This is a genomic window from Micromonospora sp. NPDC049139 (assembly GCF_055586845.1).
In genome coordinates, this window is record NZ_JBVJHK010000003.1 from 1 (window position 1) to 57671 (window position 57671).

A 57671-nucleotide genomic window follows, 5' to 3' on the forward strand; every position below is an offset into this window, starting at 1 on the left:
TTGGAGTCGTCTCCGTTTTTTGTGAATGGTGAGTTGGTGTCGTGGCCGGTGGTGGGGGTGCGTCGGGCCGGGGTGTCGGCGTTGGGTGTTGGTGGGACGAATGCGCATGTGGTGTTGGAGCAGCCGCCTGCGGTGAGTGCTGCTGGTGGTGGGGTGCGGGGTTGGCAGGTGGTGGTGGTGTCGGGGCGGACGCCGTCGGCGTTGGTGGAGGTGGGTCGTCGGGTCGGTGGGGTGCTCGCTTCCGGTGGCGTGGGGTTGGCTGATGTGGCGTACACGTTGCAGGTGGGTCGTCGGCATTTCGAGCGGCGGCGGGCGGTGGTCTGCCGCGACGCCACCCAGGCCGCGGCCGCGCTGACCGCGCCCCCGACCGGCACCGTCGACTTCCGGCCCGGCCGCAAGGTCGCCTTCCTCTTCCCCGGCGGCGGCAGCCAGTACCTCGGCATGGGCCGCCAGCTCTACGCCACCGAGCCGGTCTTCGCCGAGCACCTGGACCGCTGCGCCGACCTGGCCCTCGCCCGGCTCGGTTTCGACCTGCGCGACGTGGTCCGCGCCCCCGACGGCGACCGCGCCGTCCAGGAGTTCCTCGGCACGTCCGCCGGGGTCACCACCGCGCTGTTCGCGGTGGAGTACGCCTTGGCCGTGCTCTGGCAGTCGTGGGGCGTGCGCCCGGACGCGATGCTCGGGCACAGCAGCGGCGAGTACGTGGCCGCCTGCCTGGCCGGCGTCTTCGACCTCGCCGACGCCATCGACACCGTGGCCCTGCGCGGCCAGCTCATCGACCGGCTGCCCGGCGGCGCCATGCTCGCCGTCTCGCTGCCCGAGGAGGAGCTGGCCGCCCGGCTGGGGCCGGAACTCTCCATCGCCGCGGTGAACGCCCCCGGTCAGTGCACCGTCTCCGGCCTGGTGGAGCCGGTGCAGGAGCTGGCCGACCGGCTCGCCGCCGACGGGGTGGACTTCCGCCGGCTGCACGTGCAGACCCTCGGCCACTCGGTGGCCATGGAGCCGGTGCTCGACGAGTTCCGCGCCCACGTCGCCGGCCTCACCCTGCGCGAGCCGTCGCTGTCGTACGTCTCCAACGTCACCGGCACCTGGATCACCCCGGCCGAGGCCACCGACCCCGACTACTGGGTGCGGCACCTGCGCGGCACCGTCCGCTTCGCCGACGGGGTGCGGACCCTGCTCGCCGGCTCCGCCGACCGGATGCTGGTCGAGGTCGGCCCCGGCACGGTGCTCGGCGCGCTGGTGGGGGCGAACGGCGACGGCGCGGCCCCGCCGGTCCTGCCGTCCGTCCGCCACCCCCGCGACTCGCAGCCCGACCAGGCGTTCCTGCTGGCGACCCTGGCCCGGCTCTGGGAGTCCGGCGTGGACGTCGACTGGGAGTCCTTCGCGGCCGGCCAGCCATGCCGCCGGGTGTCCCTGCCGACCTACCCGTTCGAGCGCCGCCGCTACTGGATCGACGTGCCGGAGGACGGCCCCGTGCCGGTGCAGGACGACTCGGTCGCCCTGCGTCGGGCGCCGGAGCCGGTGGACGCCGGCCCGACCAGCCTCGACGTGGATCTCGGCAGCACCCTGCACCAGCGCCCCCACCTGACCACCGAGTACGTCGAGCCCCGCGACGACCTGGAGGAGTCCATCGCCGCCGCCTGGCGCGAGCTGCTCGGCTTCGAGACCGTCGGCGTGCACGACAACTTCTTCGCCCTCGGCGGCAGCTCCCTGCTGACCACCCGCCTGGTCACCCGGCTGCGGGAACGCTTCTCGGTGGACCTGCCGCTGGAGGAGCTGTTCAAGGCGCACACCGTCGCCGCCCAGGCCACCATCATCCGCGCCCTCCAGGACGCGGACCCCGCCCCCGGGCCGGACGGCGCCCCCGCGCCCGGGGCGGACCGCGCCGAGTCGGACGGGGCCGCGCGATGACCGTCGACGAGCAGCGCGGGGCGCGCCCCGCCCAGGCGTTGTCCCCGGCCAAGCAGGCGCTGTTGGCGGCCTGGTCCAAGGGGCGGCGCGGCAACCGCGACGAGATCCCCCGCCGGGGCGACGGCGGCCCCGCCCCGCTCTCCTTCTCCCAGCAGCGCCTCTGGTTCCTCGAACGCATGGTGCCGGACAGCCCGGCGTACAACACGCCGATGGCGGTCGAGCTGCGCGGGCCGCTGGACGTGGCGGCGCTGCGGGACAGCGTGCAGCGCATCGTCGACCGGCACGAGGCGCTGCGCACCACCATCCGGGAGGCCGACGGCGAGCCGGTGCAGGTGGTCTCGCCGCCCGCGGCCGTCGACCTGCCGGTGACCGACCTGACCGGGCTGAGCGAGGCCGAGCGCGACGAGCGCGTACGCCAGGCCCTCCAGGAGGAGGCCCGGCGGACCTTCGTGCTCGCGGTCGGGCCGCTGGTCCGGTTCGGGCTGTTCCGGCTCGCCCCGGACCGGCACGTCTTCCTGGTCAACTGGAGCCACCTGATCGCCGACGGCTGGTCGGGACGGGTGTTCTCCCGGGAGCTGGCCGAGTGCTACTCCGCGCTGGTCAGCGGCGGCACGCCCCGGCTGCCCGAGCTGAAGCTCCAGTACGCCGACTACGCGGTCTGGCAGCGGGCCCAGATGTCCGGGCCGACGCTGGCCCGGCAGGTGCGCTACTGGCGGGACCGCCTCGCCGGGATCCCGGCGCTGCTGGAGCTGCCCACCGACCGGCCCCGGCCCACCGTGCAGAGCTTCCGCGGCGACACCCTCCGGTTCACCGTCGACGAGCGGCTCACCGGGCGGCTGCGCGCGCTCTGCGCCGGCACCGACAGCACGCTGTTCATGGCGCTGCTCGCCGCCTTCACGGTGGTGCTCTCCCGCTGGTCGGGGCAGCCCGACGTGGTCGTCGGCACGCCCGTGGCCAACCGCAACCGCCCCGAGCTGGAGGACCTGTTCGGCTTCTTCGCCAACACCCTCGCGCTGCGCACCACGGTCACCGGCGACCCGACCTTCCGGCAGTTGCTGGCCCGGGTCGGCGCCGACGTGTCGGCCGACTTCGCCCACCAGGACCTGCCGTTCGAGAAGCTCGTCGACGAGCTGCAACCCGAGCGCAGCACCAGCCACAACCCGGTGTTCCAGGTGATGCTCGCGCTGAACAACACCCCGCCACCCCGGGTAGACCTGACCGCCGACACCCAGCTCGTCGGGCTGGTCGAGGGCGACACCGGGTCGGCGAAGTTCGACCTGTGGCTGTCCCTGGCGGACGCCGGGGACACGCTGCCCGGCGGGCTGGAGTACGCCACCGACCTGTTCGACCGGGACACCGTCGAGCGGTTCCTGGCCAGCCTGCTGCGCCTGCTCGACCAGGTCTGCGCCGACCCCGACGCCCCGCTGTCCCGGCTGGAGTTGACCGACGACGAGGAGCGCGACCGGGTCCTGCGGGCGTGGAACGACACCACCGCCCCGGAACCCGCGCCGCGCGTCCTGCACGAGCTGATCGCCGAGCAGGTCCGGCGCACCCCCGGGAACGTCGCCGTCCGGCTCGACGACCGGTCGCTGACCTACGCCGAGCTGGACCGCCGCGGCAACCGGCTGGCCCACCGGCTGCGGCGGCACGGGGTGGGGCCGGACAGCCGGGTCGCCGTCTGCCTCGACCGCTCGCCGGAACTCCTGGTGGCGCTGCTGGGCGTGCTCAAGGCCGGCGGCTGCTACGTGCCGCTGGACCCGGAGCACCCGCCCGCGCGGCTGGCGTACCTGCTCGCCGACTGCGGCGCGGAGATCGTGCTGACCGGCGACGGCGGGCGGGACGTGCTGCCCGCCGACGCGCCGCCGACGATCGACCTGCACCGCGACGACTGCGCCGAGGAGCCCGAGCAGGCCCCGCCCAGCGGGGTCACCGAGGACGACCTGACGTACGTCATCTACACCTCCGGCTCCACCGGGATGCCGAAGGGGGTGATGAACAGCCACCGCGCCGTGGTGAACCGGCTGCGCTGGATGCAGCGCCGCTTCGAGCTGACCGCCGGCGAGGCGGTGCTGCAGAAGACCCCCGCCAGCTTCGACGTCTCGGTGTGGGAGTTCTTCTGGCCGCTGCTGGTCGGCGCGACCGTCACCATGGCCCGCCCCGACGGGCACCGCGACCCCGGCTACCTGGTCGACCTGATCAACGACCAGCGGATCACCACCGTCCACTTCGTACCGTCGATGCTCCGGCTCTTCCTCGACGAACCTCGCTCGGCCACCTGCACGGGGCTGCGCCGGGTGGTGTGCAGCGGCGAGGCGCTGCCCCGCGACCTGGTCCGCCGCCTCCAGGAGCGGCTGCCCGCCCGGCTCGACAACCTGTACGGCCCGACCGAGGCCGCCGTGGACGTCACCGCCTACCGGTGCCCACCGGGGGAGGACGCCACCGACGTGTCGATCGGCGCCCCCGTCGACAACACCAGCGTCTACGTGCTGGACCCGGCCGGCCGGCCGGTGCCGGTCGGCGTGCCCGGCGAGCTGTGCATCGGTGGCATCCAGGTGGCCCGCGGCTACCAGGGCCGGCCCGCGCTGACCGCCGAGCGGTTCGTCCCCGACCCGTTCACCGACCGCCCCGGCGCCCGGATGTACCGCACCGGCGACATCGTCCGGTGGCGGCCCGGGGGCACCCTGTCCTACCTCGGTCGGGAGGACCTCCAGGTCAAGCTCGGGGGGATCCGCTTCGAGCTGGGCGAGATCGAGGCGGCCCTGCGGGAGCATCCCACCGTCCGGGACGCGGTGGTCACCGTGCGCCGCGACGCCGCCAGCGGGGAGGCCGGCGAGGGCCAGCTCGTGGCGTACGTGGTGCCCCGCTCCGGGGAGCAGCCGGAACCGGCCGCGCCGGTGACCCCGGACGAGCCCCCGGCGACCGGCGACGTCGACGGCACCGTGCACCAGTGGGCGCGGGTCTTCGACGAGGCGTACACCGAGCCGGAGACGGCCGACGCGGCGGACAGCAACTTCTCCAGCTGGAACAGCAGCTACACCGGCGACCCGATCCCCGCGGACGAGATGCGGCGGTGGGTCGACGAGACCGTCGCCCTGGCCCTGGCGGAGCCGCCCGGCCGGGTCCTGGAGGTGGGCTGCGGGCTCGGGCTGCTCCTGCTGCGCATCGCGCCGCACGCCGCGTCGTACCACGGCACCGACATCTCCCGGTTCGCGCTCGGCCAGGTCCGCGCCGAGGTCCGGGCCCGCGGCCTGGCGGGCGTGACCCTCGACGAACGGGCCGCGCACGAGCTGGCGGACCTGCCCGCCGGGTCCTTCGACACCGTGCTGCTGAACTCGGTCGTGCAGTACTTCCCGGACGCCGACTACCTGCGGCAGGTGCTGGCGGAGGCCCGCCGGCTGGTCGCCCCGGGCGGCCGGATCGTCGTCGGCGACGTCCGCAGCCTGCCCCTGCTGGCCGACTTCCACCGCTCGGTGGAACTGCACCGGGCTGACCCGGACGCCGACCCGGCGGTGGTGCTCGCCCGGGCGGCCGCCCGGACGTGGCAGGAGGAGGAGCTGGCGCTGGACCCGGCGCTGTTCACCGGCCTCGGCGACACCCTGCCCGGCGTCGCCGCCGTCGAGGTGCGGCTCAAGCGCGGCGGCTACGACAACGAGCTGAGCCGGTTCCGCTACGACGTGGTCGTCCGCGTCGCCGCCGACCCGGCGGCGGACGGCCCGGCCGCACCGGAGCCGGCCGCCGACCCCCTCGGCTGGGAGGGCGACCTGGCCGGCCGGCTGCGCGACCGGCTCCGGGAGGAGGCGGTGGTCGCCGTGACCGGGATACCCAACGGCCGGCTCCGCGAGATCGCCGTCCTGCGGGCCGGCGACGGCGCCTGCCGGACGGTGGGCGAGCTGCGCGCCCGGGTCGACCGGGAGCCGCCCGGCGTCGACCCCGACGAGCTGTACCGGCTCGCCGACGAGCTGGGCGTGGACGTCGTCGTCGCCCCGTCGGCCGCCGACCCGACCCGGATCGACGCCCTGTTCCACCGCGCCGACGTGCGCCCGTCGTGGCCGCCGGCGCCCCCGGCGCGCGGCGGCGCGCTCGCGAACTGGCCCCGCCAGGCCCGGCTGATGGGCGAACTCGGCCCGCGCTGGCGGGCGCACCTGAAGGACCGGATCCCGCGCTACGCCGTGCCGGCCGTGTTCGTCCCGGTGCCCGGCATCCCGCTGAGCCTCAACGGCAAGGTGGACTGGTCGGACCTGCCGGCGCCGCCGCCGGTGGCGGCCCGGGACCGGGGAGCGCACGTCCCGCCGGCCGACGGCACCGAACAGCTCGTCGCCGACATCTGGGCGTCCGTCCTCGGCCTGGAACGGGTGAGCGCCACCGCCAACTACTTCGAGCTGGGCGGCGACTCGATCCGGGGCATCCGGGTGATGGCCCGGGCCAACGGGGCCGGCCTGCCGCTCGTGCCCCGCGACCTCTTCGCGCACCCGACGGTGGCGGAACTCGCGGCGGTCGCCGACGCCCGACTCGCCGAGGGCGGCACCGTCGACGGGCCCGCCCCGGAGTCGCCGGGCGACTGGGGGCTGTCGGAGCGCGACCGGGCCCACCGGGAGCGGCTGCTGGCCGACGCCGACGTGGCTGAGGTCTTCCCGCTGGCCCCGTACCAGGCGCACATGCTGCGCCGGCTCGTCGCCGACCCGCGTCCCGGCGAGTTCCTGGTGCAACGCGTCGACACCCTGCGCGGCCCCATCGACGTGGACCTGCTGCGCCGCTGCTGGGCGGGGCTGGCCCGCCGGTACGCCCTGCTGCGGACCATGTTCGTCTGGGCCGACCTGGACGAGCCGCTCCAGGTGGTGCGGCGCGACGTCGAGCTGCCCTCCCGGTACGAGGACTGGACCGGGCTCACCGCCACCGAGCAGGACGGGGCGCTGGCCCGGTTCCTCCGCGAGGACCAGGCGGTGGGCTGCGCCCCCGACGACCCCGCCGGCATCCGGCTCTTCCTGGCCAAGGTCGAGGAGGACGCCTACCGGACGGTGTTCAGCTTCAGCTACCTGCGGATGGAGGGCTGGAGCCTCAGCGTCTTCCTCAGCGACGTCATCGGCGAATACCACCGCCTGCTCGCCGGCGAGACCCCGCAGGCCGGCACGGACGTGCCGTTCAGCCGCTACGTCGACTGGCTGCGCCGGCGCGGCGTACCGGCCGACACGCCGGCGTTCTGGCGGGACATGTTCGCCGGCGGGTGGTCGCCCACCCTGCTGGCCGCGTCCGCCCCCGACAACCGGGCCGGGGACCGGCACGGCTACGCCCGGCAGCACATGCAGGTGGACGCGCGCGTCACCGAGGCGCTACGGGACACCGCGCAGCGGCTGCGGATGCCCCCGAACACGCTGGTCCAGGCCGCCTGGGCGGCGTTGCTCGCCCGTTATGCCGGCCGCGACGAGGCCACCCTGGGGGTCTTCTTCAACGGCCGCCCCGCCGACCTGCCGGGTGTCGAGGACCTGACCGGGCCGACGATGAACGTGCTGCCGATGCGGGTGCGGCTGCCCGCGCCGGACCAGCCCGTCGTCGACCTGCTGTCGCACGTGATGACCGTCGGCGCCGACGCCGCCCACCACCAGTACGTGGCGCCGGAGCGGGTGGCGCAGTGGGCCGGCTGGCCGGCGGACGAGCCGATGTTCGACGCGTACCTGGTCTTCCAGAACCTCGACCCCACCCTGTTCGGCTCCACCGAGCGGGTCCCGACGTTCTTCAGCCGGCTGGCCGAGCCGTTCCGGCTCGACGTGATGCCGGGGGTGGAGCTGGGACTGATCCTGTCGTACCACCGGGACCTGCTGACCGACGAGGCCGCCGGCCGGGTGCTCGACGACCTCGTGGCGACGCTCGCGGCGATCACCGCCGACCCGTACCGGCCGGTCGCCGAGGTGCTCCGGCCGCCCGCGCCGCCCGCCGCCGCGAAGGTGCTGCTGGTGGAGGGTGAGCTGGGCGGCCACCAGATCAAGGACACGCCGTTCCCCGTCCCGGCGGCGGTGGAACCACGGTGACGGAGGTGCCCATGTCCTGGATGGTGCCGATCGGCGCCGCCGACGCCGACGCGCTGCGCCGCCGGGCCGCCGAGGCCGCGGACCGGCTGGCCGCCGGGGCGGAGCCGACCGCGCAGGGCGCCCCGGCGGGCGCGGCGCACCGGCTGGTCGCCACCGGAGGGGACCGGGCGGCGCTGGTGGCCGCGCTGCGCTCCGCCGCCGCCGGGGAACCCACCGACGGGGTACGCACGGCCACCGGCACCGACGCCCCGCGCCTGGCGATGGTGTTCTCCGGTGAGGGCACCCAGTGGCCCGGCATGGGCGACGGGCTGTCCGGATGCGCCCCGTACGCGGACGCCCTGGACCGGTGCGACGCGGCCGTGCGCGCGCTCGGCGGCTGGTCCGTCACCGAGGAGATCCGCCGGCCGGCCGGGGCGAGCCGGCTCACCGAGACCGCCGTCGCCCAGCCGGCGATCGTCGCGGTGGAGATCGGCCTGCTCGCGCTGCTGGACAGCCTCGGCGTACGACCCGACGTGGTGATCGGGCACAGCCTCGGCGAGATCACCGCCGCGTACGCCGCCGGGGCGCTGGGCGTCGAGGACGCCATGGCGGTCGCGTACCACCAGGGCCGGATGTTGCAGCGGGCGACCGGCGGCGGCGGGATGCTCGCCGTCGGCCTCTCCGCCGAGCAGGCCACCCGGCTGCTCGCCGACCTGCCCGCCGGGCTGTCGCTGGCGGCGGTCAACGGCCCGGCGAGCGTGGTGCTCTCCGGGGAGCGGTCCGCCCTGGACGCCGCCGTGGCGCGGCTGGCCGCGGACCGCGTGTTCCACCGCGACCTCGGCATCAACTACGCCTTCCACAGCCCCCAGATGGAGCCGTTCACCGGGGAACTGGTGGCGGACCTGCGGCCGCTGCTGCGCAACGGCCCCACCACCACCGACATGGTCTCCACCGTCCACGGCGACCTGGTCGGCGGCGACCGGCTGGGCGCGGAGCACTGGGGGATGCTGTCCCGCCGGCCGGTGCGTTTCCTCGACGCGGTGGCCCGCGCCGACGCCGCCGTCCACCTGGAGATCAGCCCCACCCCGGTGCTGCGCACCGCGCTGCTGCAGTGCCTGGGCGGACGGCCCGGCACCACCGTGCTGGGCTCGCTGCGCCCCGACCGGGACGCCGCCGAGGCGGTCCACGCGCTGGCCGCCGACCTCTACCTCGCCGGCCTGCCCGTGGCCTGGGACGCGCTGCCGGCCGTGACCCGGACCGCCGGCACCCCGGCCGCGGAGCCGGAGCGGGTGTCCGTCGGGTCGTCGGTCGTCGACCGGCTCCGCGCCGGCAGCCCGGCCGGGCTCGGCCACCGGGTCCGGGAGTACGTCGTCGACCGCGCGGCGGAGGTGCTGGGCCGCCACCGCTCCGAGATCCCCGCCGACGCGGGACTGTTCGCCCTCGGCTTCGACTCGCTGACCGCCGTCCGCCTCGCCGAGCGGCTCGCCGCCGAGCTGCGTCCGCACGTCCCGGTGGGGCCGACGGTGGCGTTCGACCACCCGACCGTCGCCGACCTCGCCGCCCACCTCACCGCCCGGCTCGGCGGCGGCGACGGGGACCGGCCGGCGACCGGGCCGGCGGCGACCTCGGGCCGGACGGGCCCGGTACCCGCCGCCGACGAGCCGATCGCCGTCGTCGGCATGGCCTGCCGGGTGCCCGGCGCCGACGGCCCGGACGAGTTCTGGCGGCTGCTGCGCGACGGCGTCGACGCCACCGCCCCGGTGCCCCGCGACCGCTGGGACGTCGACGCGCTGCACGGCGACGACCCCCTCGAACCGGGCACCATCTACGCCCACCGCGGCGGATTCCTGCCCACCGTGGACACCTTCGACGCCGACTTCTTCGGCATCTCCGCCGTGGAGGCGGAGAGCATGGACCCCCAGCAGCGGCTCCTGCTGGAGGTGGCCTGGGAGGCGCTGGAGCACGCCGGGATGCCGGCGGACCGGCTGCGCGGCACGCGCAGCGGCGTGTTCGCCGGCCTGTCCATCGACGACTACAAGGGACTCCAGATCGCCGATCCGGCCCGGATCGACGGCTACACCGGCACCGGGAACCTCTTCTGCGTGGCGGCCGGGCGGCTGTCGTACGTGCTCGGGCTGCGTGGGCCGTCGATGGCGGTCGACACCGGCTGCTCGTCGTCACTGGTCACCGTGCACCTGGCCGCCCAGGCGCTGCGGGCCGGCGAGTGCGACCTGGCGCTGGCCGGCGGCGCGCACCTGATGCTCGCCCCGGACATCACCCTGTTCCTCTGCCGGGCCGGCGCGCTCGCCCCGGACGGCCGGTGCAAGACCTTCGACGCGGCGGCGGACGGCTACTCCCGGGGCGAGGGCGCCGGGATGGTGGTGCTCAAGCGGCTCTCCGACGCGATCGCCGACGGCGACGACATCCACGCCGTGCTCGCCGGGTCCGCCGTCAACCACGACGGCGCCAGCAGCGGCCTGACCGTGCCGAACGGCACCGCCCAGCAGGAACTGCTGACCGACGCGCTCCGCGCTGCCGGCCTCGCCCCGGCCGACGTCGGCTACCTGGAGGCGCACGGCACCGGCACCCCGCTCGGCGACCCGATCGAGCTGCGCGCCGCCGCGGACGTGCTCGGCCGCAACCGGCGCGAACCGCTGGTGGTCGGCTCGGTGAAGACGAACATCGGTCACCTGGAGGCGGCGGCCGGGGTGGTCGGCCTGATCAAGACGGTGCTGGCGCTGCGGCACCGGTGGATCCCCGCGCACCTGAACTTCCGCACCCCCAACCCCCGCCTGCCCTGGGACGACCTGCCCCTGTCGGTGGCCACCACCGGCCGACCCTGGCCGGAGGGCCCGGACGGCCGGCCCCGCGTCGCCGGGGTCAGCTCGTTCGGCATCGGCGGCACCAACGCCCACGTGCTGCTGGCCGAGCACCGCCCCACGGCGGAGCCGGCGGGCGGAGACGAGGGCGACGGAGAGGGCGGCGACGGAGTGCTGCTGCCGCTGTCCGCCGGGTCGCCCGCCGCGCTGCGGGCCCTCGCCGGCCGCTACGCCGCCCACCTCGACCGGCACCCGGAACTCCCCGCGCCGGCCGTCTGCGCCGCCGCCGCCCGGTTCCGCGCCCCGCTGCGGCACCGCCTGGCCGTCACCGGCGCGGACCGGGAGGAGTTGCGTCACCACCTCGACCGGTACGCCCGGGGCCAGGCGGACGGCCTCGTCGAGGGCGAGGTCCGCGCCGCCCCCCGGACCGCGTTCCTCTTCCCCGGCCAGGGCTGCCAGTACCCGGGCATGGGCCGGGCGCTGTACGACACCGAGCCGGTGTTCCGCGCCGCCCTGCGCGAGTGCGCCGACATTCTCGGCGAGCACCTGGGCGACGACCTGGTCCGGGTGCTCCACGACGGCGGTGAGCTGCTGCACCGCACCGGCTGGACCCAGCCGGCCGTGGTCGCCGTCGAGTACGCCCTGGCCCAGCTCTGGGGCTCCTGGGGCCTGGAGCCGGCGGTCGTCCTCGGCCACAGCGTCGGCGAGTACGCCGCGGCGTGCGTGGCGGGCGTGCTGCCGCTGGACGAGGCGCTCCGGCTGGTGGCCGTACGGGCCCGCCTGATGGACGCGCTGCCCGCCGGCGGCCGGATGCTCGCCGTCGCGGCGGACGGGGCGGCCACGGAGGCCGTGCTGGCCCGGCACCCCGAGGTGTCCGTGGCGGCGTACAACGGCCCGGCCGAGACCGTCGTGTCGGGCCCGGCCGGCGCCGTCGAGAGCGTGGCGCGGGCCCTGGACGAGGCCGGTGTCCGGCACCGCGACCTGCGGGTGTCGCACGCGTTCCACTCGGCGCTGATGGACCCGGTCCTGGCCGAACTCGCCGCCGAGGCGGCCCGGGTCCGGCCCGCCGAGCCGCGCGTGGACGTGGTCTCCACGGTGACCGGGCGGCTGCTCGACGGGCCGATGGACGCCGACTACTGGTGCCGCAACGCCCGCGAGCCGGTGCGCTTCGCCGAGGCGGTGGGCCGCCTCGGCGAGCTGGGCTGCGGCCTGGTGCTGGAGCTGGGCCCCGACCCGGTGCTGGGCACGCTCGCCCGGCGCGGGGCGCTCGTGCCCCGGGGCGCCCGGTGGGTGCCGGCGATGCGCCGGGGGCGTGGCGACCGCGCCGTGGCCCGGGACGCCCTCGGCGCCGCCTTCTGCGTGGGCGCGCCGGTGGCCTGGGAGCGGGTGCACCCGGACGCCCGGCGGGTGCCGCTGCCGACGTACCCGTTCCAGCGGCGCCGCTTCTGGCGCGACACCCGCCTCGGGGTGGCCCGGTCCGCCGACACCGGCCCGCTCGGGGAGCGGCTGCGCTCACCCGCCCTCACCGGCAGCGTCTTCGAGCAGGTCGTCGGCCCCGAGCTGCCGGAGCGGCTGACCGACCACGGCCTCTTCGGCGCCACCGTCGTCTCGGCCGCCAACCACCTCGCCGCGATCCTCGCCGCGACCGCCGCCGACGGGGAACCGACCGCCGAGGTCACCGACGTGGCCTTCCCCGAGCCGCTCACCCTGACCGCCGGCGAACAGGCCCGGGTGCAGGTGCTGCTCGGTGCGCCGGACGGCCCCGGGCGGACCGCCGAGGTGGTCAGCGCGACCGGGACCGACCCGGGGCGCTGGCGGGTGCACGCCACCGGCACCGTGCGGCCGGCCGGCCCGGCGCCGGCCGAACCCGCCCGTCCCCGCGACACCGCCGGCGCCGAGGTGGTGGACCTGGAGGACCGGATGCGGGCCGCCGGCTACCGGCTGGGCCCCCGCTACCGGTGGCTGGAGTCGGTCGTGCGGCACGGCGACGAGGTCGACGCCACGCTGCGTCGCCCGCGCGTCGTGCCGCCGTCCACGCGACCGGAACCCGGCCTGCTCGACTCCTGCCTGCGCCTGGTCCTGGCCCTCGCACCGCAGGCCCTGGCGACCGACGGACGCGGGCTGGCCGTCCCGGTCGGCGTCGACCGGCTCGCCTGGTACGCACCCGGGCAGACGGCCGCCGGGGACGACGACGACCTCACCTGCCGGGCCCGGCTGCGGTCGGCCACCCCCGACGGCGACGACCTCGTCCTCGACGTCACCCTGCGTGCCGCCGGCCGGGTCCGCCTGGTCGTCGACGGACTGCGGCTGCGCCGGGTCCGCCGGGACGCGCTGCTGCGCGGGGCCGAGAACGGCGACCGGCTGCGCCACCGGATCGACTGGCGTCCCGCCGACCCGGCCCCGGAACGCCCCACCGACACCACCGGCGGCTGGCTGCTCCTCGCCGACGACGGGGGCGTCGCCGACCGGGTCGCGGCGGCCGTACGCGACGGCGGCGGGACCTGCCGGTCGGTCGGGTTGGCGACGGTCGCCGACCACCCCGGCGGGTTGCCCGCCCTGCTGGCGGAGCCGGAACCGGAGCCGCTGCGCGGTGTCGCCCTGCTGTGGCCCCTCGACGACGGGCCCGGGGTGCCGGGCGGCGCCGGGGCGCTGCACGAGCGGCAGGTTCACGGCGCGCACGCCGCGCTGCACCTGCTGCACGCCCTGGCCGACCGGCATCCGACGGCCCGGCTGGTGCTCGTCACCCGCGGCTGCCAGCAGACCGACGACACCGGGCCGGTCGACCCCACCCACGCCGCCGTGTGGGGGCTGGGGCGGGTGGCGATGACCGAGCGGCCGGACGCCGACGTGGTCCTGGTCGACCTGTCGCCCGAGGGCGACCCGGTCGCGGACGCCGCTGCCGTGCTCGCCGCGCTGACCGCCCCCGCCCCGCCGCCGCAGCAGGCCGTTCGCCCGACGGGGACGCTGGTGCCCCGGCTCCTGCCGGCACCGGCGGACGGTCCGGAGACCCTGCCCGTGCACCCCGACGGCGGCTACCTCGTCACCGGCGGCACCGGCGGCCTCGGCCGCCGGGTCGCGGCCTGGCTGCTCGACCGGGGCGCGGGCCGGGTGTGGCTGTTGTCCCGGGGCGCCACGACCGACGAGGGCGGGGAGCCCCTCCCGACCGGGGACGACCGGGTGCGGACCCTGGTCTGCGACGTCACCGACCCGGTCGCGCTGGACCTGGCGGTGGCCGAGGCGCGGCGCGCCGGCCCGCCGCTGCGGGGCGTGGTGCACGCCGCCGGCGGCCTCGACGACGCCCCGCTCGGCGCGCAGACGCCCGACCGCCTCGACGTCCCGCTCCGGCCGAAGCTGGCCGCCGCGCACCTGCACCTCGCCACCCTCCACGACGAGCTCGACTTCTTCGTGCTGTTCTCCTCGCTGGCCGGGGTGGTCGGCACCGCGGGCCAGGCCGGGTACGCCGCCGGCAACGCCTTCCTCGACGCCCTCGCCGGCCATCGGCGCGCCCTCGGCCTGCCGGCGGTCAGCATCGCCTGGGGCCCGTGGGCGGAGACCGGGATGGCGGCCCGGCTGGGATCCCGCGAGCGGGACCGGCTGGCCGCGTTCGGCCTGCACCCCCTCGACCCGGCCGCCGGGCTGGACGTGCTGGCCCGGTCCGCGTCCGGGCCGCCGTGCCTGGTGGTCGCGGACGCCGACTGGTCCCGGCTCGCCGGGCACCTGCCGGAGCGGTGGCGGCCGGGCCTCTACGCCGAGCTGGTCGACGCCATTCCGACGGCGACCCGGGCCGCCGGGCCGGGATCGGGCCGTCCCCACCGGGCGCCGGAGAGCCCGCGCGAGCAGATCCTCGCCGAGATCTGGGCGGAGATCTTCCGGGTCGACCGGGTCGGCGTCACCGACAACTTCTTCGACCTCGGGGGCGACTCGATCCTCAGCCTCCGGCTGGTCGGGGCCGCCCGCCGGGCGGGCCTGCGCATCGCCGAGGCCGACGTCTTCGCCCACCCGACCGTCCGGGACCTCGCCGCCGTCGCCACCGACGACCGGGAAGCCGAGGAGCGGGAGGCCGGCGACCGGGGAGGCGGCGGGCGCGTGGACGCCGACGCCGCGCCGGGCGGGGAGCGGGCGTCGGCCGGGACAGGCCGCCGCACCCCGCCCGACCTGGCCGCCTTCGCCGACGCCGAGCTGGACGCGAGCGACCTGACCGCGCTGGCCGCGCAACTGGCCGGGGCGAGTTCCGGCCGCCCGAACGGACGCCCCACCGCACCCGAGACGCTGAGGAAGGACCAGTCGTGACCGTTCCCGGAGTCGACAACATCTACCGGTTGTCGTACATGCAGGAAGGGCTGCTGTCGCACAGCCTCGCCGACCCCCGGGCGGCCTTCTACGTCGACCAGGTCGAGTACCGGCTGCACGGGCCGGTCGACCCGGACCTGCTGCTCGCGGCGTGGCAGGCGCTCACGCAGCGGCACGCGGTGCTGCGCACGTCGTTCCACTGGGAGGACATCAAGCAGCCCGTCCAGGTGGTCCGGGACCACGTCGAGGTGCCCATGGAGACCCTCGACTGGCGGGACGTGCCCGCCGCGGACCTGCCGGCGCGGCTGGAGGAGCGGCTGCGTGCCGACCGGCTCCAGGGGTTCGACGTCCAGCAGCCGCCGCTGGTCCGGCTGACCCTGATCCGCACCGGCGAGGAGGACTACACGTTCGTCCTGCGCTACCACCACCTGCTGCTGGACGCGTGGTCGGCGCTGATGGTGCTCGACGAGGCGTTCGCCAACTACGACACCCTGGCCGGCGGGCGGCCCCTGGAAACCCGGCCGGCGACCTCCTTCCACGAGTACGTCGGCTGGGTGCGGGCCCAGGACCTCGACGCGGCCGGGCAGGCGTGGCGGGAGGCGCTGCGCGGCGTCACCGACTCGACCACCCCGGCGTGGATCCGCCCGCCGGACGGCAGCGCCCCGGAGCCGTCCGGTCGGGACAACCCGGAGCAGGTGCTGCACGTGCCGGCGGAGACCGTGGCGGCCCTGCGCGAGCTGGGCCGCCGCCGGGAGGTCACCCTCGGTTCGTTGCTGCAGACCTGCTGGGCGCTGGTCCTGCGGGCGCACAGCGGGCGCGACGACGTCGTGTTCGGGGGCACGCTGTCCAGCCGCCCGTCGGACGTGCCGGGGGTGGAACAGACCGCCGGCCTGTTCATCAACACGCTGCCGGTGCGGGTCCGCTTCGACCCGGCCCGCTCCGTCCTCGCCACGGCCGTCGCCCTGCAACACGAGCAGGCAACGTTGCGCCGGTACGACTTCAGCCCGCTGGAGCAGGTGCAGCGGTGGAGCGAGGTGCCCCCGGGCCTGCCCCTGTTCGACACCATCATGACGGTGCTCAACCTGCCGGGGGTGGGCGTGCTGCACCGGCGCAGCGGCGCGGTCGAGATCCGCGACGGGCAGTACCGCTACCGGACCAACTATCCGCTGTCGGTGCTGGTGATCCCCGAGGGCGAGCGGCTGGCCGTCCGGGTCGGCTACGACCCCCGTCGGGTCGGCCACGACGCCGTCGCCCGGCTGCTCGGGCACCTCGCGACGGTGGTCGACACCGTGGCGACGCGGCCGGACACGCCGGTGCGCGACGTGGACGTGCTGACCGACGCCGAGCGCGCCCTGGTGGCCGGCTGGAGCGGGACGTCCGCGCCGTACCCGGACGGGACGACCGTGCACGGGCTCGTCGAGGAGCAGGCCGACCTGGGCGGCGAGCGGGTCGCGCTGCGGGCCGGCGGCGAGTCGGTCACCTACGGGGAACTGGACCGCCGGGCCAACCAGCTCGGCCGGCACCTGCGCGGCCTGGGCGTGCGCCCGGACACGCCGGTCGGGCTGTGCCTGGGGCGTACCCCGGAACTGGTCGTGGCGATGCTCGCCGTGCTCAAGGCGGGCGGCTACTTCGTCGCGCTGGACCCCGACCACCCGCCGGCCCGGCTGGCCGACATCCTCGCCGACGCCGGCGTCGCGGTGGTGGTCAGCGACCGGCACCACCGCGCCGGCCTGCCGCGCGCCGGGGTGGAGACCGTCCTGCTGGACGCGCACCGCAACCGGTACGCCGACCTGCCCGACGACCGGCTGCCCGCCTCGGTCGGTCCCGACGACCTGGCCTACTCCATCTACACCTCGGGGTCGACCGGCCGGCCCAAGGGCGTGCTCGTGCCGCACCGGGGGCTGTGCAACGTGATCGCGGCCCAGCGCGCGCTCTTCGGGCTGGGCCCGGACGACCGGGTGCTGCAGTGGGCGTCGCCGACGTTCGACGCGTCGGTCTTCGATGTGGCCATGGCCCTCGGCGCGGGCGCCACCCTGCACCTCGCCCCGGCCGAGCGGGTGGCGCCGGGGCCGGACCTGCGGGACCTGCTCGCCACGGAGCGGATCACCGCGCTGACCATCACCCCGTCGGCCCTGGCGGCCGTGCCGGTCGCGGCCCTGCCGGAACTGCGCACCCTCGTCCTCGCCGGTGAGTCGCTGCCCGCTTCGCTGGTGCGGCAGTGGCGCACCCCGGGGCGCCGGGTCTTCAACGCGTACGGCCCGACGGAGGCGACGATCTGGGTCTCGGTGCACGAGTGCGGCCCCGAGGACGAGGCCCCGCCCATCGGCCGGCCGATCCCGAACGTCACGGTCCGGGTGCTGGACGCCTCGGGCCGCCCGGTCGGCGTCGGCATCCCCGGCGAGCTGCACGTGGGTGGCGTCGGACTGGCCCGGGGGTACGCCGGGCGCCCCGAGTTGACCACGCAGCGGTTCGTGCCGGACCCGTTCGGCCCGCCCGGTGCCCGCCTCTACCGCACCGGCGACCTGGTGCGTTGGACCGAGGACGGTGCGCTGCGCTTCCTCGGCCGCACCGACCAGCAGGTCAAGGTACGCGGCCTGCGGATCGAGACCGGCGAGGTGGAGGCGGTGCTGCGCCGGCACGACGACGTGGCCGAGTGCGCGGTGGTGGCCCGCGCCTCGGACGGCTCGGACGGCACGCCGGACACCCTGGTGGCGTACGTGGTGCCGGCCGGCGCGGCGCGGGTGGACGCGGAGAAGCTGCTCGCGCACTGCGCGCAGGTGCTCCCGGAGTACATGCTGCCCGGTGCCGTCGTGCCGCTCGACCGGCTGCCGCTGACCAGCAGCGGGAAGCTCGACGTGCGCGCCCTGCCGTCGCCGCGCGACCTGGCCGGGGAGCAGGAGGCGCAGGCCGAGATGACGGTCACCGAGCAGGCCGTGGCGACGCTCTGGGGCCAGGTGCTCCAGGTAAAGGGTCTCGGCCCGGACGGTGACTTCTTCGCGCTCGGCGGGACCTCGATCAAGGCCACCCAGGTGGTGTCGCGGGCCCGCCGGGCGTGGCAGGTCGACCTGCCGATCCGCAGCGTGTTCGAGAACCGCACGGTGACGGCGTTCGCCGCCGCCGTGGAACAGGCACTGGCCGCCCAGATGGATGACGACGATCAGGAGGTGCAGGATGGCGACGACCAAGGCGTGGGTGCTGCATGCCACTGACCCGGGGAGCGAGCTGACCCGGGGACAGCTGACGCTGGAGCAGATCCCGGTGCGCCGGCCCGAGGAGGGCGAGGTCCTCGTCGAGCCGCTGGTGGGCTGCTGGGAAGCCAACATGGAGCACGCGATCTCCCGGCACCCGGTGGACGTGGCGCGGCAGCGGGGCGACGACAAGATCGTTCTCGGCACCTGCGGCGTGGTCCGGGTGCTCGCGGCCGGCCCCGGCGTGCGGGGCCTGCGCGAGGGCCAGGAGTGCCTGTGGATCCCGTTCGGGGTGATCGACCGCAACGGCTACGCCGAGCGGATCTGCGCGTACGACGCCCCCGGCTCGCCGGGGCTGCTGTGCGGGCGGTTCGTCACGGAGGCGCGGCTGCTGGTGCCCCTGCCGGAGCAGAGCCGCCACCCGATCGAGCGCTGGGCGCCGTTCGCCCGGTACTTCACCGCCTGGGACAACTGGCGGGTGGCCCGGCGCTGCTGGGAGGCGCAGGTCGACGACCACTGGGACGAGCCGCCGCTGGTCCTCGGCTGGGGCGGCGGCGTGGTCTGGGCGCAGCTGGAGCTGGCCCGCCGGGACGGCTTCCGCACGGCCATGGTGTCCGGCCGCGACACCCGGCTGGCCGCGATCGCCGCCTCCGGCGCCGCCCCGATCGACCGCCGCGAGTTCCCGGACCTGGACTACGACGTGGCGAAGGCCTCCGGCGACCCGGACGCGCTGGACCGGCACAAGGATTCCAAGCGGCGCTTCGTCGAGCGGGTGATGGAGCTCAGCGGCGGCCAGGGCGTCTCCATCTTCCTGGACAACATGGGCGGTGGGCTGCACCGGGTGACGTTGCAGTCGCTGGCCCGCGAGAGCGTGCTCGCCACCGTCGGTTGGAAGCACGGCATGCGGCTGTCGAACCTGCGGGCGGTGGAGTGCATCGGCCGGCACATCCACGTGCACACCCACGCCTGGCGGTTCCAGGACTGCGCGCGGATCCGGGACGTGCAGGAGAGCACCGGCTGGTTGCCCGAGATCAACGAGCCGGTGGCCTCCTTCGACGCCATCCCGCAGTTGGCCGACGCCTACTCCCGGGACGCCTTCGACAGCTATTTCCCGCTGTACGAGGTCGTCCCCCGGTGAGTCAGGGCCGCCGGACGATCAGCCGGTAGGTCACCACCAGCCCGACCAGGCACCACGCGCCCATCACGAGGTACGGGGTGCCGCTGATGCCGCCGACCAGCGCCTCGCGCACGCTCTGCGCCATGTACTGGAACGGGAGCACGACGTGCACGGCCTGCAACCAGCCCGGTAGCCGGTCGACGGGGAAGTTGACGGGGGAGAACATCAGCGTGACGAAGACGACGAGCTGGGTCACCAGGCCGACCGCGGCCGGCGGGAGGGCGTGGGCCAGTCCGTAGCCGAGCGTGGTGGCGGTCAGGGCGACGAGCAGGGCGGCGAGGATCACCAGCGGGCTCGGGTCCAGTCGTAGGTCGAAGCGGAACGCGGCGACCAGCAGCGACAGCACGAGCCCGGGCAGCGCGCCCAGGATCCACACGGTGACCCCGGCGGCGACCGAGGCCAGCGGTGGGACGGGCAGCGTCTGGTCGAACTCGAAGCTGCCCTGCAACTTGCTCTGCGCCACCATGTTCGGGGCCATCACCAGCCCGACGGTGATCAGCCCGATGGTGGGGCCGCCGGTGGCGAGGAACGCGGCGCTGGTCGCGTCGACGTCGGGCAGCAGGTACGCGAAGCCGACGATGATGCCGACGGAGAGCCCGGCGGAGACGATCGCGAAGAGGGGGAGCAGGAAGCGCAGCCGCAGCGCGTTCCAGCGCAGCAGCAGGGCGTAGCTACGGAGCCACGACATCGTCGACCTCCTCGTGGGTCGTCTGGTGCTCTTCGAGGGCGAGGTAGATGTCCTCGACCCGCATCGGGTACAGCGAGAAGTCCTCGATGGTGCCGGCGGCCTGCATGCGGGCCGCCCACTCGGTGGCGGCCACCGCGTCGGCGGTGTCCAGGGCGTACACGAGCCGCTGCCGGTCCCGGCGCGGGGGCTGCCCGGCGAACGGCGGTGGCGCGGGTTCGTCGCTGCCGGCCGACAGGCTGACGTCGAGCCGCAGCGCCGGGCCGGCGCCGGCCCGCAGGTCGGCGACGGTGCCCTCGGCGACCACCCGGCCGTGCGCCAGGACCGAGAGCCGGTCGAGGATCCGCTCGACCTCGGTGAGGTTGTGGGTGACCAGGAGGACGGCCGCCCCGTCGTCGGCCAGCGACCGGACCTGCTGCCACAGCAGTCGCCGGCGCACCGGGTCCACGTCGTTGCTGGGTTCGTCGAGCACGATCACCTGGCCCGGTCGCACGGCGGCCAGGCAGTACGCGGCGAGGCGACGGACGCCGCCGGAGAGGCGCTCGGCCGGGGTGTCGGCCCACTCGGTGATGTCGAGGGCCTCGAGCAGTCGCTGGGTGGCGGCGGCCGCCTCGGCCCGGCCGGCCCCCCGGATCCGGGCCACCAGGGTGATGGCCTGGCGCGGCGTGACGCCCATCAGCGGCACCTGGGCCTGCGGCTGCACCGAGCAGACCCGGTGGGCGAACCCGGGGTCGGCGACCGGGTCGCCGTCGCCGATGCGGATCGTGCCGCTGGTGGGCTTGATCAGCCCGGCGACCTGGTTGACCAGTGTGGTCTTGCCGGCGCCGTTGTGGCCGAGCAGGCCGTAGACCTGGCCGGCGTTCACCCGGATGCTGATGTCGTCGTTGGCCCGCACCCCTCCGCGATACTCCTTGCAGACATGGTCCACGCGCAGCACCATGACATCTCCGATACTGGTCGGTATTCAGATACCGCCGAGTATGCGGAATGCGGAGATTCTGGTCAAGCGGAACGACGGGAGAGTCGCCTGATGGAACGAATGGGGCGCCAGGAGCGGCAGCGGCACAACCGGAACCGCCTGCTCGACGCGGCGCAGCGGCTGCTCGCCGAGCGCGGGCCGGCCGCCTCCCTGGACGACATCGCCGCGGCCGCCGGGCTGACCAAGGGTGCGGTGTACTCCAGCTTCCGCAACAAGGAGGACATCATCCTCGCCCTGCTGGACCGGCAGTTGGACCTCATCGGCACCGACCTGACCCAGGTGGACGCCGGTGAGTCCGACATGGTGCAGGCCTTCGCCGCCCTCAGCTCGGCCAACTCGACCGGCGACCGGGCCGGGGAGAACGCCGACTTCGCGCTGCTGATGATGGAGTTCTGGATCGCCGCCATGCGCAATCCGCGGGTGCGTCCCCGCTACATCGAGGCGCTGCGCCGCACCCGCGCCGGGATCGCCGCCCACCTGGCCGCCCGGGCCGACGGGCCGGACCCCGTGCTGGTGGACCGTACGGCGACCCTGCTCCTCGGTCTGGACATCGGGCTGAGCATCCAGCGCCTCGTCGACCCGGAGTCGGTGCCGGAGACGTGGTACGCCGAGGCGTTCGAGCTCCTCGTCCGGCCGCTGTCGGGCGACGCGCCGCACCCCGACGGCGGGAGCTGAACCGCCGCCGTCATGGGCCGGGGCTGCCGCCGGCGCCGGGAAACCGCGTCGCCCGGCGTCGCCGGATCGAGTGAAGGCCGTCGTTGCCCCGGCCGTGCCGGCTGGATAGGGTCGTGCGGTACCAGTGATCTTCAGTGACCGGTTCGTGACGGGGAGGCGCGGGATGAGTTTCGAAGCGGAGCAGTATGTCGTCGTCCGCAACGCCGAGGAGCAGTACTCGATCTGGGCGGCCGACCGGCCCGTGCCGGACGGGTGGCAGGCGGTGGGCGTCCGCGGCTCTCGCGAGGAGTGCCTGAGCCACATCGAGAGCGTCTGGACGGACATGCGCCCGGCCAGCCTGCGGACGGCCGGAAGCGCGGCCTGACCGGCCGTCGCCGCACCGGCCCGCCGCAGGGGGTGGCGCCGGTGCGGCGGCGGATCGCCGCGGCCCGTCGGCCGCGGTCACGTCAGCCGTCGTCCGCGGGGCATCGTCAACTCAGGGTTGACGACAAGCATGCGTCAACCTATCGTTGACGCATGACCGAACACACGCAGATGAGCAACCCGGTCCGGCTCGACGACCTCATCCAGGCGATCAAGAAGGCGCACACCGACGCCCTCGACCAGCTCGCCGGCGCGGTCGTCGTCGCCGACCACCTCGGCGAGATCGCCGACCACCTGATCGGCCACTTCGTGGACCAGGCGCGGCGTTCCGGCGCCTCGTGGACCGACATCGGCCGGAGCATGGGCGTCAGCAAGCAGGCGGCGCAGAAGCGCTTCGTGCCCAAGGCCACCGAGGCGCCGCTGGACCCGCAACAGGGCTTCAGCCGGTTCACCCCGCGCGCCCGCAACACCGTGATGGCCTCGCAGAACGAGGCGCGCGCGAGCGGGCATGCCGAGATCCGCTCCGAGCACGTGCTGCTGGGGCTGCTCAGCGAGCCGGAGGCCCTCGCCGCGAAGGCGATCGTCGCGCAGGGCGTACCGCTGGAGCGGGTGCGCGAGGTCGCGACGGCCGCGCTGCCGCCGTCGTCGGCCGAGGTCCCCGACCTGATCCCGTACGACGCGCAGGCCAAGAAGGCGCTGGAGCTGACCTTCCGCGAGGCGCTGCGGCTGGGCCACAACTACATCGGCACCGAGCACATCCTGCTCGCCCTGCTGGAGCTGGAGAACGGCAGCGGGGTGCTCGCCGACCTCGGCGTCGACAAGGCCACCGCCGAGTCGACGCTCGTCGCGGCGGTCGAGGCCGCCGCGAAGGGCGTCCAGGGCTGACGGGAGGGTCGACGCTCGTCGCGGCGGTCGGGGGCCGCCGCGACGAGCGTCCGGGGCGCCTCGGCGGCGACGTGCCGGGTCCGGGAGCGCGCCGGACGCCGGTTGCCGCCGCGGCGACTCAGGAGGCGGTGGGGAAGCCGTACCGGGCGGCGTGCTCCGGGTCGGCGGGGTCGACCTGGCGGATCCCGGCGTCGGCGAGGCGCTTGTTGACCTCGTCGAGCTGCTCGCGCACCAGCCGGGCCTCCTCCTCGGTGACCCGGCCCCGGTGCGGCTTGCCGGCGTGCTCGATCGTGCCGTAGTCGACCTTCTCGGCGCTCTTGCGGGCCTTCGGCGGGCGGACCCGCTCGGCGGTCCGCAGCAGCTGCGCCATCGGGACGTCGGTCGCCATGGCGTCGAACTCGCTCGCCGTCAGCACCACCCGCCGGGGCTCGTCGCCGCCGTGCCGGTCGTGGATCTCGACCACCGCGACGTCGAGCGCGGCGTCGTCGATGCTCTCCACCTCGACCGGGGTGGCGTCCAGTTGCACGGGCCCGGCCACCAGGTCAGGGTGTTCCAGGACGACGACGCGGACCACCTCGTCGTGGGGCTGGATGACCGTGCCGGTGAAGTCGGAGACGTGGATCGTCTTCTTGCCCATGCGCGGTGCTTCTCCTGTCGTGGGTCGGGGTTGCGGACCACAAGAAATTACCCGACAGGTGTGCGAAAGCCGCCGCTGGACCGCCCCGGGTGTGTCGTCGCCCCCGGCGGGGCGGCGCGGGTCAGCGCGGGTTGAGGTTGCGGCGGGTGGACGTGCCGGCCGGCAGCTTGTTGAGCTCTCCCCAGGGGAGCGCCTCGGTCCGGGCGGCGCCGCGGTTGCCCCGGTACGGCGGCTGCGCGGGAAACCGTCCGACGGTCCCGGGCGGGCGCCAGAGCCGCTCGGTCTCCTGCTGGTACCGGTCATTCGGCTGATTCGGCATGACCATTACCGTCCCAAAGAAAGTTGTACATGTATGGAAATGAATATGACGCTCGATCGATGTATCGGGTTCCCGCGACCGCGCCGGCTCTCGGGGCGGCGTCCATCGACGTCCTGCACCTGTACCCGCCCGCCGTGCGCTTGAACCGACGTCGGTGCGGCTGAGGCGCGAAGCCCGGCAATGAGGCCGGCGGGCCCATTGATCGGAACGGTGCGCCGGGCGGCAACCGTCCGGCGTACGGTGATCGGCGGACGGGCCGGGGCGCGGACCGCGCTCGGGCCGAGCGCGGCGAGCGACCCCGGCGGCGTCCGCGCGGGCGGCTGCCGTGGGCCGGCCGCGGGGAAGGTGACTCGATGCTCGACCGGCGGCTCCACCTGCACCTGGCGACCTGGCTGGGCCAGTGGCCGGCGGGCCCGGCGCTGCACGTGGTCGGGTCGCGCCGGCGGGCCCGGCCGGCCTGGGACGGTCGGCTTCGGCCGGCGATCGCGGTCGCGGCCGGGGCGAGCACCGTGCTCTCCGTACCGCCGGACCGGGTGGACGCGGTCCGCGAGCTGGTTCGCCGGCGGGCCGGGCGGTTCCTGCCCGAGTTGCCCGCGACGGTCGGCCAGCCCGGCTGGGCGGTCCACGACGACGTGTTCCGGTGGAGCGTGGCCCCGGCCCCGCTGCCCGACGTGGGGGAGTGGGTGTCCCCGGCCTCGCCGGGGTTGCCGTCCTGGCTCCGGCTCTTCGACCGGCCCGTGCTGGTGGTGCGCGACGAGCGTGGCCGGTACCTCTCCGGGGTGGGGGTGAAGCGACACGACGCGTACGGCCACGAGCTGGCGGTGGGGACGGTGCCGGCGGCGCGGGGGCGGGGGCTGGCCCGGCGGCTGGTCGCGCAGGCGGCCCGGCGGGTGCTCGACGAGGGGGCCGTCCCGACCTACCTGCACGACCGCGCCAACGCGGCCTCCGCGCGGGTCGCCGAGGCCGCCGGCTTCCCCGACCGGGGCTGGCGGTCGTTCGGGGTGTACCCGCCCTGACTCGACGGTGGGGCGGGGCGCGGACCGTGGATCCCGGGCCGGATCCACGGCCCGCAGCCTCCCCCAGGTCCCGTGCCCGCGACGGGCGTTGCGGGGCCGGTCGCCGTGTGTGCCGATTACGCTACGTATTGATGGGCTGTTCGGCAAGATGCCGGCGGGCGGTTGGAACTGTCCAGAAGTGGACTTGACCTGGGGCGCAGCGTGTCGAGGCGGCGCGGCGGGTCAGTGACGCAGCGTGCGAATGAGGTCGAGCACCTGCCGGGTGACCGGGCGCAGCACCCGCAACCGGGACAGCCCCACCAGCCGGTCGACCAACGGCACCGCGCCGTCGATGAGCTGCCGGGTCTTGGCCTGCTGCGGGGACCGGTCGTGGACCCAGTAGAGGACCACCCCCATGTACGCGAGCCACAGCAGCTCGGGCAGGTGGGGACGCAGCTCGGCGTCCACCTTCGCGGTCGAGCCGTCGAGGACCTCGGCGAAGAGGTCGACGGCCGCCTTCCTGGGCGCGGACGACTCGGCGGAGAACGGGCTGAGCGGGGACGTCGGCTCCGCCGCCGTCTTGAAGAAGCTCGCCGCGAAGTCGTGCGAGGGGGTGAGCACGTCGATGCCGGCGTGCAGCACCCCGGCGAGCCGGGCGGCGAAGTCGGACTCCCGGTCGAGCACCGGCTGCGCCGCCGCCCGGTGCTGGAGCTGGGCGCGGGCGTAGAACTCCTGGATCAGGTGGTCCTTGGAGCCGAAGTAGTAGTAGGCGTTGCCCACCGCCACCCCGGCCTCCTGGGCGATGGCGCGCATGGTGGTCCGGGCGTACCCCCGCTCCTGGAACAGCCGCATCGCCGTGTCCAGGATGAGCTGCCGCGTCTGCTCGCCCCGGGCGGTGGCCGGCTCACCCGCAGCGGTCGTCGGCGCAGTCTGCTCGGTCATCGGGCTCACCGTATCCCGCCGGGTCGTCCACCGGGCCCGCCCACGGGTCGCGGACGCGCTCGCGTACCGACGCGGCGGCGGCGACGATCCGGCGGGCCAGCGGCAGCAGGTGCGGGCGCGCCAGCCGCTCGGCGGCGCCCCGGTGGTCGGCCAGCGCCCACAGGCAGGCGAACCAGGCGCCGTCGCCCGCGTACACCTCGCCGGTGTCCGCGACCACGGTGAGGTCGCGCAGTGTCGCGTCGGGGTCCAGCCCGGGGAAGCGCCGCCGGGCCTCGGCGGAGCCGGCCGGCACGAACTCCAGGGGTACGAGCTGAGCGCGGGACGCCAGCCAGTGGCGGGCGGCGCGGCAGAGCGGGCAGTGCGCGTCGTAGAGGACGGTGAACCCCCGGATGCCACCGCCCCCGTGCGCGGTGGCATCCGGAACCCCGCCCGTTCCGTCGCCGGGCGGGACGGTCATCGGGCCGGCGGCGTGCCGGGGCCGGCCTCCGGCCCGGGGCCGGTCGGGCCGGCGGGCTGTTGGGTGCCGACGGGCTGGCGTGGGCCGCCGGGCTGCGGGTTGCCGGGGTGGAGGTTGCCGGGGTACGGGCCGACCGGGTGCGGGCCGGCCGCGGCGGCCGGGTGGGGGCCGCGGGGCGTGGGCTGCATCGGCAGCCGGCCGACCGGGGCGAGCGGCGGATGGGTGGCGAGCTGGCGCAGCCGGCCCCGGCGGTACCGGCCGAGCGCGAAGACGTTGAAGAAGTGCAGCGCGCCCAGCACCAGCAGCACCAGGCCGATCTTGAGGGAGAGCTCCTCCATGGCCTGGGCGGTGGACCCGACCGGGTCGGGGTGCTTCATCGCCACCGTGACGTAGCCGAGGTTGAGCAGGTAGAAGCCGACCACGAGCAGGCTGTTCACCGCACGGGCCAGCCGCTCGTCGGCGAACACCTCCTCGAGGAAGACCAACCCGTTGCGGGAGAGCGCCCGGGCCACCCACACGGTCAGCCCGATGCTGACCGCCAGGTAGACCAGGTACATCCAGACCTTGGTGTCCATCGCCGACGCCCTTCTTGAACGTGTTCAAGTTTGTTGCCATGAGCGTAGGGCACTCTTTGAACGCGTTCAAGAGTGGGTGGCGCGGTGTCAGGGGTCGGTCATTCCGACGGCGCACCCCGGGCCCGCGCCGTCAAGCCGCCGGCCCGGGCCCGGGTGCCGCCGCCCGCGTCAGCCGGCCAGGCCGAGCACCTCGGCCGCCGCCCGGCCGTTGGCGTGGCTCGCGCCGTACGTGGTGACGAACGCCCGTACGCCCGCCGGCCGCCACTGGGCCGGCCAGCCCATCTCGACCACGGTCACCGGGTGCGCGGCGGCCAGCGCGGCGATCAGCTCGGGGCCGCCCGGCAGGCGGTGCAGGTGGCGACCGACCAGCACGATCGGCCGGTCCCCGGCGAGCCGGCGCAGGGCCGCCGGCTCGGTCTCGGCCGCGACCACGCGCAGCTCCTCCACGCCGTCGAGGTGCGGGCCGAGGCCCCACGGCACCCGTCCCTCGGCGATGGTCGAGGCGGCGTGCAGCTGCACGACCAGCGGGCGGTCCAGGCCGGACAGGGCCCCCTCCACCCGGACGGCCCGCCGTGCCGCGGCGTACCCGAGTTCGGTGGACGCGGCCGAGGTCGCGCCGGTGGCCCGGGTCCACGCGGCGAGCGTCGCGACGCGGCCGGCCGCCTCCTCGACCCGGGCCCGGTCCAGCCGGCCGTCGGCGAGCGCGCCGACGATCTCCGTGACCACCCGCTCGACCAGCTCGGCGTCGACCTTGGCGCCGATGCAGAGCAGGTCGGCGCCCGCGGTGAGGGCCCGTACGGCGGCGGGGCCCACCCCGCCGGCGGCCACGGCGGCACCCTTCATCTCCAGCGCGTCGGTGATGACGGTGCCGGTGAAGCCGTACTCGCCGCGCAGCAGGTCGACCAGGACCGCCCGGCTGAACGTGGCGGGGCCGTCGCCGGTCAGCGCCGGCACCCGGATGTGCGCGGTCATCACGGCCTGCGCGCCGGCCGCCACGACCGCGGCGAAGGGCGGCAGGTCGCGCTCGCGGAGCACGTCGAGTGGCACGTCCACGGTGGGCAGTTCGTAGTGGGAGTCGGCGACCGTCGCGCCGTGCCCCGGGAAGTGCTTGGCGCAGGCGGCCACCCCGGCGGCCTGGAGGCCGGCGACCGCCGCGGCGGAGTGCGCGGCGACCCGCACCGGGTCGGCGCCGAACGAGCGGGTGCCGATGACCGGGTTCTCGTCGGCGGTGTTGACGTCCACGGTCGGCGCGAGGTCGACGGTGATGCCGAGGCCCGCCAGCTCCGCGCCGATGGCCTCGTAGACCCGGCGGGTCAGCGCCACGTCGTCGATCGCGCCGAGCGCGGCGTTGCCCGGGTACGGGCTGCCGGTGGCGTGCGCCAGCCGGGTGACGTCACCGCCCTCCTCGTCGATCGCGATCAGCACGTCCGGCCGGCCCGCGCGCAGGGCGGCGGTGCTCGCCGCCAACTGCCCCGGGTCGTGGACGTTGGTGCCGAAGAGGGTGTGCCCGGCGAGTCCCTCGGCCACCAGGTCGACCGCCCAGTCCGGCGGGACCGGCCCCGGGTACGCGGCGAGCAGCGTGCCGAGCGCGAGCCGGCGCAGTCCTGGATCGAGCCCCACGTGATCTTCCCCTTTCGGTGCCCGAGGGCACGGATGTCGTACCGGCGGCGGTCGGCGACGTACCGGGTCGGCCGAGCGCCCCGGTCCCGGGCGGCCGATACGCTACGGCTACCCGTTTGCAGGTCCGTTTACAGTTAGCAAGGTTTAACAAAATTAGAGGACGTGGCATGAGTTCGACCCGGCTGCCCGGCACCCCCCGCCTGTTGCGGGCGCTCAACGACCGCGCGGCGCTGGAGCTGCTGCTGGAGCAGGGGCCGCTGACCCGGGCCCGCCTCGGCGAGCTGACCGGGTTGTCCAAGGTCACCGCCTCCCAGCTGGTCGAACGGCTGGAGGAGCGGGGGCTGGTCACCCGGGTCGGCGAGCAGGCCGGCGGGCGGGGACCGAACGCCCAGCTCTACGCCGTGCGGCCGGGCAGCGCGCACGTGGTCGGCGTGGACGTCGGCGCCGACCGGGTGGTCGCCGCGTGCGCGGACATCACCGGCGCCGTGATCGGCCGCGTCGAGCAGTCGACCCGGGACACCGACGACCCGGTCGGGGTCGTGCACAACGCGGTGGTCCAGGCCGCGAGCAGCGCCGGGGCGCAGCTGTCGAGCGTACGGCGGATCGTGCTTGGCACCCCTGGCCTGGTCGACCCGGGCACCGGCGACATCACCTTCGCCTTCAACCTGCCGCGCTGGCACAGCGGTCTGCTCGCCGCGCTCCGGGAGGACCTGCACACCCCGGTGGTCTTCGAGAACGACGTCAACCTGGCGGCGGTCGCCGAGGCGCAGTCGGGCGCCGCGCGGGGGCTGACGGACTTCGTCCTGGTCTGGGTCGGCGCGGGCGTCGGCCTGGCGATCGTGCTGGGCGGCCGGCTGCACCATGGCAGCAGCGGTGCCGCGGGCGAGATCGGTTACCTGCCGGTGCCCGGGGCGCCCATCCCGCGCGACGTCTCCCGCCGGGCGAAGCCCGCGTTCCAGCAGCTGATCGGCGCGGAGGCGGTCCGCGAGCTGGCCCGGGCGCACGGCTACCCGGACGACAGCGGCGCCTCCGCCGTGCGGGCCGCGGTCGCCGACGGCACGGCCGGCGGCCCGATGCTCGACGAGGTGGCCCGCCGGCTGGCGCTCGGCGTGGCGAGCACCTGCGTGGTGCTGGACCCGCCGCTGGTGGTCCTCGCCGGTGAGGTCGGCCAGGCCGGCGGGGCGGCGCTGGCGGAGCGGGTGCAGCACGAGGTCGCGGCGATCACCCTGGTCCGGCCCCGGGTGGTGCCCACCGGCCTGACCGAGGAACCGATCCTGCGCGGCGCGCTGCGCACGGCGCTGGACGCGGTCCGCGACGAGGTCTTCGGCTCGACGATCGGCTGACCGCCACCCGCGCGCCGCCGTCGTGCCGGCCGGCCCGGACGGAGCCGGCCGGTGCCCGCCCGGCGTCGCCCGGACCTGCTCGACGGAAGTTGCCCGAAGGTGCTCGGCGGGCGTCGCCCGAAGGTGCTCGGCGGGCGCCGGCGGCCCGGAGCGGCGGGGTTGGCCGCGCGTCATGTGAAGGAATATTTCATCATCGGCCCCGGTGCTGCAAGGTGTTGCCGCGCCGGGGCCGGATGACGCCGCAGGTCACATCAGGTCGCGTCGGCGGAACACGGCGAAGGCCGCCGCGGTCAGCGCCCCCGTCAGCCCGAGCAGCAGGACGAGCGACGGCTGCCAGGTCAGCGTCCAGTAGCCGCTGCAGGACGTGGTCAGCCCGTCCGGGCAGGCCCGCAGGTCCCAGAACTCCACCTTGCCGTTCAGCCAGGCGGCCACGTAGCTGGAGAGCACGTACCGGTCCACCTGGACGACGTCCAGGATCTCCATCACCAGCCGGGCCCCCAGCTCCCACACCACGAGGTAGCCGGCGATCGCGCCGAGCGCCGCGGACGTGTGCCGGCCCAGGGTGGCGATGGCGAACCCCATCGCGGTGACCAGCAGCACCAGCAGCATGCCGCGCCCCCACGTCGCGCCCAGCGACCGCCAGAACTCCCCGTCGAGCCGCCCGGGCCGGCCGGCGAGCTGGGCGATCAGCCAGAACGCCCCGAGGTACGCCACCGAGGCGACCAGCGACAGCAGCGCCGTCGCGCCGAGCAGCGTGCCCAGCTTGGCGCCGAGCACCGTCAGCCGCCGGGGCCGCCAGAGCAGCAGGTTGACCACCCCGCCGGAGTTCAGGTCGGCGCCGATGTAGGAGGCGCCGACCAGGAAGCCGAAGAGCACCAGGAAGGCGACGAGGAAGTAGAGCAGCGGCCGGGCCTCCTCGGCGAAGGTGAACACCCCCGTCAGGAAGTCGGCGGCCACCGGGGCCCGCTCCATCTGGGCCGGGTCGACCTCGCTGCAGTCGTCCGGGATGTACTCGTGCACCTCGTCCACCCGGATGACGCCGCGCTGCCGGTCCAGGCAGAGCTGGTGGGTGCGTTCCAGCTCGCTGCGCGCCGCGGCGGCCTGCTGCTCGGCGTCGAGGATCTCCTGGGCGGTGGGCCGGTGGGAGCCGGCGAGGGTGGTCGCCGCGGTGACGCCGAACGCGAGCACCAGCAGGACGACCATGAGCTGCACGAAGCGCCGGGCACCCAGGCGCTCCAGCTCGGCACGGACCAGGTTCACGCGTCCACTCCGCTCGCGTCGAGGTCGATCACCGGTTCCCGGGGCCCCTGGTCGGGCAGCACCGAGTCGTCCACCTGACGGGGGACCGTCGGGTGCGCCGCCGTGCCGGTCAGTTCGAGGAAGACGCTCTCCAGGTCGGGCCGCAGCGGGGTCAGCTCGCGCACCCACAGGCCCGCCTCGCCCAGCGTGCGGCTGACCGTGGCGGCGTCGTCCACGTCGCCCACCACCAGATGGTCGTCGCGCCCGGTCACCGCCATCCCCGCCGCCGCCAGCAGCTCGGCGGCCCGCTCCGGGTCGTCCACCCGCACCAGCAGTTCGTGCCGGTCGAAGCCGGCCAGCACCTCGTCGACCCGCCCGGCGGCCACCCGGCGGCCCCGCGAGATGATCGTCACGTGGTCGCAGATCAGCTGGATCTCGGCCAGGATGTGGCTGGAGACCAGCACGGTCACGCCGGCCTCGGCCAGCGAGCGCATCAGGTCCCGCATCTCCCGGATGCCGGCCGGGTCCAGCCCGTTCGCCGGCTCGTCGAGGATCAGCAGCTCCGGGTCCTTGAGCAGGGCCGAGGCCACCGCCAGGCGCTGCTTCATGCCCAGCGAGTAGCCCTTGACCCGCTCGTCGCCCCGGTCCCGCAGGCCCACCTGCTCCAGCACCTCGTCGACCCGGGCGACCGGCACGCCGCCGGCCCGGGCGAGCAGGCGCAGGGTGCGGTGCCCGGTGAAGTTGCCGAAGAACTGCGGGCTCTCCACGATCGCCCCGACCCGCCCGGCCACCTGGGGCAGCTGCTCCGGCGAGGTCCGCCCCAGGACCGTCATCCGGCCGGCGTCGGCGCGGACCAGCCCGAGCAGGGCACGCAGCGTGGTGGTCTTGCCCGACCCGTTGGGGCCGAGGAAGCCGTGGATCTGGCCGGACTCCACCAGCAGGTCGAAACCGTCGACCGCCACCCGGCGCCCCTGCCGCAGGCTGCGGAAGGTCTTGCGCAGACCCTCGATCTCGATGACCGCGCTCACCGGCGCGGCTCCGTGTTCCGACCGGGCATGGACCGTCCTTCGAGTGTGGTGACCAACGACACGGCGCCTCACCCTACGACCGGGGCGCCGCCCGTGGGGGGCGCCCCGCGCTGCGTGGTTGGATGGTCGGGTGACTGGTGACCTGATCCCCGGCGCCGGCGGCGCCGCAGCCGCGCCCGCGCCCGTGGACGCGGATCTGGTGGTCAGCCTCGACGGCGTCGGCGTACGCCGGTCCGGCACGGCGCTGCTGCACGACCTGGACTGGCGGGTCGAGCTGGACGAGCGCTGGGTGGTGCTCGGCCCGAACGGCGCCGGGAAGACGACACTGCTCAACCTCGCCGCCGGGCGGCTGCACCCGACCACCGGCACCGCCCACGTGCTCGGCGAGCGCATCGGCCGCACCGACGTCAACGAGCTGCGCACGCGCATCGGGCTCTCCACCGCCGCGCTCGCCGAGCGGGTGCCCGCCGACGAGCGGGTCAGCGACGTGGTCGTGACGGCCGCCTGGTCGGTGCTGGGGCGCTGGCGGGAGAGCTACGACAGCGGCGACGAGGCCCGCGCCCGCGCGCTGCTGAGCCAGCTCGGCATCGGCGGCCTCGCCGACCGCGCCTACGGCACGCTGTCCGAGGGGGAGCGCAAGCGGGTGCAGATCGCCCGCGCGCTGATGACGGACCCGGAGCTGCTGCTGCTCGACGAGCCCGCAGCCGGGCTCGACCTGGGCGGGCGGGAGGACCTGGTGGCCCGGCTGGCCGAGCTGGCGTACGACCCGGACGCCCCGGCGCTGGTGCTGGTCACCCACCACGTGGAGGAGATCCCGCCCGGCTTCACCCACGCGCTCCTGCTGCGCGACGGCCAGGTGGTGGCCCAGGGGCTGCTCGGTGACACCCTCACCGGGGACAACCTCTCCAAGACCTTCGGGCTGCCGCTGGTGGTCGAGCGCTCCGGCGACCGGTACACCGCCCGCGCCGCCTGAGGCGCCAGAAGGAGGTCGGCGTGCGGCAGACCAGGGTCGTCGTCGTGGGCAGCGCCAACATGGACCTGGTGGGCACCGCCCCCGCCCTGCCCCGGCCGGGGGAGACCCTGCTCGGCACCGGCTTCGTCATGGTGCCCGGCGGCAAGGGCGCCAACCAGGCCATCGCCGCGGCCCGCGCCGGCGCCTCCTGCGCCTTCCTCGGGGCGATCGGCTCCGACGCGTTCGGCGTCACCCTGCGGGCCCGGATCACCGCCGCCGGCGTCGACACCGACCAGCTCCGCACGACGTACGGCACGTCGGGGGTGGCGCTGGTGATGGTCAACGCCGAGGGTGAGAACGCGATCCTCGTCACCCCGGGCGCGAACGCCTCGATGACCCACCTCACCGATCCCGAGCTGGCGGCCGTACGCTCCGCGGACGTGCTGCTCGCCCAGCTGGAGATCCCGGTCGGCACGGTGACCCGGGCGGCGGTCGTTGCCCGGGCGGCCGGCAGTCGGGTGGTGCTCAACGCCGCGCCGGCCGTGCCGGTGCCCCCGGAGCTGCTCGCGGCGACGGATCTGCTGGTGGTCAACGAGACCGAGGCGCAGGCGCTCACCGGGCGCGGCCGGGACGACCCGTCGGCCCTGCTCGACCTGGTGCCCCGGGTGGTGCTCACGCTCGGCGCGCAGGGCGCCTGGTACGGCGACCGGGACGGCACGGCCGTGCACGTGCCGGCGGTGAAGGTCGACGTGGTGGACTCCACGGCGACCGGGGACGCCTTCACCGCCGCGCTCGCGGTCGCCTGGGGCGAGGGCCGGGACCTCGTCGACGCGGTGCGTTGGGCGGCGGCGGCCGGGGCGGCCTGCGCCCGCCGGCTCGGCGCCTCCTCGGCCCTGCCCAGCCGGGCCGAGATCGAGGAGCTCTACACGCCCGCCTGATCTGGCCCGGGCGGGTCGGCGCCGACCGGGCCCCGGTGAACGGGGCCGTGGCCGCCCCGCCCTGGGCCGAGCCGCTGACCGCCGCTCACGCCTCCGCGTCGTCGCTGAGCTTCTCGCCCCGGCGGCGGAGCATGCCCAACCCCGGGATGCCGGCGACGGCGAGCTTCAGGTCACGGGTGACGTCGAGCAGGTCGTGCAGGTCCGGGCCGACCCGGTCCAGGGTGGCCAGGATCGGCAGGATGTCCGCCGTCAGGTGCTGCTTGAGCTTGGGCAGTTCGTCGACGAGCCGGATCGCGGCGGTCACCTCCTCGTGGCTGAGCTGCTCGACGAAGCGGTTCGCCATGGGCGCCGCCCGGCGCAACGCCGGCTCGTACGCCGTCAGCAGCTCGGCGGCCGTGGCGGCCGCCTCCGCCGCGGTGCCCACGGCGCCGGCCGCCCGACCGGCCACCGACTCGGCCTCCCTGACCACCACGGACGCGGCGGCGGCCACCTCGGTCGCCGTCCCGATGGCGGCGGTCGCGGCGGCGCTGATCACGGGCACCTCCCGCACCGCGGCGTCGGCGTCGGCGAGCACCTGGTCGGTCCGGTCGAGGGTCTGCTCGACCCGGTCCACCATGCCGTCGACCCGGCCCACCGTGGCGTCGACCCGGTCCACCATGCCGTCGACCCGCTCCACCATGCCGTCGATCCGGTCCACCACCCCGTTGATCCGGGTCAGCAGCGCCTCCACGGAGTCCAGCACGGCGAACGCGCGGGCCGGCACGGCGGCGAACGCGGCCGCCGAGCCGAGGGCCTGGTCGAGGGCGGAGCGGGTCAGACCGACGACCGCGGCGGGCCGGGGGAGGGGAATCACCATGGCACCAAGTGTGCGTCGCCCGCGCCCGAACCGCCGGGCGGCACAACGCGACCCCCGGGCGGCGCCCCAGGGCGAGCCTCCGGGCAGCGCCCCGGGTCAGGACTCCGTGTGCTGCTCGACCGCGCGCTGGACCGCCCGGTAGATCTGCCCGAACCGCAGCGCGTCCGGCGTGCGTAGCAGCAGCACCTCGCGGCCGTGGTGCTGCACCCAGAGTTCGTGCACCTTGCTGCCCCGCTCGTAGGAGCGGTCGAGCCAGCCGAGCGGGATCTCCAGGAACGGGGCCAGGGCCAGCGCGCCGACCACGCACGCGGCGAGGATGACCAGTGCCAGCTGCCACTCGCCCCGGTCCTGCGCCGACCAGGCCAGCGCGAGCACGCAGACCACCGCGATCAGCGGGGGCAGCGAGAGGAGCAGGACCAGGACGCCGCGGCCCAGCACCCGGCCGCGTACCGCCAGCGTCTTCGGCCCCTGCGCGTGCCAGACGTACGTCACGTCGGCGATCGCGACGGCGTGGCCTCCGGCCCGGATCGACTCCGAGGTCACCTGCACCGCGTCGTCCCGGTAATAGAGGGTCATCACTAAGCCTAACCGCTGCGCCGCGTCTGTGGCCGGCCGAAGTGGACGGTGCCCGGTGCGGCCGGGCTCCGGCGCGGGAGTGGTCGGGTCCACGCTGTCGAGCTGCCCCGCGGATAGGACCGCCTCCGGTCGTCCGCGACGGCTGCCCCGCCCCATCCGTAGGGGCAGCTCGACAGCGGCGGCGAGGCGACGCCACCCCTCGACGCCATCCCGTCGACGCCATCCCGTCGACGCCATCCCGTCGACGTCACCCCGTCGACCGACGCCGCGCGCGTCCGTCACCAAGGACCTGTCCGAGGTGCGCGCGGTGGCCGCCGAGGACGTGCAGATCCACGGCTCCGGCCAGCAGGTGCGGGGGCGGCACTTCGTCGAGCAGGCCGTCGCGTCGCCCGGGCTGACCGTGCTCGACCAACGGACCCACGTACTCTTCGCCGCCGGCGACCGCGTCGTGGTCTCGCTGGCGCAGACCGACCGGCGCGACGCCACCGGGGAGACCGCGGTGCAGAGCGCCAGCGATGTACCGGCTGGCGGAGGGGTGGATCGTGCAGCTCTGGGGCGAGCAGGATCTCTACGGGCTGATGCGCGGCCTCGCCATGCTGCCGGCCGAGCCGATCGACTCTCAGCGACGGCGGGGCGTCACCGGCTGGCCGGCCTCCACCGCCCGCTGCACCGCCCGGTAGATCTGCCCGAAGCGCAGCGCGTCGCCGGTGCGCAGCAGCCGCACCGGCTGGCCGCGCCAGCGGGCCCAGATCTCCAGTTGTCGGCTGCCCCGCGCGTACGAGCGGTCCAGGTGCTCGAAGAGGAAGTCGGCGACCGGCCCGACCGCGAGCCCGACGAGCACCGAGGCCCCGACGATGGCGACGGTGACGGTGAGGGAGCGGTCCAGCGTGAGCGCCAGCGCGATGCCGAGCGCGGCGGCCACCAGGGGGCCGGCCAGCGCCGCGCCGATCGCGCCCCGGCCGGCGAGCACCCGCCAGGACCGGCTGCCGCGCTGGTGCCAGACCATGCTGATCTCGGCCAGCCGGAACGTGCGGCCGTCCACGCGGACGGCGGTGGACGTGATCTGGACCGACCTGTCGTCGTAGTAAGTGATCATGGCTGCACTCCCGGTGGCGGGCCTGACACCACACTACTGACCCCGACGGCCCGCGCCGTAAGGTTGGCCCGCGACTTCGACGAGGAAGTGAGGGCCAGCGTGGGCGAGTTCGTGCGGCTGGAGACCAAGGACGGCATCGGCACCATCCGGCTGGATCGGCCGCCGATGAACGCGCTGAACACCCAGGTGCAGGAGGAGTTGCGCGCCGCGGCCGCGGCGGCCACCGCGGACCCGGGTGTCCGCGCCGTCATCGTGTACGGCGGGGAGAAGGTCTTCGCCGCCGGCGCGGACATCAAGGAGATGGCCGACATGTCCTACGTGGACATGGCGGAGCGGGCGGCCGACCTGTCCAGCGCGCTCGGCGCGATCGCCCGGATCCCGAAGCCGGTCGTCGCCGCGATCACCGGTTACGCCCTGGGCGGCGGCTGCGAGCTGGCGCTGGCGTGCGACTGGCGGGTCGTCGCCGAGGACGCGAAGCTCGGCCAGCCGGAGATCAAGCTCGGCATCATTCCCGGCGCGGGCGGCACCCAGCGGCTGGCCCGCCTGGTCGGCCCGGCCCGCGCCAAGGACCTGATCATGTCCGGCCGGATGGTGGACGCCCAGGAGGCGCTGCGGATCGGGCTGGCCGACCGGGTGGCCCCGGCCGCCGAGGTCTACGAGGCCGCGGTCGAGCTGGTGCGCCCGTACCTCACCGGCCCGGTGCAGGCCCTGCGCGCCGCGAAGCTCGCGGTGGACGGCGGCCTGGACATGGACCTCGCCTCCGGCCTGGCGTGGGAGAGCCAGCTCTTCGCGGCGCTCTTCGCCACCGACGACCGCCGCGAGGGCATGGCGGCGTTCGTGGCCAAGCGCAAGCCGGACTTCACCGGCCGCTGACCGGCGTGGGGCCGGCGGCGTGCCCGCCGGCCCAGTGGCTCGCCCACTGCGGGGCGTCCACCACCGACGTGGACGCCCCGCGCCGAGCCGAGGACGGTTCACATTCCGCCTACCGGTGAGTAGCGTGTGACTCCGGTCATGCGGACGAAGGGACAGCGGCGATGACGGAGCGGATCGAAGGTCACGGCGGGGAGCTCGCGCTCGCGGCGCTGCGCGCGTACGGGGTGCGGGAGATGTTCACCCTCTCCGGCGGGCACGTCTTCCCGCTCTACGACGCCGCGCACAAGACCGGCTTCCCCCTCTACGACGTCCGGCACGAGCAGTCGGCGGTCTTCGCCGCCGAGGCGGTGGCGAAGCTCCAGCGCCGCCCCGGCCTCGCCGTACTCACCGCCGGCCCCGGCGTCACCAACGGCATCTCGGGGCTGACCAGCGCCTACTTCAACGCCTCGCCGGTGCTGGTGCTCGGTGGTCGGGCCCCGCAGTTCCGCTGGGGCTCCGGCAGCCTCCAGGAGATGGACCACCTGCCGCTGGTCGCCCCGGTCACCAAGCACGCCGAGACGGTGTTCAGCCCCGACGACATCCCGCGCGCGGTGACCGCGGCGCTGACCACCGCGCTCACCCCGCACCGGGGCCCGGTCTTCCTCGACTTCCCCCTGGAGGCGGTCTTCTCGGTCGCCGACGCCGAACTCCCCGCCCCGCCGGGCATCGCGCCCGTCGAGCCCGACCCGGACGAGGTGGCGAAGGCGGCCACCCTGATCGCCGCCGCCAGCCGCCCGGTGATCATCGCCGGCTCCGACGTCTACGCCGGGGACGCGGTCGACGCCCTGCGGGCCGCCGCCGAGGCGCTCCAGGTGCCGGTCTTCACCAACGGGATGGGCCGGGGCGCGCTGCCGCCCGAGCACCCGCTCGCCTTCGCCAAGGCCCGCCGGGTGGCGCTCAAGGGCGCCGACGTGGTCGTGGTGATCGGCACCCCGCTGGACTTCCGGCTCAGCTTCGGCGACTTCGGCGACGCGAAGGTGGTGCACGTCGTCGACGCGCCCAGCCAGCGGGCCGGGCACGTCCAGCCGGCCGCCGCCCCCGCCGGCGACCTCCGGCTGGTCCTCACCGCGTTCGCCGACCACCCCGGCGACCGGGCCGACCACGCCGACTGGATCGCCGGGCTGCGCACCGCCGAGGACGCCGCGAAGGCCCGCGACGCCGCGGAGATGGCCGCCGAGACCGACCCGATCCGGCCCGCCCGGGTCTACGGCGAGCTGCGCCGGGTCCTGGCCCGCGACGCCATCACGATCGGCGACGGCGGCGACTTCGTCTCGTACGCCGGCCGCTACCTGGAGCCCGCCCAGCCCGGCACCTGGCTCGACCCGGGCCCGTACGGCTGCCTCGGCACCGGCATGGGCTACGCGATGGGGGCCCGGGTCAGCCACCCCGACCGGCAGATCTGTGTGCTGATGGGCGACGGCGCGGCCGGCTTCTCGCTGATGGACGTGGAGTCCCTCGCCCGGCAGAAGCTGCCCGTGGTGATCGTGGTCGGCAACAACGGCATCTGGGGCCTGGAGAAGCACCCCATGCGCGCCATGTACGGCTACGACGTCGCCGCCGACCTCCAGCCGGAGCTGCGCTACGACCAGGTGGTGAGCGCCCTCGGCGGCGCGGGCGAGACGGTGGCGAAGGCCGCCGACCTCGGGCCGGCCCTGCAGCGCGCCTTCGACGCCGGCGTGCCGTACCTGGTGAACGTGCTCACCGACCCGGCTGACGCGTACCCCCGCTCGTCGAACCTGGCCTGAACCACCGCCCGCCGCCGTCGCCGCGCCCGGCGACGGCGGCGGGCGCGTTTCACGACCAGCTAAATCGGCGGAATGTCAGCGCCTGTCGCCGTAACGTCAGCCCGGGATCGGCGGAATGTCAGGGATGCCGGTCATGGTGGCTCGACCAGCGAGAACGACAGGAGTTGCGATGGATCACGCGATCCGCGCGGAGGGGCTGGTGCGCCGGTTCGGCGACACCACCGCCCTCGCCGGAGTTGACCTGTCCGTCCCCACCGGCACGGTCTTCGGCCTGCTCGGTCCCAACGGGGCCGGCAAGACCACCACCGTCCGGGTGCTCGCCACCCTGCTGCGCGCCGACGAGGGGCGCGCCACGGTCGGCGGCTTCGACGTGGTGCGCGACGCCCACCGGGTGCGCCAGCTCATCGGCCTGACCGGCCAGTACGCCTCGGTCGACGAGACGCTCACCGGGGCGGAGAACCTGCTGCTCATCGGCCGGCTGCTCGGCTCCTCCCGGGCCGACGCCAGGGCCCGCGCCCGGCAGTTGCTCGCCGACTTCCACCTCAGCGACGCCGCCGACCGGCCGGCCAAGACCTACTCGGGGGGCATGCGCCGCCGGCTCGACCTCGCCGCCAGCCTGGTCGGCCGGCCGCAGGTGCTCTTCCTCGACGAGCCGACCACCGGCCTCGACCCGCGCAGCCGCAACGAGCTGTGGGACATCGTGCGCGGCCTGGTCTCCGACGGGGTGACGGTGCTGCTCACCACGCAGTACCTGGAGGAGGCCGACCAGCTCGCCGGCGAGATCGCCGTCGTCGACCACGGCCGGGTGATCGCGCAGGGCACGCCCGAGGAACTGAAGGCCAGGACCGGCGGCCAGGTGCTCGCGGTCCGGCCCGCGGACGCCGCCGACCTGGCGACCGTGGTGGCCATCGCCGGCGAGGTGGTCCACGCCACCCCGGAGGTGGCCCAGAGCACCGTCACCGTGCCGGTGAACGACCCGGGTGTGCTGCCCGCCGTGGTGGGCCGCCTCGACGCCGCCGGCATCGCGGTCGCCGAGCTGGCCCTGCGCGGCTCCAGCCTGGACGAGGTGTTCCTCCAGCTGACCGGGCACCGCGCCGACGCCGACGCCCCTTCCGGGGCCGACCTGGAGAGGACCCCGGCATGACCGCCGCCACCCTGACCGCGCCGGTCGCGCCGGCCCGCCGGCTCGGCCCCGCCGCCGGGCTGCGCCACACGTTGACCCTGGCCTGGCGCAGCCTGGTGCAGATCAAGCACAACCCGATGGAGCTGCTCGACCTGAGCATCCAGCCGGTGATGTTCGTCCTGCTGTTCACGTACGTGTTCGGCGGGGCGATCTCCGGCTCGCCCGGGGACTATCTGACCTTCGCGCTGCCGGGCATCATCGTGCAGAACGCCTTCTTCGCCACCATGACCACCGGGTTCGGGCTGAACAACGACCTCACCAAGGGCGTCTTCGACCGGCTCCGGTCGCTGCCCATCGCCCGCTGGGCGCCGCTGGCCGGGCGGATCCTCGCCGACACGGTCAAGCAGGCGTGGTCGGTGTCGCTGCTCGTCGGCGTCGGCGTGATCCTCGGCTTCCGCCTGGGCAACGGCCTGCCCGGCCTGCTCGGGGCGTTCGCCCTGCTGCTCGCGTTCTCGCTGGCCGCGTCGTGGATCTCGGTGCTGGTCGGCGTGCTGGTCAGCGAGCCGGAGAAGGTGCAGATCTTCGGCTTCATGGTGATCTTCCCGCTGACCTTCACCAGCAACGCGTTCGTGCCGACCGAGACGATGCCCGGCTGGCTCCAGTCCTGGGTCGAGGTCAACCCGGTCACCATCCTGGCCGACGCGCTGCGCGGCCTGCTGGTCGGCGGGCCGGTGGCCGCGCCGGTGGTGCAGTCGCTGCTCTGGGCGGCCGTCCTCGCGGCGATCTTCGCCCCGCTCGCCGTGCGCGGGCTCCGGCGCCGGGTGTGACCCGCAGCCGGCCGCCGGCTACACCTCGGGGCGGTCCTCCTCGCGCGGCGGCTCGCCCTCGCGTCGGCGCAGGTCGTCCTCGCGGCGGCGCAGGTCCTCCTCCCAGCGGGTGAACAGCTCCTGGTCCTCCCGCCGGGAGCGCTCGCCGAGCGAGCGGAGGAACTCGGGATCGTCGTCCGGGGCGACCGGGCGGGGCCGCTCGCGGGCCGGCAGGATCCGGCCCGTCGACGGCGCGCCGCCGGGCCGGCCCGGGGTGCGCTCGCGCCCGGCGGCGAACCAGGCGAGGGAGCCGAGCAGCGGGAAGAACAGGATGATCAGCACCCAGGCGATCCGGGGCAGCGCCTTGATCTCGCCCTCCTCGGCGGAGAGGCAGCTGATCAGCGCGCAGACCGCGAGGACGATCTGCACCACGAAGAGGAGGACGTACAACCGGGCCATGGGTCAATGATGGCGCACGTGGTCCCGTCAACCCAGCCCGCGCGCCGCCAGGAGCGCACCGAGCAGCGCGTAGCCGGCGGTGGCCAGGGCGACCAGGGGCAGCGCCCGCCCGTAGCGGGAGGCCGGGCCGACGGCGTTCGCCCGCCGCCAGCAGACCGCCAGCGCCGCGGCCCAGCCGAGCACGGCCAGCCCGGCGACGAGCGCGCCGAGCGTCCCGCCGGCGGGCGGGCCGGTGAGCGCCAGCCGCACGGTCAGCACCATGATCACCGTGAGCGCCAGCGCCGTGCGCCGCCAGGCCAGCCGGGTCCGCTCGGGTTGCAGCCCGGGGTCGCGCGCCGGCCGGCCCGGCGGCGTCCGCTGCGCGCCGGCGCTCACCGTTCGCCGACCGCCCGGGCCAGCACCGCCGCCACCAGCAGCAGCGCGCCGAGGCCGACGGCGAGGGCGAGCACCGCCGGGAAGCGGGAGGCCGGCAGTTCCTCGCCGAGCCGGATCGCCCGCTCCGTACGCGCCCAGTGGTCGACGGCCCGGACCGCCACCGTTCCGCCGAGCAGCAGCAGCGCGACGGCGATCACCTCACGCAGGTGTGCCAGCGGCAGCGGCGGCAGGAACTGGGCGGCGGCGAGCCCACCCGCGACCAGCGCCAGCCCCGTACGCAGCCAGGCCAGGAAGGTCCGCTCGTTGGCCAGCGAGAAGCGGTAGTCGGGGGTGCTGCCGACCGAGCGCAGTTCGCGCGGGTCGAACCATCGCCTGATCGCCTGCCACACGTGCCGATTATCCGCTTCCGTCCGGTCGTAGCCTGGAGCAGTGACGGATCTTGACGCGATGACGCTGCGGAACGCGTACGACCACCAGTTGCGGGCGTCGGTGCCCGACCCACTGCCGGCGGGGGTGACCGTGGACCGGGACGGCCCGCTGGTCCGCCTTCTCGGCCTCGACCACGGCGGCTTCCTCACCTACCGCGATCTCGACGGGCTGACCGGCGCGGCGCTGGACGGGCTGATCGCCCGGCAGGTGGAGTTCTTCCGGGCGCGCGGCGAGTCGGTGGAGTGGAAGTGGCACGGCCACGACGAGCCGGCGGACCTGCCGGAGCGGTTGCGCGCCGCCGGGTTCGTGCCGGAGGAGCCGGAGACCGTCGTGATCGGCCCGGTCGCGCCGCTCGCGGCCGCGCTCCCGGTCGTCCCCGAGGGCGTACGCCTGCGCGAGGTGACCAGCCGCGCGGACCTGGACCGGATCGTGGCGATGGAGGAGGCGGTCTGGAACGCCGACCGCAGCCACCTGGCCACCGGGCTGGAGAAGGAGATCGCGGCGGACCCGCAGTCGATCACGGTGGTGGTGGCCGAGGCGGGCGACGAGGTGGTGAGCGCGGGTTGGGTGCGCTACGTGCCGGGAACCGGGTTCGCCACCCTGTGGGGCGGCTCGACCCTCGTCCCGTGGCGCCGCCGGGGCATCTACCGGGCGCTGGTCACCTACCGGGCCCGGCTCGCCGCCCAGCGCGACCGGACGCTGCTCCAGGTGGACGCCTCCGACGAGAGCCGGCCGATCCTCCAGCGGCTCGGCCTCGTCCCGGTCACGACGACCACCCCGTACGTCTACACTCCGTGATCATGGAGCAGCGGTTGACGGCCGAGGAGCGGCTGACCCTCAAGACGGGCGCGTTCGGGGCGGTGTTCCTGGTGGCCAACGCCGATCCGGGGATGCTCGCCCTGTTCCGGGAGAGCTTCGCCGCCTCCGCCGCGATGGCCCACACGAGCGGGGTCGTGAAGGAGGCGCTGACCACCGGGCCGCTGCCGAGGCTGCCCCGGGACTCGGCGCTGGAGATCGAGGCGGTGGTGCTGCCGGCGCTGGGCCGCTCCGTCGAGATCCTGCGCGAGAAGTCGCCGCAGGACGTGGCGGTCTACCGCGAGGTGGTGCTGTCCGCCGCCGAGCGGGTGGCCGGGGCGCACCGGGGGGTGGCTCCGGCCGAGGCGGCGGTCATCGAGCGGATCAGGGGCGCGCTGGCTCAGTCGGCGTGAGCCGGTCCGCCGGCGCGGGCGTGCGCCGGCCCGGCGACCAGAGCGCCCGGACGGTGGCGCGTACGCACCGGTCGCGGACCCGGCCGCAGGCGCAGCGGTACGCCTCGGGGCGCGCCCGGCGACAGGGGCGCCGCGGCGGCGGGTCGTGCGGCGTGGCGCTGGAAGATTCTGACATTTCGCGACACCTCCCGATTTGCCAGATTACCCGCCGGGGCGGCCTGCCGTGAGCTGTGTCACCCTGAGGTCGCCGGAGGTCGATGCTACTGACAGGTAACATTGCGCCGTGGGCAACTGCACAGCAGCCCGTGGTTGACCGATCGTTAAGTCACGCGGGAGGCTGCGCCCGTGACCGGGCGAGTGATCGCTACACCAAACAGGAGGGTCGTCGAAGCGCGATGAACATCGTCGTACTCGTCAAGCAGGTGCCCGATTCGGGCGCGGACCGCAACCTGCGCACTGACGACAACACCGTCGACCGCGGTTCGGCGAACAACGTCATCAACGAGATGGACGAGTACGCCATCGAAGAGGCGTTGAAGATCAAGGAGGCCCACGGCGGCGAGGTCACCGTCCTGACCATGGGTCCGGACCGGGCGACCGAGTCGATCCGCAAGGCGCTCTCCATGGGCCCCGACAAGGCCGTGCACGTCGTGGACGAGGCCCTGCACGGGTCCTGTGCCGTGGCCACCTCGAAGGTGCTCGCCGCCGCGCTCGACCAGCTCAACGCCGACCTGGTGCTCTGCGGCGCCGAGTCGACCGACGGCCGGGTGCAGGTGATGCCGCACATGATCGCCGAGCGGCTGGGCGTCGCGGCGCTGACCGGCGCCCGCAAGCTCACCGTCGACGGCGCCACCCTGACCGTCGAGCGGCAGACCGAGGAGGGCTACGAGGTGGTCACCGCCCCCACCCCCGCCGTGGTCTCCGTCTGGGACACCATCAACGAGCCGCGCTACCCGTCCTTCAAGGGCATCATGGCCGCGAAGAAGAAGCCGGTGCAGACGCTCTCCCTGGGTGACCTCGGCGTCGCCCCGGCCGAGGTGGGCTTCGAGGGCGCGACCAGCGCCGTGCTGGAGCACACCAAGCGCCCGCCGCGCTCCGGCGGCGCGAAGATCACCGACGAGGGCGACGGCGGCGTCAAGCTGGTCGAGTTCCTCGCCACCGAGAAGTTCGTGTGAGAGGTCTGGACATGTCTGAGGTTCTCGTCGTCGTCGAAGCCACCCGGGAATTCGGCGTCAAGAAGGTCACCCTGGAGATGCTCACCCTCGCCCGCGAGCTGGGCACGGCGAGCGCGGTCGTGCTCGGCGGCCCCGGCGCCGCCGAGGCGCTGAGCGCCAAGCTGGGCGAGTACGGCGCGGAGAAGATCTACGCCGCCGAGGGTGACGACATCGACGGCTACCTGGTGGCCCCCAAGGCCACCGTCGTGGCCGAGCTGGTCAAGCGGGTGCAGCCCGCGGCCGTGCTGCTCGCCTCGTCCCAGGAGGGCAAGGAGATCGCCGCCCGCCTGGCCGTCAAGCTGGACAACGGCATCCTGACCGACGTGGTCGCCCTGGCCGCCGACGGCACCGCCACCCAGGTGGCCTTCGCCGGCTCGACCATCGTCAAGTCCAAGGTCACCCGCGGCCTGCCGCTGGTCACCGTCCGGCCGAACTCGGTCAACCCGACCCCGGCGGCCGCCACCCCGACCGTCGAGCAGCTCACCGTGTCGGTCACCGACGCCGACAAGCTGGCCAGGGTCGTCGACCGGGTCGCCGAGCAGAAGGGCTCCCGCCCCGAGCTCACCGAGGCCGGCGTCGTCGTCTCCGGCGGTCGCGGCGTCGGCAACGCCGACAACTTCAAGCTGGTCGAGGAGCTGGCCGACCTGCTCGGCGGCGCCGTCGGCGCGTCCCGCGCGGCCGTCGACTCCGGCTTCTATCCGCACCAGTTCCAGGTGGGCCAGACCGGCAAGACCGTCTCCCCGCAGCTCTACGTCGCGCTCGGCATCTCCGGTGCCATCCAGCACCGGGCCGGCATGCAGACCTCGAAGACCATCGTCGCGGTCAACAAGGACGGCGAGGCGCCGATCTTCGAGCTGGCCGACTTCGGCGTGGTGGGCGACCTGTTCAAGGTCGTCCCGCAGGCCGCTGAGGAGATCCGCAAGCGCAAGTGAGCTGACGCTCGCCCGTACCGGGGCCGGGAACCGCGCGGCGGTTCCCGGCCCGTCGCTGTCCGGCCCCGAACGGGGAGGATCGGGACCGACGACGTCATCGGGCGCGGCCTGACCGCGGGTGGGGAGCTGATCGGCGGGCCGGGGAGCTGAGCCGGCCCGCCGATCAGCCCGTCAGAGGCCCCTCGGCACGCTCTCGCGGGGCCGTGGGCTGTCGGACGCCTCGGCGGAAACGTCGACAACCGAGTATGCCTGACGGTCGACGTCCGGTGGCAACGGCAGCCGCTCGTCCGACCCGTCGCCGAGCACCCCGACCGGGAACATCCGTGTGTCGCGCGGGTCGGTAGTACCCCGCGACGTCCGAGAGATTCGTGACGTGCGGGTACGGGGTCCCCACCGCCCCCGTGGGTTGGACGGCGTACTCCGGCGTCCGTCCGGTCCGGGGCCGGTCGTTAGGCTGAGCCGTGATGGCATACCTGGATCACGCGGCGACGACTCCGATGCTCGACGAGGCACTGGAGGCGTACGTCGCCACCGCCCGCGAGGTCGGCAACGCGTCCTCCCTGCACGCGTCGGGCCGCCGTGCCCGCCGACGGGTGGAGGAGTCGCGGGAGCGGGTGGCCGCCGCGCTGGGCGCCCGCCCCTCCGAGGTCGTCTTCACCGGCGGCGGGACCGAGAGCGACAACCTCGCGGTCAAGGGCATCTTCTGGGCACGGCGGGGGGCCGACACCCGGCGGGACCGGGTGGTCTCCAGCGCGGTGGAGCACCACGCGGTGCTCGACGCCGTGGACTGGCTGGCCGACCACGAGGGGGCCCGGGTGGGCTGGCTCTCGGTGGACGCCAGCGGCCGGCTCAGCCCCGACGAGCTGCGCGCCGAGCTGGCCGAGCACGGAGAACGGGTCGCGGTGGTGACCGCGATGTGGGCCAACAACGAGGTGGGCACCGTGCAGCCGGTCGCCGACCTGGCTGCGGTCGCCGCCGAGCACGGGGTGCCGTTCCACACCGACGCGATCCAGGCGGTCGGGCAGGTGCCGGTGGACTTCGCCGCCAGCGGGGTCGCCGCGCTGACCGTGACCGGGCACAAGCTCGGCGGGCCGACCGGGGTGGGCGCCCTCGTGCTCGCCCGCGACGTACCAGCCACCCCGCTGCTGCACGGCGGCGGCCAGGAGCGCGACGTGCGCTCCGGCACCCTCGACACCGCCGGCATCGTCGCCTTCGCCGTCGCCGTGGAGGCGGCGGTCAAGGGCCAGCAGGAGTACGCGGCCCGGATCGCCGCGCTCCGCGACGACCTGGTCGAGCGGGTCCGGCAGGCGGTGCCCGAGGTGGTCTTCAACGGCGACCCCACCGGCCGGCTGCCGGGCAACGCGCACTTCTCCTTCCCCGGCTGCGAGGGAGACGCCCTGCTGCTCCTGCTGGACGCCCAGGGCATCGCCTGCTCGACCGGCTCGGCCTGCTCCGCCGGGGTGGCCCAGCCGTCCCACGTGCTGCTGGCCATGGGTGCCGACGACGACCGGGCCCGCTCCTCGCTGCGCTTCACCCTCGGCCACACCAGCACGCCCGCCGACGTCGACGCCCTCATCGCCGCGCTCCCGGCCACCGTCGAACGCGCCCGCCGCGCCGCCGCCCTCCGCACCCCCCGCTGACCCCACCCCACCCCCCACCCCCCACCCCCGCACCCCACCCACCCCACCCCACCCCACCGCACCCCCCACCCCGTCGCGCTCGCCCTGTCGCGCTCGCGATCTTGCACTTCGGCCCCTCAATCGCGGTGTTTGCCCCTTCTGCCGGGGCGACAACTGCAAGATCGCGCGGCGGGGGGACGTTGGCGCCAGGGGCGGGGAGGTCGGGTGGGGCGGGGGCGGGGATAGGCTCGGTGGGGTGAAGGGAGTGGGCCGGTGAGGGTGTTGGCGGCGATGTCCGGCGGGGTCGACTCGGCGGTCGCGGCGGCGCGGGCGGTGGAGGCGGGGCACGACGTGACCGGCGTGCACCTGGCGCTGGCGCGCAACCCGCAGACGTACCGCACCGGCGCGCGCGGCTGCTGCACGCTGGAGGACTCCCGCGACGCCCGGCGGGCCGCCGACGTGATCGGCATCCCGTTCTACGTCTGGGACATGGCCGACCGTTTCCATGAGGACGTGGTGGACGACTTCGTCGCCGAGTACGCGGCGGGCCGTACGCCGAACCCCTGCCTGCGCTGCAACGAGAAGATCAAGTTTGCCGCGGTGCTGGACCGGGCCGTGGCCCTGGGCTTCGACGCCGTGGTGACCGGCCACCACGCCCGGCTCGGGGCGGACGGGCTGCTGCGCCGCAGCGTCGACGTGGCCAAGGACCAGTCGTACGTCCTCGCGGTGCTCACCCGAGAGCAGCTCGACCGGTCGGTCTTCCCGCTCGGGGACTCGACGAAGGCGCAGGTCCGCGAGGAGGCCGCCCGGCGGGGGCTGGCGGTGGCCGACAAGCCCGACTCGCACGACATCTGCTTCATCGCCGACGGCGACACCCGCGGCTTCCTCGCGCAGCGGCTCGGCGAGGCGCCCGGCGACGTGGTGGACGCGACCACCGGCGCCGTGGTGGGCAGCCACGCCGGCGCGTACGCGTACACCGTCGGGCAGCGGCGCGGCCTGCACCTGGACCGGCCGGCGCCGGACGGCCGCCCCCGGTACGTGCTCTCCATCACGCCGAAGACCAACACGGTGACGGTCGGCCCGGCGGAGGCCCTCGAGGTCTCCCGGGTGCGCGCCGAGCGTCCGGTGTGGACGGGCGGGCCCCGCCCGGAGGCCCCGCTGGAGTGCGAGGTGCAGTTGCGGGCGCACGGCGACGTGGTGCCGGCGACGGTCGAGGTGAGCGCCGACGGCCTCCGCGCCGAGCTGCGCCGCCCGGTGCGCGGGGTCGCCGCCGGCCAGGCGATCGTCGCCTACCGGCCGGACCCGGCCGGCGACGTCGTGCTCGGCTCCGCCACGATCGCCGGCTGAGCGGTCCGACCGCCCGGCGGCCGGATAGTCTTCGGCCGTGACAGATCAGGCGTGGCCCTGGCCGGCCGGCGCGGCGACCGGCATCGGTTCCCTCCCCGGCACCGACATCGCCGAGGCACAGCGGATCGTCCTCGGCGAGCTTCCCGCGCTGCCGCACCTGCCGGAGCTGCCGGCCCGGGGCCCCGGCGCCGACCTGGTCGGCCGGACCGCCGGCCTGCTGGTCGAGCTGCCGGTCGAGCTGTACGCCGCCCGCTGGCGGATCGCGCCCCGCCCGGGGCGGGACCTGCGCCGCGCCCGCGACCTGATGGAACGCGACCTCGACCAGCTCGCCGAGCAGGCCGAGGAGTACGCGGGACCGGTCAAGATCCAGGCGGGTGGCCCGTTCACCCTGGCCGCGTCCCTGGAGCTGCCGATCGGGGGCCGGATGCTGCGGGATCCCGGCGCGGTCCGGGACCTCACGGGTTCGCTCGCGGAAGGGTTGCGCGCGCATGTCGCGGCGGTCGTCCGCCGGCTGCCGCACGCCACCGTGCTGCTCCAACTCGACGAGCCGTCGCTGCCGGCCGTGCTCGCCGGGCGGGTGCCCACCGAGAGCGGGTTCGGCGTGTACCGGGCCGTGGAGCCGGGCGTCGCCGGGTCGCTGCTGCGCACGGTCGTCGAGGCGGCCGGCGTGCCGGTCCTGGTGCACTGCTGCGCGCCGGACGTGCCGCTGGAGCTGATCCGCGCCGCGGGCGCCGTCGGCGTGGCCCTCGACCTCGACCTCGTCACCGACCTGGACCCGCTGGGCGAGGCCGTCGACGCCGGGCTCGGGCTGCTGGCCGGCGCCGCGCCGACCCGGCCGCCGGCCGCCGGTCGCGCGCCCACCTCGGCTCAGGTCGCCGACCGGGTACGCCAGCTCTGGGACCGCCTCGGCTTCCCGCGCCGGCGGCTCGCCGAGCAGGTCGTGGTCACCCCGGCGTGCGGCCTCGCCAACGCGACCCCGCAGTACGCCCGCGCGGTGCTCGCCGCCTGCCGGGACGCGGGGCGGCGGCTCGCCGAGGACTGAGGTTTCCCGTCGTACGGGCGGGGCACGATGGTCGGCATGATTGGAAAGCTGCGCACAGTGGTGATCGACTGTCCCGACCCGCGGGCCCTGGCCGACTTCTACTCCGAGCTGCTGGGTCTGCCGCTGGACGCCGACGCCAGCGACGACGGTTGGGTGGTGATCTCCGGCTCCGGGCACCGGCTCGCCTTCCAGAAGGCACCCGACCTGCGCCCGCCGACGTGGCCCGACCCGCAGCGCCCCCAGCAGTTCCACCTGGACGTCGAGGTGGACGACGTGGAGGCGGCCGAGAAGCGGGTGCTGGCGCTCGGCGCCCGGCGGCTGCCGGGGGAGGGCGACGACTTCCGGGTCTACGCCGACCCCGCCGGCCACCCGTTCTGCCTGGTCTTCTTCGACTGAGTCGACCGCCGGCCGCCGGTCGCCCCGACCGTCCGGCGGCACGGGCTCGGCGGGCCGCGGCGCGGGTGCCCGGCCGTCGCGGTGGTGCGGGTTGCGGCCGGGCGGCATGATCGCGGGAATGATCGACACCTCGCTCCGGCGGGCCGCCGGCTCGCTCTTCGGCCTCGCCTACGGTGACGCGCTGGGCAAGCCGACCGAGTTCCTGACCGTCGCCGAGATCGTCCGCCGCTACGGCCCGGCCGGCCCGCGCGAGCTCGCCGGCCACCCGGCACTCGTCACCGACGACACCCAGATGGCGCTGGCCGTCGGCTGGGCGCTGCACGATGCCCCGGCGCTGACGCCCGAGGCGGTCGAGCCGCTGCTGCGGCAGCGCTTCCTCGACTGGGCGGCCAGCCCGGAGAACAACCGGGCGCCGGGCATGACCTGCCTGCGCGCCTGCGCCGAACTCGGGCGAGGTGTGCGCTGGCAGGAGGCGACGGTCGCCGGCTCGAAGGGCTGCGGGGCGAACATGCGGGTCACCCCGGTCGGCCTGCTCGACGTCGACCTGGACACCCTCGCCGGGCTGTCCCAGCTCCAGGCGGGGCTGACCCACGGGCACCCGACCGGCCTGGCGGCCAGCGAGCTGACCGCGTACGCCGTGCGGCTGCTGCGCGCCGGCGCGGCACCGGCGGACCTGCCCCGCCTGCTCGCCGACCGGGCCCGCGACCAGCGGCGCGTCTACCGCGCCGACTGGCTCGGCGACCTCTGGCAGCGCCCCGGCGTCGACACGCCGGAGGACTTCATCGCCCGCGGCTGGGACGAGTGCCTGGCGGTCCTCGGCCGCCTCGACGCCGCGCTCGCCGACCCCGACGACGGCGGCGACCCGTGCCGGCACACCGGCGAGGGCTGGATCGCCGAGGAGGCGCTGGCCACCGCGCTGTTCTGCGCGATCCGGCACGCCGACGACCCGGTCGCCGCGCTGGCCCGGGGCGCCACCACCGCCGGCGACTCCGACTCGATCGCCGCGCTGGCCGGCGCCTTCGTCGGCGCGGCCCTGGGCATGCCGGCCTGGCCCGACGCCTGGTCCGCCCGCATCGAGTACGCCGACCAGCTCCACACCCTCGCCCGCGCCTGGGACTGACCTGCCCCGCCGTCCGGGAGCCGGCCGGACGGCGCGTCCCGCCGGGCCGTGCGAGAGCCGGCCGGACGGCGCGTGGTCAGGCGCCGGGGAGGTGGGGCAGGCGGCGGATGCGGCGCCACAGGGCGGGGTCGCAGGCACCGGCGTGGCGGGAGAAGTCGGCCAGCGGAACGTGGGCGGGCTCGGCCAGGTCGACGAAGCTGTTGTGGTCGGCGCCGGGGTCCCACTCGCGGGTCGGGATGCGGACGTGGTCGTCCCGGCCGCTTTTGTCCTGGCTGGTGATCTTCAGGACGTCGGCGCCCCGGGCATCGGCGCGCAGCACCAGGCAGGGCCGCACCTTCGAGCCGGTGCCGTCGGCGTACGGGACGTCGGCCCACCAGATCTCGCCGGGGCGCGGCGCGCCGGCGGGCGCCCGTTCGGCGGTACGCGGCCGGGGTGGTGCGGTCGACCGGCCCGGCCCGCCCGGCGACGCGGTGCCGCGGCCGGGCCGGGTGCGCGGGCGTTCCCGTCGGCGCGGGGCGTCGTCACGGGCACCGCGCCGCCACTCGCTCCACGCCCAGCCGGCCGCCACGGCCAGCACGACCGCCGCCGCCCAGAGCAGCCATTCCGGCATCCGTACCCCCGCCTCGACAGTTGGTGCGGCGCGGACGCCGCAGGTGGCGGGCCCCTGGCGCAGCCCGCAGTCCGGCGATCCTCGCACGTCGGCGGCCCTGTCGCCGCTCGGGCGTGGCGGGTGGCCGGCGGATTGTCCCACCGGACCGATACGGTGCCGGGGTAGCGGAATCACGGGAGGTCGCACGGTGTCCGAGGAAGCCATCGCCCAGCAGGTCACTCCGGCGCAGGAGGCGGCGGCCGGCGCCGAGCCGACCCCGGAGGCCCGGGAGCGGCACGCCACGCTCAGCCAGGAGCTGACGGACCACCAGTACCGCTACTACGTGCTGGACGCGCCGACCATCTCCGACGCCGACTTCGACCGGCAGTTGCGGGAGCTGGCGGCGCTGGAGGAGCGGTTCCCCGCGCTGCGCACCCCCGAGTCGCCGACCCAGCGGGTCGGCGGCACCTTCTCCACCGACTTCACCCCGGTCGCCCACGCCGAGCGGATGCTCTCCCTCGACAACGCCTTCGCCGACGAGGAGCTGGCGGCCTGGGCCGAGCGGGTCGAGCGCGACGCGGGCGGGCCGGTGGCCTACCTGTGCGAGCTGAAGGTCGACGGGCTCGCCATCAACCTCACCTACGAGCGCGGGCGGCTGGTCCGGGCGGCGACCCGGGGCGACGGCCGCACGGGCGAGGACGCCACCGCCAACGTGCGCAGCATCGCCGACGTGCCGGGCCAGCTCAGCACGTCGGCCGAGTTCCCCGACATCCCGGAGTTCGTGGAGGTGCGGGGCGAGATCTACTTCCCGGTGGCCGCCTTCGCCGACCTCAACGCCGGGCTGGTCGAGCAGGGCAAGCCCCCGTTCGCCAACCCGCGCAACGCCGCCGCCGGCAGCCTGCGCCAGAAGGATCCGCGGATCACCGCCTCCCGGCCGCTGCGCCTGGTGGTGCACGGCTTCGGTGCCCGCCGTGGCTTCCAGCCGGTGACGCAGTCCGAGTCCTACGCGGCCCTGAAGGCGTGGGGGCTGCCGACCAGCGACCGCTGGCGGGTGGTGCCCGACCTGGCCGGCGTCGCGGAATACATCGCCCACTACGCCGCGCACCGGCACGACGTCGAGCACGAGATCGACGGCGTGGTGGTCAAGGTCGACCCGGTCTCCATCCAGGGCCGGCTCGGCTCGACCAGCCGGGCGCCGCGCTGGGCGATCGCCTTCAAGTACCCGCCGGAGGAGGTGAACACGAAGCTGCTCGACATCGACGTCGAGGTCGGGCGCACCGGCCGGGTCACGCCGCGGGCCGTGCTCCAGCCCGTCAAGGTGGCCGGCTCCACCGTCGCGTACGCCACCCTGCACAACGCGCGGGAGGTCGAGCGCAAGGGCGTCCTGATCGGCGACACCGTGGTGCTGCGCAAGGCCGGCGACGTCATCCCCGAGGTGCTCGGCCCGGTGGTCGACCTGCGTCCGGCCGACGCCCGGCCGTTCGTCATGCCCACCACCTGCCCGGCCTGCGGCTCGCCGCTGGCGCCGGCGAAGGAAGCGGACGTCGACATCCGGTGCCCCAACTCCCGCACCTGCCCCGGGCAGCTGCGGGAGCGGGTCTACCACCTCGCCGGCCGCAAGGTGTTCGACATCGAGGCGCTCGGTTACAAGGGCGCGGCGGCGCTGCTCGACGCGCACGTCATCACCGACGAGGGCGACCTGTTCTCCCTCGACGAGAAGCAGCTCGCCCAGTCGCCCTTCTTCGTCAACAAGGACGGCACCCTCGGCAGCAACGCCCACAAGCTGCTGGACAACCTGGCCGTGGCGAAGGAACGCGACCTGTGGCGGGTGCTGGTGGGCCTGTCCATCCGGCACGTCGGCCCCACCGCCGCGCAGGCGCTCGCCCGACACTTCCGCTCCGTCGAGGCGATCGACCGGGCCACCGAGGACGAGCTCTCCTCGGTCGACGGCGTCGGGCCGACGATCGCCGCGAGCATCCGGGAGTGGTTCGCCGTCGACTGGCACCGCGAGGTGGTCCGCAAGTGGGCCGAGGCCGGCGTACGGATGGCCGAGGAGGCGGTCGACGAGGGGCCGCGCCCGCTGGAGGGGCTCACCGTCGTGGTGACCGGCACGCTGGCCGGGTTCAGCCGCGACCAGGCGTCCGAGGCGATCCAGAGCCGGGGCGGCAAGGTGAGCGGGTCGGTCTCCAAGAAGACCTCCTTCGTGGTCGTGGGCGACAACCCGGGCTCCAAGGCGGACAAGGCGGCCAGCCTCAAGGTGCCCGTCCTCGACGAGGCGGGCTTCCAGGTGCTGCTGGACGAGGGCCCGGACGCGGCCCGGGGGGTCGCCCGCACCGAGGAGTGACGGCGGGCACGCGGGGAAGCCACCCGGGCACGCGGGCGGACGGTCCGCGGTGTCGTCGGTGGGCGTTGTCGCGGGCGGCTTGCGGGGACTGGCCCGGATACCAACTTAATTACGACTACGACCGATTCGCGACTGTCGTGTCGGGCATTGCGCCACCGAGGGCGTTTCATTGACGGCACGGCGTGCCAGCGGGTCACGCCTCGTGGACCGAGACCCCCGGGAGGTGCGATGGAGGCCGCCGACCTGCGAAACTCCGTTCCGCCCGGCCGGGGACGCCCGTTCTTCGTCTTAGTCTGGTCGGTCGTCGCGCTCGCCGTGCTGTTCTGCGTACGCCCGCTGCTCGCCCTCCCGGAGGAGCTGCCGGAGCTGCCGGCGGCGTTCTGGGTGATGGCGGCCCTCGCCGTCGGCTGCGACGCGCGCCCGTTCGTGCCGCCCGGGCGCCGGCAGACCTCGGCGGTCTTCCCGTCCACCTGCTTCACCTTCGCGATCCTGCTCGGCTGGGGGCTCGGCCCGGCGGTCGCCGTGCAGGCGGTGGCCGTCGTCGTCTCCGGCTGGCGGATGGGGCACGCCCCCTGGCGGACGGCCTTCAACGCCGGCCAGTACGCCTGCGCCCTGGCCGCCGCGTACGTGGTCACCTGGCTCGGGCCCGGCGGCATCTTCGACGGCGGCCCGCTGCGCTGGACGGACGTGGCCGCCGTGGGCGGCGCGACGGTGGCCTGGTTCGCCGTCAACTACGCGCTGGTGAGCGCCGCCGTCCGGCTGCGCTTCGGCGACCGCTGGTGGCCCAGCCTGCGGCAGGGGCTGGGCTTCGAGCTGCTCTCCACCGGCTCGCTGCTGCTGCTCGCCCCGGTGCTGGTCGCCGCGGCCCGGGCCAGCGCGGCGCTGATCCCGCTGGTGCTGGTGCCGCTGTTCGCCGTCTACCGGATGGCCCGGCTCAGCGTGGAGCAGCAACAGCTGGCCTCACTGGACCCGCTCACCGGCCTGCCCAACCGCAAGGCGCTGCTGGCCGAGGTCGGCGAGCAGGTGCACCTGCACGCCGAACGGGCAACCCGCGGCGAGCCCGGTGCCCACCTGGCGCTGCTCCTGATCGACCTCGACCGGTTCAAGAACGTCAACGACGCCCTCGGGCACGCGGTGGGTGACCGGCTGCTGGTCGAGGTGAGCGCCCGGCTGACCGGCGTGGCCGGGGAGGACATGGTGGCCCGGCTGGGCGGGGACGAGTTCGCCATCGTGATGACCGGGCTGGCCGACGTCGGCGAGGCCCGGGACCTCGCCGACCGGGTGGTCCGCGCGCTGGCCGAGCCGGTGCCCCTGGACGGGCTGCCGCTCGACGTGGGCGGCTCCATCGGCATCGCGCTCTTCCCCGAACACGGCGAGGACTTCGCGACCCTGATGCGCCACGCCGACGTGGCGATGTACGACGCCAAGCACCGCAACGACACCGTGGCGGTCTACGCGGCCGAGTCGGACCACAACTCCGCCGAACGGCTGGGCCTCCTCGCGGACCTGCGCCGGGTGCTGGAGTCCGGCCGTCCGGCCGGCGCGCCGCCGGCGACGCGGGCCGGGCTCCCGCCTGAGGACGCCGCGCGGGCCACGCTCCCGCCTGAGGACGCCGCGCCGGCCGGGCTCCCGGCGGGGGAAGCTGCCCCGGACGGCCTACCGGCGGGGGAAGGCGCGCGGGCCGGGCTCCCGGGCGGCGGCGACGGGCCGCAGGGGGCGGCCGACCGGACCGTGGCCGGTGGGGTCCTGGCCGAGGGGGGCGGTGATCTCGCCGGCGTCGATGGTGCCGCCGCGACGGCACCGGCCACGCCGGCGATGGGCGCGCGGGGCGGAGACGGCGCGGAACTTCCGGCCGACGCGGCGGGTCTGCGCCCCGACGCCGGATCCGGCCGCTGGCGGTTGCGCCGCCGCCGGCAGCGGACCGAGCCGCCGCCCACCGACGAGTTGATCAACCGGATCGTCACCGCCGCCGATCCGATCCGCCGCCGGACGGCGGCATCGCCCGAGACCGGCCCGGACCGGGGCGACGGTCCCGGCCGCCGCGAGCACGCCGGTCGGCCCGGGGGCGAGACCGGCGTCGGCGTACGCCGGCAGGGCACGACCGGCGACGGCGGCCGGCGCGGCGACCGCGACCCGGCGGGCCGGCGGGGTGGCGGGCAGGACGCGGCCCGGCGGCGGGGCGCGGACCCCGGGCCGACTCGGGGGCGGGACGCGGAGCCGGACCCGGCCGCCGACGCGGGCGAGATCACCATGTACTACCAGCCGCAGGTCGCGATCGCGACCGGTGAGGTGGTCGGCGTGGAGGCGCTGCTGCGCTGGCGGCACCCCCGCCGGGGGATGGTGGACCCGGAGGAGCTGATCCGGGTCGCCGAGCAGAGCGCGGTGATGCGGCTGCTGACCCGGCGGGTGGTGGACGACGTGGTGGAACAGCTCGCCAAGTGGTCGGCCGCCGGGATCGCCGTGCCGGCGGCGCTCAACGTCAGCGTGCGGGACCTGCACACCGGCGAGATCGCCGACCAGATCGCCGACCGGCTCGCCCGGTACGGCGTGCCGCCGCAGCGGCTGCAACTGGAGATCACCGAGGGGGCGCTGATGGCCGACCCCCGCCGGGTGCTGGCCACCATCTCCCGCCTGCACCGGATCGGGGTGGGCATCGCGTTGGACGACTTCGGCACCGGGTACTCGTCGTTGCAGCACCTGCGCCGGCTGCCGCTGTCCGAGGTGAAGGTGGACCGCTCCTTCGTGCTGGGGATGGCCGAGGACGCCGACGACGCGGCGATCGTGCGGTCGACGATCGAGCTGGCCAAGGCGCTCGGGCTGCGGGTGGTCGCCGAGGGCGTGGAGGACGAGCGCACCTGGCGCATGCTGCACGCCGCCGGCTGCGACGCCGCGCAGGGCTGGTTCTACGCCCGGCCGATGCCGGCCGAGGAACTCGTCGCCTGGCTGGCCCGCTACCGCCCGGTCCGCCCGACCCCCAGCCCCGACGCGGAGATCCCCCGCCGGCACGCCCGCTGAGCCCACCGTCCGCCGAGCCCGTCGCCGGGATGCCTCCCACGGGGCGGCGGCCCGGCGCGCCGCGCCCATAGGGGGAGTCGGGGACGCGCCGCCGGGACGGAACAATAGACTCGCTCCGGTCACCGCGCGTCACGCACATCGCCGCGCGGCCGGCACCGGCCCGACCGGCAACACCGTCACGAAGGGGGCACCGATGGCCGCCATCTCCCGCGAGGAGGTCGCGCACCTGGCGCGACTGTCGCGGCTCGCCGTCACGGAGGAGGAGCTGGACACCTTCGCCGGCCAGCTCGACGTGATCCTCCAGGCGGTCGCGCAGGTCGGCGAGGTCACCGCGGCGGACATCCCGCCGACCTCGCACTCGGTGCCGCTGACCAACGTCCTGCGGGACGACGTCGTGGTGCCCGGGCTGACCCCGGAGGAGGCGCTGTCGGGCGCGCCCGACGCCG

General features: G+C 75.4%; 45 protein-coding genes (1 of these 45 running past the window's edge). 28 read left to right on the forward strand and 17 right to left on the reverse strand.

Features of this window, described 5'->3' with window-relative positions; genetic code table 11:
* Window positions 1-21: 21 nt before the first annotated feature.
* Genes ACZ6Q9_RS06830 through ACZ6Q9_RS06850 form a run of 5 tightly spaced genes read left to right on the forward strand, consistent with a single transcriptional unit; the run spans window position 22 to window position 19351 of the window.
* Window positions 22-1914 carry an acyltransferase domain-containing protein gene (locus ACZ6Q9_RS06830; RefSeq protein WP_396828438.1) on the forward strand — a complete coding sequence of 631 codons (1893 nt, stop codon included), beginning with the start codon at window positions 22-24 and terminating at the stop codon, window positions 1912-1914.
* On the forward strand, window positions 1911-7937 hold the full coding sequence (locus ACZ6Q9_RS06835; RefSeq protein WP_396828413.1) for an amino acid adenylation domain-containing protein: 6027 nt from the start codon (window positions 1911-1913) through the stop codon (window positions 7935-7937). Before ACZ6Q9_RS06830 ends, ACZ6Q9_RS06835 begins: the two co-directional genes overlap by 4 nt.
* Window positions 7938-7948: 11 nt before the next feature.
* A complete protein-coding gene (locus ACZ6Q9_RS06840) occupies window positions 7949-15025 on the forward strand; it encodes an SDR family NAD(P)-dependent oxidoreductase (protein ID WP_396828411.1) in 7077 nt (2358 codons plus the stop codon).
* Complete coding sequence (locus tag ACZ6Q9_RS06845) at window positions 15022-18234, forward strand: amino acid adenylation domain-containing protein (protein ID WP_396828409.1); 3213 nt, start codon at window positions 15022-15024, stop codon at window positions 18232-18234. Before ACZ6Q9_RS06840 ends, ACZ6Q9_RS06845 begins: the two co-directional genes overlap by 4 nt.
* Window positions 18197-19351, forward strand: coding sequence for a hypothetical protein (locus ACZ6Q9_RS06850; RefSeq protein ID WP_393451500.1), 1155 nt, complete (start codon window positions 18197-18199; stop codon window positions 19349-19351). Before ACZ6Q9_RS06845 ends, ACZ6Q9_RS06850 begins: the two co-directional genes overlap by 38 nt.
* Window position 19352: 1 nt before the next feature.
* On the opposite strand, the gene ACZ6Q9_RS06855 is transcribed toward ACZ6Q9_RS06850, so the two are convergent.
* The gene (locus ACZ6Q9_RS06855; RefSeq protein ID WP_357697216.1) at window positions 19353-20078 is read right to left on the reverse strand and encodes an ABC transporter permease; all 726 of its coding nucleotides are present in this window, start codon (window positions 20076-20078) and stop codon (window positions 19353-19355) included.
* Window positions 20062-21015 (reverse strand): ABC transporter ATP-binding protein, encoded by a 954-nt coding sequence (locus tag ACZ6Q9_RS06860; RefSeq protein WP_350702753.1) that lies wholly within the window; start codon window positions 21013-21015, stop codon window positions 20062-20064. The genes ACZ6Q9_RS06855 and ACZ6Q9_RS06860 overlap by 17 nt, the downstream gene beginning before the upstream one ends.
* 90 nt (window positions 21016-21105) lie before the next feature.
* Between ACZ6Q9_RS06860 and ACZ6Q9_RS06865 the strand changes: the two genes are divergently transcribed.
* From ACZ6Q9_RS06865 to ACZ6Q9_RS06875, 3 genes are all read left to right on the forward strand, one after another.
* Entirely contained in the window at window positions 21106-21729 is a 624-nt protein-coding gene (locus ACZ6Q9_RS06865; RefSeq protein WP_393451504.1) for a TetR/AcrR family transcriptional regulator, read from the forward strand.
* 163 nt (window positions 21730-21892) lie between these two features.
* Entirely contained in the window at window positions 21893-22093 is a 201-nt protein-coding gene (locus tag ACZ6Q9_RS06870; RefSeq protein WP_393266977.1) for an MbtH family protein, read from the forward strand.
* A 152-nt stretch (window positions 22094-22245) separates the two neighbouring features.
* Window positions 22246-22977 carry a Clp protease N-terminal domain-containing protein gene (locus ACZ6Q9_RS06875; protein ID WP_393266974.1) on the forward strand — a complete coding sequence of 244 codons (732 nt, stop codon included), beginning with the start codon at window positions 22246-22248 and terminating at the stop codon, window positions 22975-22977.
* A gap of 118 nt (window positions 22978-23095) precedes the next feature.
* Here ACZ6Q9_RS06875 and ACZ6Q9_RS06880 read toward each other — a convergent pair whose 3' ends face one another.
* Both ACZ6Q9_RS06880 and ACZ6Q9_RS06885 read right to left on the reverse strand, forming a co-directional pair.
* On the reverse strand, window positions 23096-23614 hold the full coding sequence (locus ACZ6Q9_RS06880; RefSeq protein WP_357453722.1) for a hypothetical protein: 519 nt from the start codon (window positions 23612-23614) through the stop codon (window positions 23096-23098).
* A 121-nt stretch (window positions 23615-23735) separates the two neighbouring features.
* Window positions 23736-23933 carry a DNA repair protein gene (locus tag ACZ6Q9_RS06885; RefSeq protein WP_393451507.1) on the reverse strand — a complete coding sequence of 66 codons (198 nt, stop codon included), beginning with the start codon at window positions 23931-23933 and terminating at the stop codon, window positions 23736-23738.
* Window positions 23934-24286: 353 nt separating this feature from the next.
* Here ACZ6Q9_RS06885 and ACZ6Q9_RS06890 point away from each other — a divergent pair, with 353 nt between their 5' ends.
* A complete protein-coding gene (locus ACZ6Q9_RS06890; RefSeq protein ID WP_357697201.1) occupies window positions 24287-24949 on the forward strand; it encodes a GNAT family N-acetyltransferase in 663 nt (220 codons plus the stop codon).
* A 222-nt stretch (window positions 24950-25171) separates the two neighbouring features.
* Here ACZ6Q9_RS06890 and ACZ6Q9_RS06895 read toward each other — a convergent pair whose 3' ends face one another.
* From ACZ6Q9_RS06895 to ACZ6Q9_RS06910, 4 genes are all read right to left on the reverse strand, one after another.
* Window positions 25172-25870, reverse strand: a complete 699-nt coding sequence (locus ACZ6Q9_RS06895; protein ID WP_393266968.1) for a TetR family transcriptional regulator — start codon at window positions 25868-25870, stop codon at window positions 25172-25174.
* On the reverse strand, window positions 25833-26327 hold the full coding sequence (locus tag ACZ6Q9_RS06900) for a thiol-disulfide oxidoreductase DCC family protein (RefSeq protein WP_393451510.1): 495 nt from the start codon (window positions 26325-26327) through the stop codon (window positions 25833-25835). Before ACZ6Q9_RS06900 ends, ACZ6Q9_RS06895 begins: the two co-directional genes overlap by 38 nt.
* On the reverse strand, window positions 26324-26902 hold the full coding sequence (locus tag ACZ6Q9_RS06905; RefSeq protein WP_393451513.1) for a hypothetical protein: 579 nt from the start codon (window positions 26900-26902) through the stop codon (window positions 26324-26326). Before ACZ6Q9_RS06905 ends, ACZ6Q9_RS06900 begins: the two co-directional genes overlap by 4 nt.
* A gap of 168 nt (window positions 26903-27070) precedes the next feature.
* A complete protein-coding gene (locus ACZ6Q9_RS06910) occupies window positions 27071-28522 on the reverse strand; it encodes a glycoside hydrolase family 3 N-terminal domain-containing protein (RefSeq protein ID WP_393451516.1) in 1452 nt (483 codons plus the stop codon).
* Window positions 28523-28689: 167 nt separating this feature from the next.
* Here ACZ6Q9_RS06910 and ACZ6Q9_RS06915 point away from each other — a divergent pair, with 167 nt between their 5' ends.
* Window positions 28690-29865: an ROK family transcriptional regulator gene (locus tag ACZ6Q9_RS06915; RefSeq protein ID WP_357453700.1), complete on the forward strand. Its 1176-nt coding sequence runs from the start codon at window positions 28690-28692 to the stop codon at window positions 29863-29865.
* 246 nt (window positions 29866-30111) lie between these two features.
* Here ACZ6Q9_RS06915 and ACZ6Q9_RS06920 read toward each other — a convergent pair whose 3' ends face one another.
* Both ACZ6Q9_RS06920 and ACZ6Q9_RS06925 read right to left on the reverse strand, forming a co-directional pair.
* Window positions 30112-31125 carry an ABC transporter permease subunit gene (locus ACZ6Q9_RS06920; RefSeq protein ID WP_393451519.1) on the reverse strand — a complete coding sequence of 338 codons (1014 nt, stop codon included), beginning with the start codon at window positions 31123-31125 and terminating at the stop codon, window positions 30112-30114.
* Window positions 31122-32132 (reverse strand): ABC transporter ATP-binding protein, encoded by a 1011-nt coding sequence (locus ACZ6Q9_RS06925; RefSeq protein WP_393451522.1) that lies wholly within the window; start codon window positions 32130-32132, stop codon window positions 31122-31124. The genes ACZ6Q9_RS06920 and ACZ6Q9_RS06925 overlap by 4 nt, the downstream gene beginning before the upstream one ends.
* A 118-nt stretch (window positions 32133-32250) precedes the next feature.
* Here ACZ6Q9_RS06925 and ACZ6Q9_RS06930 point away from each other — a divergent pair, with 118 nt between their 5' ends.
* On the forward strand, window positions 32251-33105 hold the full coding sequence (locus tag ACZ6Q9_RS06930) for an ABC transporter ATP-binding protein (protein ID WP_393451525.1): 855 nt from the start codon (window positions 32251-32253) through the stop codon (window positions 33103-33105).
* 20 nt (window positions 33106-33125) lie between these two features.
* The gene (locus ACZ6Q9_RS06935) at window positions 33126-34022 is read left to right on the forward strand and encodes a ribokinase (protein WP_396828403.1); all 897 of its coding nucleotides are present in this window, start codon (window positions 33126-33128) and stop codon (window positions 34020-34022) included.
* A gap of 85 nt (window positions 34023-34107) precedes the next feature.
* On the opposite strand, the gene ACZ6Q9_RS06940 is transcribed toward ACZ6Q9_RS06935, so the two are convergent.
* The 3 genes from ACZ6Q9_RS06940 to ACZ6Q9_RS06950 form a co-directional block, all read right to left on the reverse strand.
* The gene (locus ACZ6Q9_RS06940) at window positions 34108-34878 is read right to left on the reverse strand and encodes a hypothetical protein (RefSeq protein WP_396828401.1); all 771 of its coding nucleotides are present in this window, start codon (window positions 34876-34878) and stop codon (window positions 34108-34110) included.
* A 96-nt stretch (window positions 34879-34974) separates the two neighbouring features.
* Entirely contained in the window at window positions 34975-35454 is a 480-nt protein-coding gene (locus ACZ6Q9_RS06945) for a DUF6232 family protein (protein WP_357697179.1), read from the reverse strand.
* A 619-nt stretch (window positions 35455-36073) separates the two neighbouring features.
* Complete coding sequence (locus ACZ6Q9_RS06950; protein WP_393451535.1) at window positions 36074-36550, reverse strand: DUF6232 family protein; 477 nt, start codon at window positions 36548-36550, stop codon at window positions 36074-36076.
* A 99-nt stretch (window positions 36551-36649) separates the two neighbouring features.
* On the opposite strand from ACZ6Q9_RS06950, the gene ACZ6Q9_RS06955 reads away from it, so the two are divergent.
* From ACZ6Q9_RS06955 to ACZ6Q9_RS06970, 4 genes are all read left to right on the forward strand, one after another.
* Entirely contained in the window at window positions 36650-37423 is a 774-nt protein-coding gene (locus tag ACZ6Q9_RS06955) for an enoyl-CoA hydratase/isomerase family protein (protein ID WP_393451538.1), read from the forward strand.
* 161 nt (window positions 37424-37584) lie between these two features.
* Window positions 37585-39207, forward strand: a complete 1623-nt coding sequence (locus ACZ6Q9_RS06960; RefSeq protein ID WP_393451541.1) for an acetolactate synthase — start codon at window positions 37585-37587, stop codon at window positions 39205-39207.
* Between the two features lie 169 nt (window positions 39208-39376).
* Window positions 39377-40351, forward strand: a complete 975-nt coding sequence (locus ACZ6Q9_RS06965; protein WP_393266932.1) for an ATP-binding cassette domain-containing protein — start codon at window positions 39377-39379, stop codon at window positions 40349-40351.
* The gene (locus tag ACZ6Q9_RS06970; RefSeq protein WP_393266929.1) at window positions 40348-41157 is read left to right on the forward strand and encodes an ABC transporter permease; all 810 of its coding nucleotides are present in this window, start codon (window positions 40348-40350) and stop codon (window positions 41155-41157) included. Before ACZ6Q9_RS06965 ends, ACZ6Q9_RS06970 begins: the two co-directional genes overlap by 4 nt.
* An 18-nt stretch (window positions 41158-41175) precedes the next feature.
* On the opposite strand, the gene ACZ6Q9_RS06975 is transcribed toward ACZ6Q9_RS06970, so the two are convergent.
* The 3 genes from ACZ6Q9_RS06975 to ACZ6Q9_RS06985 are packed head-to-tail and all read right to left on the reverse strand — an operon-like array spanning window position 41176 to window position 42359.
* A complete protein-coding gene (locus tag ACZ6Q9_RS06975; protein WP_357453652.1) occupies window positions 41176-41595 on the reverse strand; it encodes a PLD nuclease N-terminal domain-containing protein in 420 nt (139 codons plus the stop codon).
* Window positions 41596-41622: 27 nt separating this feature from the next.
* Window positions 41623-41970, reverse strand: a complete 348-nt coding sequence (locus ACZ6Q9_RS06980; protein ID WP_357453649.1) for a DUF202 domain-containing protein — start codon at window positions 41968-41970, stop codon at window positions 41623-41625.
* A complete protein-coding gene (locus tag ACZ6Q9_RS06985) occupies window positions 41967-42359 on the reverse strand; it encodes a YidH family protein (RefSeq protein WP_350705113.1) in 393 nt (130 codons plus the stop codon). Before ACZ6Q9_RS06985 ends, ACZ6Q9_RS06980 begins: the two co-directional genes overlap by 4 nt.
* Before the next feature lie 40 nt (window positions 42360-42399).
* Between ACZ6Q9_RS06985 and ACZ6Q9_RS06990 the strand changes: the two genes are divergently transcribed.
* From ACZ6Q9_RS06990 to ACZ6Q9_RS07030, 9 genes are all read left to right on the forward strand, one after another.
* Window positions 42400-43197, forward strand: coding sequence for a GNAT family N-acetyltransferase (locus ACZ6Q9_RS06990; protein WP_396828396.1), 798 nt, complete (start codon window positions 42400-42402; stop codon window positions 43195-43197).
* Window positions 43198-43199: 2 nt separating this feature from the next.
* Entirely contained in the window at window positions 43200-43607 is a 408-nt protein-coding gene (locus tag ACZ6Q9_RS06995; protein ID WP_396828394.1) for a hypothetical protein, read from the forward strand.
* A gap of 395 nt (window positions 43608-44002) precedes the next feature.
* Complete coding sequence (locus ACZ6Q9_RS07000) at window positions 44003-44782, forward strand: electron transfer flavoprotein subunit beta/FixA family protein (RefSeq protein WP_396828392.1); 780 nt, start codon at window positions 44003-44005, stop codon at window positions 44780-44782.
* A gap of 11 nt (window positions 44783-44793) precedes the next feature.
* Window positions 44794-45753 (forward strand): electron transfer flavoprotein subunit alpha/FixB family protein, encoded by a 960-nt coding sequence (locus ACZ6Q9_RS07005; protein WP_393266918.1) that lies wholly within the window; start codon window positions 44794-44796, stop codon window positions 45751-45753.
* 464 nt (window positions 45754-46217) lie between these two features.
* Window positions 46218-47393 carry a cysteine desulfurase family protein gene (locus ACZ6Q9_RS07010; RefSeq protein WP_393266916.1) on the forward strand — a complete coding sequence of 392 codons (1176 nt, stop codon included), beginning with the start codon at window positions 46218-46220 and terminating at the stop codon, window positions 47391-47393.
* Between the two features lie 252 nt (window positions 47394-47645).
* Complete coding sequence (mnmA, locus tag ACZ6Q9_RS07015; protein WP_393266914.1) at window positions 47646-48719, forward strand: tRNA 2-thiouridine(34) synthase MnmA; 1074 nt, start codon at window positions 47646-47648, stop codon at window positions 48717-48719.
* A 37-nt stretch (window positions 48720-48756) separates the two neighbouring features.
* Window positions 48757-49761 carry a methionine synthase gene (locus tag ACZ6Q9_RS07020; RefSeq protein WP_350704699.1) on the forward strand — a complete coding sequence of 335 codons (1005 nt, stop codon included), beginning with the start codon at window positions 48757-48759 and terminating at the stop codon, window positions 49759-49761.
* Window positions 49762-49797: 36 nt separating this feature from the next.
* Complete coding sequence (locus tag ACZ6Q9_RS07025) at window positions 49798-50157, forward strand: VOC family protein (protein WP_393266908.1); 360 nt, start codon at window positions 49798-49800, stop codon at window positions 50155-50157.
* A 118-nt stretch (window positions 50158-50275) separates the two neighbouring features.
* The gene (locus ACZ6Q9_RS07030; RefSeq protein WP_357697142.1) at window positions 50276-51277 is read left to right on the forward strand and encodes an ADP-ribosylglycohydrolase family protein; all 1002 of its coding nucleotides are present in this window, start codon (window positions 50276-50278) and stop codon (window positions 51275-51277) included.
* 76 nt (window positions 51278-51353) lie between these two features.
* Here ACZ6Q9_RS07030 and ACZ6Q9_RS07035 read toward each other — a convergent pair whose 3' ends face one another.
* The gene (locus ACZ6Q9_RS07035) at window positions 51354-51974 is read right to left on the reverse strand and encodes a type II toxin-antitoxin system PemK/MazF family toxin (protein ID WP_396828388.1); all 621 of its coding nucleotides are present in this window, start codon (window positions 51972-51974) and stop codon (window positions 51354-51356) included.
* A gap of 100 nt (window positions 51975-52074) precedes the next feature.
* Between ACZ6Q9_RS07035 and ligA the strand changes: the two genes are divergently transcribed.
* From ligA to gatC, 3 genes are all read left to right on the forward strand, one after another.
* Window positions 52075-54210 carry an NAD-dependent DNA ligase LigA gene (gene ligA / locus ACZ6Q9_RS07040; protein WP_396828386.1) on the forward strand — a complete coding sequence of 712 codons (2136 nt, stop codon included), beginning with the start codon at window positions 52075-52077 and terminating at the stop codon, window positions 54208-54210.
* A gap of 228 nt (window positions 54211-54438) precedes the next feature.
* On the forward strand, window positions 54439-57225 hold the full coding sequence (locus ACZ6Q9_RS07045) for an EAL domain-containing protein (protein ID WP_396828384.1): 2787 nt from the start codon (window positions 54439-54441) through the stop codon (window positions 57223-57225).
* Window positions 57226-57418: 193 nt separating this feature from the next.
* Window positions 57419-57671: the 5' portion of an Asp-tRNA(Asn)/Glu-tRNA(Gln) amidotransferase subunit GatC gene (gatC, locus tag ACZ6Q9_RS07050; RefSeq protein WP_350685712.1), read on the forward strand. Its footprint extends 53 nt past the window's final position; the window shows 253 of its 306 coding nt (coding positions 1-253); it begins with the start codon at window positions 57419-57421; its stop codon lies beyond the right edge, outside the window.

Excerpts from the sequence above, each read along its gene's own strand:
- ACZ6Q9_RS06835 (WP_396828413.1), top strand. The coding sequence starts at position 1,911 with ATGACCGTCGACGAGCAGCGCGGGGCGCGCCCCGCCCAGGCGTTGTCC.
- ACZ6Q9_RS06840 (WP_396828411.1), top strand. The coding sequence starts at position 7,949 with ATGTCCTGGATGGTGCCGATCGGCGCCGCCGACGCCGACGCGCTGCGC.
- ACZ6Q9_RS06850 (WP_393451500.1), top strand. The coding sequence starts at position 18,197 with ATGGCGACGACCAAGGCGTGGGTGCTGCATGCCACTGACCCGGGGAGC.
- ACZ6Q9_RS06855 (WP_357697216.1), bottom strand. The coding sequence starts at position 20,078 with ATGTCGTGGCTCCGTAGCTACGCCCTGCTGCTGCGCTGGAACGCGCTG.
- ACZ6Q9_RS06860 (WP_350702753.1), bottom strand. The coding sequence starts at position 21,015 with ATGGTGCTGCGCGTGGACCATGTCTGCAAGGAGTATCGCGGAGGGGTG.
- ACZ6Q9_RS06865 (WP_393451504.1), top strand. The coding sequence starts at position 21,106 with ATGGAACGAATGGGGCGCCAGGAGCGGCAGCGGCACAACCGGAACCGC.
- ACZ6Q9_RS06870 (WP_393266977.1), top strand. The coding sequence starts at position 21,893 with ATGAGTTTCGAAGCGGAGCAGTATGTCGTCGTCCGCAACGCCGAGGAG.
- ACZ6Q9_RS06875 (WP_393266974.1), top strand. The coding sequence starts at position 22,246 with ATGACCGAACACACGCAGATGAGCAACCCGGTCCGGCTCGACGACCTC.
- ACZ6Q9_RS06880 (WP_357453722.1), bottom strand. The coding sequence starts at position 23,614 with ATGGGCAAGAAGACGATCCACGTCTCCGACTTCACCGGCACGGTCATC.
- ACZ6Q9_RS06885 (WP_393451507.1), bottom strand. The coding sequence starts at position 23,933 with ATGCCGAATCAGCCGAATGACCGGTACCAGCAGGAGACCGAGCGGCTC.
- ACZ6Q9_RS06890 (WP_357697201.1), top strand. The coding sequence starts at position 24,287 with ATGCTCGACCGGCGGCTCCACCTGCACCTGGCGACCTGGCTGGGCCAG.
- ACZ6Q9_RS06895 (WP_393266968.1), bottom strand. The coding sequence starts at position 25,870 with ATGACCGAGCAGACTGCGCCGACGACCGCTGCGGGTGAGCCGGCCACC.
- ACZ6Q9_RS06900 (WP_393451510.1), bottom strand. The coding sequence starts at position 26,327 with ATGACCGTCCCGCCCGGCGACGGAACGGGCGGGGTTCCGGATGCCACC.
- ACZ6Q9_RS06905 (WP_393451513.1), bottom strand. The coding sequence starts at position 26,902 with ATGGACACCAAGGTCTGGATGTACCTGGTCTACCTGGCGGTCAGCATC.
- ACZ6Q9_RS06915 (WP_357453700.1), top strand. The coding sequence starts at position 28,690 with ATGAGTTCGACCCGGCTGCCCGGCACCCCCCGCCTGTTGCGGGCGCTC.
- ACZ6Q9_RS06940 (WP_396828401.1), bottom strand. The coding sequence starts at position 34,878 with ATGGTGATTCCCCTCCCCCGGCCCGCCGCGGTCGTCGGTCTGACCCGC.
- ACZ6Q9_RS06945 (WP_357697179.1), bottom strand. The coding sequence starts at position 35,454 with ATGACCCTCTATTACCGGGACGACGCGGTGCAGGTGACCTCGGAGTCG.
- ACZ6Q9_RS06950 (WP_393451535.1), bottom strand. The coding sequence starts at position 36,550 with ATGATCACTTACTACGACGACAGGTCGGTCCAGATCACGTCCACCGCC.
- ACZ6Q9_RS06960 (WP_393451541.1), top strand. The coding sequence starts at position 37,585 with ATGACGGAGCGGATCGAAGGTCACGGCGGGGAGCTCGCGCTCGCGGCG.
- ACZ6Q9_RS06965 (WP_393266932.1), top strand. The coding sequence starts at position 39,377 with ATGGATCACGCGATCCGCGCGGAGGGGCTGGTGCGCCGGTTCGGCGAC.
- ACZ6Q9_RS06970 (WP_393266929.1), top strand. The coding sequence starts at position 40,348 with ATGACCGCCGCCACCCTGACCGCGCCGGTCGCGCCGGCCCGCCGGCTC.
- ACZ6Q9_RS06975 (WP_357453652.1), bottom strand. The coding sequence starts at position 41,595 with ATGGCCCGGTTGTACGTCCTCCTCTTCGTGGTGCAGATCGTCCTCGCG.
- ACZ6Q9_RS06995 (WP_396828394.1), top strand. The coding sequence starts at position 43,200 with ATGGAGCAGCGGTTGACGGCCGAGGAGCGGCTGACCCTCAAGACGGGC.
- ACZ6Q9_RS07000 (WP_396828392.1), top strand. The coding sequence starts at position 44,003 with ATGAACATCGTCGTACTCGTCAAGCAGGTGCCCGATTCGGGCGCGGAC.
- ACZ6Q9_RS07005 (WP_393266918.1), top strand. The coding sequence starts at position 44,794 with ATGTCTGAGGTTCTCGTCGTCGTCGAAGCCACCCGGGAATTCGGCGTC.
- ACZ6Q9_RS07010 (WP_393266916.1), top strand. The coding sequence starts at position 46,218 with ATGGCATACCTGGATCACGCGGCGACGACTCCGATGCTCGACGAGGCA.
- ACZ6Q9_RS07025 (WP_393266908.1), top strand. The coding sequence starts at position 49,798 with ATGATTGGAAAGCTGCGCACAGTGGTGATCGACTGTCCCGACCCGCGG.
- ACZ6Q9_RS07030 (WP_357697142.1), top strand. The coding sequence starts at position 50,276 with ATGATCGACACCTCGCTCCGGCGGGCCGCCGGCTCGCTCTTCGGCCTC.
- ACZ6Q9_RS07045 (WP_396828384.1), top strand. The coding sequence starts at position 54,439 with ATGGAGGCCGCCGACCTGCGAAACTCCGTTCCGCCCGGCCGGGGACGC.